This is a genomic window from Rhizobium sp. Root483D2 (genome assembly GCF_001426685.1).
GTDB classification, from domain to species: domain Bacteria; phylum Pseudomonadota; class Alphaproteobacteria; order Rhizobiales; family Rhizobiaceae; genus Pararhizobium; species Pararhizobium qamdonense.
In genome coordinates this window covers 114,931-172,297 of the sequence record NZ_LMFB01000020.1, presented here as the reverse complement: position 1 = coordinate 172,297, position 57,367 = coordinate 114,931, and the positions used below count along the sequence as shown (strand labels likewise).

54 protein-coding genes (2 of these 54 running past the window's edge) are annotated in these 57,367 nt (G+C 60.9%); 14 read left to right on the top strand and 40 right to left on the bottom strand.

Features of this window, described 5'->3' with window-relative positions; all coding sequences use genetic code 11:
- From ASD32_RS19640 to ASD32_RS19610, 7 genes are all read left to right on the top strand, one after another.
- On the top strand, positions 1-205 hold the 3' portion of the coding sequence (locus ASD32_RS19640) for an endonuclease domain-containing protein (protein WP_244490204.1). The gene continues 263 nt to the left of window position 1, outside the view; the window shows 205 of its 468 coding nt (coding positions 264-468); the start codon falls outside the window, past its left edge; its stop codon occupies positions 203-205.
- Complete coding sequence (locus tag ASD32_RS19635; protein ID WP_060639738.1) at positions 202-537, top strand: hypothetical protein; 336 nt, start codon at positions 202-204, stop codon at positions 535-537. The genes ASD32_RS19640 and ASD32_RS19635 overlap by 4 nt, the downstream gene beginning before the upstream one ends.
- Positions 538-539: 2 nt before the next feature.
- The gene (locus tag ASD32_RS19630; protein WP_060639737.1) at positions 540-1,424 is read left to right on the top strand and encodes an ABC transporter permease; all 885 of its coding nucleotides are present in this window, start codon (positions 540-542) and stop codon (positions 1,422-1,424) included.
- Positions 1,421-2,293, top strand: coding sequence for an ABC transporter permease (locus ASD32_RS19625; RefSeq protein WP_060639736.1), 873 nt, complete (start codon positions 1,421-1,423; stop codon positions 2,291-2,293). Before ASD32_RS19630 ends, ASD32_RS19625 begins: the two co-directional genes overlap by 4 nt.
- Before the next feature lie 82 nt (positions 2,294-2,375).
- Entirely contained in the window at positions 2,376-3,368 is a 993-nt protein-coding gene (locus tag ASD32_RS19620; protein WP_060639735.1) for an ABC transporter substrate-binding protein, read from the top strand.
- 354 nt (positions 3,369-3,722) lie between these two features.
- On the top strand, positions 3,723-4,916 hold the full coding sequence (locus ASD32_RS19615; RefSeq protein WP_060639734.1) for an efflux RND transporter periplasmic adaptor subunit: 1,194 nt from the start codon (positions 3,723-3,725) through the stop codon (positions 4,914-4,916).
- A gap of 15 nt (positions 4,917-4,931) precedes the next feature.
- Entirely contained in the window at positions 4,932-8,225 is a 3,294-nt protein-coding gene (locus ASD32_RS19610) for an efflux RND transporter permease subunit (protein WP_060639733.1), read from the top strand.
- Positions 8,226-8,298: 73 nt separating this feature from the next.
- Here the strand turns inward: ASD32_RS19610 and ureG are convergent, their stop codons facing one another.
- From ureG to urtA, 19 genes are all read right to left on the bottom strand, one after another.
- Positions 8,299-8,910, bottom strand: a complete 612-nt coding sequence (ureG, locus tag ASD32_RS19605; protein WP_060639732.1) for an urease accessory protein UreG — start codon at positions 8,908-8,910, stop codon at positions 8,299-8,301.
- A 39-nt stretch (positions 8,911-8,949) separates the two neighbouring features.
- A complete protein-coding gene (locus ASD32_RS19600) occupies positions 8,950-9,621 on the bottom strand; it encodes an urease accessory protein UreF (protein WP_060639731.1) in 672 nt (223 codons plus the stop codon).
- On the bottom strand, positions 9,614-10,090 hold the full coding sequence (gene ureE, locus ASD32_RS19595) for an urease accessory protein UreE (protein ID WP_060639730.1): 477 nt from the start codon (positions 10,088-10,090) through the stop codon (positions 9,614-9,616). The genes ASD32_RS19600 and ureE overlap by 8 nt, the downstream gene beginning before the upstream one ends.
- Before the next feature lie 106 nt (positions 10,091-10,196).
- Positions 10,197-10,736, bottom strand: coding sequence for a peroxiredoxin (locus tag ASD32_RS19590; RefSeq protein ID WP_060639765.1), 540 nt, complete (start codon positions 10,734-10,736; stop codon positions 10,197-10,199).
- A gap of 187 nt (positions 10,737-10,923) precedes the next feature.
- On the bottom strand, positions 10,924-11,604 hold the full coding sequence (locus ASD32_RS19585; RefSeq protein ID WP_060639764.1) for a TIGR02117 family protein: 681 nt from the start codon (positions 11,602-11,604) through the stop codon (positions 10,924-10,926).
- Positions 11,605-11,632: 28 nt separating this feature from the next.
- Complete coding sequence (ureC, locus tag ASD32_RS19580) at positions 11,633-13,342, bottom strand: urease subunit alpha (protein ID WP_060639729.1); 1,710 nt, start codon at positions 13,340-13,342, stop codon at positions 11,633-11,635.
- Between the two features lie 3 nt (positions 13,343-13,345).
- Positions 13,346-13,753, bottom strand: coding sequence for a type II toxin-antitoxin system VapC family toxin (locus ASD32_RS19575; protein WP_060639728.1), 408 nt, complete (start codon positions 13,751-13,753; stop codon positions 13,346-13,348).
- Positions 13,740-14,003: an AbrB/MazE/SpoVT family DNA-binding domain-containing protein gene (locus ASD32_RS30050; RefSeq protein ID WP_060639727.1), complete on the bottom strand. Its 264-nt coding sequence runs from the start codon at positions 14,001-14,003 to the stop codon at positions 13,740-13,742. The genes ASD32_RS19575 and ASD32_RS30050 overlap by 14 nt, the downstream gene beginning before the upstream one ends.
- 10 nt (positions 14,004-14,013) lie before the next feature.
- Entirely contained in the window at positions 14,014-14,679 is a 666-nt protein-coding gene (locus ASD32_RS19565) for a hypothetical protein (RefSeq protein ID WP_060639726.1), read from the bottom strand.
- 38 nt (positions 14,680-14,717) lie between these two features.
- Positions 14,718-15,152, bottom strand: coding sequence for a lysozyme inhibitor LprI family protein (locus ASD32_RS19560; RefSeq protein WP_082546832.1), 435 nt, complete (start codon positions 15,150-15,152; stop codon positions 14,718-14,720).
- Positions 15,149-15,454, bottom strand: coding sequence for an urease subunit beta (locus ASD32_RS19555; protein ID WP_060639725.1), 306 nt, complete (start codon positions 15,452-15,454; stop codon positions 15,149-15,151). Before ASD32_RS19555 ends, ASD32_RS19560 begins: the two co-directional genes overlap by 4 nt.
- A 17-nt stretch (positions 15,455-15,471) precedes the next feature.
- Positions 15,472-15,726, bottom strand: coding sequence for a DUF1272 domain-containing protein (locus ASD32_RS19550; RefSeq protein ID WP_060639724.1), 255 nt, complete (start codon positions 15,724-15,726; stop codon positions 15,472-15,474).
- Between the two features lie 10 nt (positions 15,727-15,736).
- On the bottom strand, positions 15,737-16,039 hold the full coding sequence (locus ASD32_RS19545; RefSeq protein WP_037099076.1) for an urease subunit gamma: 303 nt from the start codon (positions 16,037-16,039) through the stop codon (positions 15,737-15,739).
- A gap of 25 nt (positions 16,040-16,064) precedes the next feature.
- The gene (locus tag ASD32_RS19540) at positions 16,065-16,895 is read right to left on the bottom strand and encodes an urease accessory protein UreD (protein ID WP_060639762.1); all 831 of its coding nucleotides are present in this window, start codon (positions 16,893-16,895) and stop codon (positions 16,065-16,067) included.
- Positions 16,896-16,907: 12 nt separating this feature from the next.
- Entirely contained in the window at positions 16,908-17,603 is a 696-nt protein-coding gene (urtE, locus tag ASD32_RS19535) for an urea ABC transporter ATP-binding subunit UrtE (protein ID WP_060639723.1), read from the bottom strand.
- A gap of 185 nt (positions 17,604-17,788) precedes the next feature.
- On the bottom strand, positions 17,789-18,541 hold the full coding sequence (urtD, locus tag ASD32_RS19530) for an urea ABC transporter ATP-binding protein UrtD (protein ID WP_060639722.1): 753 nt from the start codon (positions 18,539-18,541) through the stop codon (positions 17,789-17,791).
- 5 nt (positions 18,542-18,546) lie between these two features.
- Complete coding sequence (gene urtC / locus ASD32_RS19525) at positions 18,547-19,740, bottom strand: urea ABC transporter permease subunit UrtC (RefSeq protein ID WP_060639721.1); 1,194 nt, start codon at positions 19,738-19,740, stop codon at positions 18,547-18,549.
- Complete coding sequence (gene urtB / locus ASD32_RS19520; RefSeq protein WP_060639720.1) at positions 19,737-21,344, bottom strand: urea ABC transporter permease subunit UrtB; 1,608 nt, start codon at positions 21,342-21,344, stop codon at positions 19,737-19,739. Before urtB ends, urtC begins: the two co-directional genes overlap by 4 nt.
- A gap of 334 nt (positions 21,345-21,678) precedes the next feature.
- A complete protein-coding gene (gene urtA / locus ASD32_RS19515) occupies positions 21,679-22,968 on the bottom strand; it encodes an urea ABC transporter substrate-binding protein (protein ID WP_060639719.1) in 1,290 nt (429 codons plus the stop codon).
- Between the two features lie 314 nt (positions 22,969-23,282).
- Between urtA and ASD32_RS19510 the strand changes: the two genes are divergently transcribed.
- Both ASD32_RS19510 and ASD32_RS19505 read left to right on the top strand, forming a co-directional pair.
- Complete coding sequence (locus tag ASD32_RS19510; RefSeq protein ID WP_060639718.1) at positions 23,283-26,672, top strand: ATP-binding protein; 3,390 nt, start codon at positions 23,283-23,285, stop codon at positions 26,670-26,672.
- Positions 26,665-27,588, top strand: coding sequence for a response regulator transcription factor (locus tag ASD32_RS19505; protein ID WP_060639717.1), 924 nt, complete (start codon positions 26,665-26,667; stop codon positions 27,586-27,588). Before ASD32_RS19510 ends, ASD32_RS19505 begins: the two co-directional genes overlap by 8 nt.
- A gap of 237 nt (positions 27,589-27,825) precedes the next feature.
- Here the strand turns inward: ASD32_RS19505 and ASD32_RS19500 are convergent, their stop codons facing one another.
- From ASD32_RS19500 to ASD32_RS19450, 11 genes are all read right to left on the bottom strand, one after another.
- Positions 27,826-28,947 (bottom strand): branched-chain amino acid ABC transporter substrate-binding protein, encoded by a 1,122-nt coding sequence (locus ASD32_RS19500; RefSeq protein WP_060639716.1) that lies wholly within the window; start codon positions 28,945-28,947, stop codon positions 27,826-27,828.
- A gap of 122 nt (positions 28,948-29,069) precedes the next feature.
- A complete protein-coding gene (locus ASD32_RS19495; protein WP_060639715.1) occupies positions 29,070-29,414 on the bottom strand; it encodes a DUF6867 family protein in 345 nt (114 codons plus the stop codon).
- 119 nt (positions 29,415-29,533) lie between these two features.
- On the bottom strand, positions 29,534-30,259 hold the full coding sequence (locus ASD32_RS19490) for an ABC transporter ATP-binding protein (protein WP_060639714.1): 726 nt from the start codon (positions 30,257-30,259) through the stop codon (positions 29,534-29,536).
- Entirely contained in the window at positions 30,256-31,146 is an 891-nt protein-coding gene (locus ASD32_RS19485) for an ABC transporter ATP-binding protein (RefSeq protein WP_162252678.1), read from the bottom strand. Before ASD32_RS19485 ends, ASD32_RS19490 begins: the two co-directional genes overlap by 4 nt.
- The gene (gene livM, locus ASD32_RS19480) at positions 31,146-32,531 is read right to left on the bottom strand and encodes a high-affinity branched-chain amino acid ABC transporter permease LivM (RefSeq protein WP_060639712.1); all 1,386 of its coding nucleotides are present in this window, start codon (positions 32,529-32,531) and stop codon (positions 31,146-31,148) included. The genes ASD32_RS19485 and livM overlap by 1 nt, the downstream gene beginning before the upstream one ends.
- Positions 32,532-32,535: 4 nt before the next feature.
- Positions 32,536-33,438 carry a branched-chain amino acid ABC transporter permease gene (locus ASD32_RS19475; protein ID WP_060639711.1) on the bottom strand — a complete coding sequence of 301 codons (903 nt, stop codon included), beginning with the start codon at positions 33,436-33,438 and terminating at the stop codon, positions 32,536-32,538.
- A 309-nt stretch (positions 33,439-33,747) separates the two neighbouring features.
- A complete protein-coding gene (locus ASD32_RS19470) occupies positions 33,748-36,174 on the bottom strand; it encodes an FAD-dependent oxidoreductase (RefSeq protein ID WP_060639710.1) in 2,427 nt (808 codons plus the stop codon).
- Between the two features lie 180 nt (positions 36,175-36,354).
- Positions 36,355-36,915, bottom strand: a complete 561-nt coding sequence (locus ASD32_RS19465; protein ID WP_060639709.1) for a sarcosine oxidase subunit gamma family protein — start codon at positions 36,913-36,915, stop codon at positions 36,355-36,357.
- 7 nt (positions 36,916-36,922) lie between these two features.
- Positions 36,923-39,880 carry a sarcosine oxidase subunit alpha family protein gene (locus tag ASD32_RS19460; protein WP_060639708.1) on the bottom strand — a complete coding sequence of 986 codons (2,958 nt, stop codon included), beginning with the start codon at positions 39,878-39,880 and terminating at the stop codon, positions 36,923-36,925.
- Positions 39,877-40,155: a sarcosine oxidase subunit delta gene (locus ASD32_RS19455; RefSeq protein ID WP_060639707.1), complete on the bottom strand. Its 279-nt coding sequence runs from the start codon at positions 40,153-40,155 to the stop codon at positions 39,877-39,879. Before ASD32_RS19455 ends, ASD32_RS19460 begins: the two co-directional genes overlap by 4 nt.
- 8 nt (positions 40,156-40,163) lie before the next feature.
- Positions 40,164-41,414, bottom strand: a complete 1,251-nt coding sequence (locus ASD32_RS19450; protein ID WP_060639706.1) for a sarcosine oxidase subunit beta family protein — start codon at positions 41,412-41,414, stop codon at positions 40,164-40,166.
- Positions 41,415-41,713: 299 nt separating this feature from the next.
- Here ASD32_RS19450 and cysQ point away from each other — a divergent pair, with 299 nt between their 5' ends.
- Positions 41,714-42,490 carry a 3'(2'),5'-bisphosphate nucleotidase CysQ gene (gene cysQ, locus ASD32_RS19445; RefSeq protein ID WP_060639761.1) on the top strand — a complete coding sequence of 259 codons (777 nt, stop codon included), beginning with the start codon at positions 41,714-41,716 and terminating at the stop codon, positions 42,488-42,490.
- A gap of 154 nt (positions 42,491-42,644) precedes the next feature.
- Positions 42,645-43,676, top strand: a complete 1,032-nt coding sequence (locus ASD32_RS19440) for a DUF2793 domain-containing protein (RefSeq protein ID WP_060639705.1) — start codon at positions 42,645-42,647, stop codon at positions 43,674-43,676.
- Positions 43,677-43,789: 113 nt separating this feature from the next.
- Here ASD32_RS19440 and ASD32_RS19435 read toward each other — a convergent pair whose 3' ends face one another.
- The 3 genes from ASD32_RS19435 to ASD32_RS19425 are packed head-to-tail and all read right to left on the bottom strand — an operon-like array spanning position 43,790 to position 49,064.
- Positions 43,790-46,894, bottom strand: a complete 3,105-nt coding sequence (locus tag ASD32_RS19435; RefSeq protein WP_060639704.1) for an efflux RND transporter permease subunit — start codon at positions 46,892-46,894, stop codon at positions 43,790-43,792.
- On the bottom strand, positions 46,891-47,970 hold the full coding sequence (locus tag ASD32_RS19430) for an efflux RND transporter periplasmic adaptor subunit (RefSeq protein WP_060639703.1): 1,080 nt from the start codon (positions 47,968-47,970) through the stop codon (positions 46,891-46,893). The genes ASD32_RS19435 and ASD32_RS19430 overlap by 4 nt, the downstream gene beginning before the upstream one ends.
- The gene (locus tag ASD32_RS19425) at positions 47,967-49,064 is read right to left on the bottom strand and encodes an efflux RND transporter periplasmic adaptor subunit (protein ID WP_244490203.1); all 1,098 of its coding nucleotides are present in this window, start codon (positions 49,062-49,064) and stop codon (positions 47,967-47,969) included. Before ASD32_RS19425 ends, ASD32_RS19430 begins: the two co-directional genes overlap by 4 nt.
- Before the next feature lie 171 nt (positions 49,065-49,235).
- Between ASD32_RS19425 and ASD32_RS19420 the strand changes: the two genes are divergently transcribed.
- Positions 49,236-49,418: a hypothetical protein gene (locus tag ASD32_RS19420; RefSeq protein WP_060639701.1), complete on the top strand. Its 183-nt coding sequence runs from the start codon at positions 49,236-49,238 to the stop codon at positions 49,416-49,418.
- 153 nt (positions 49,419-49,571) lie between these two features.
- Here the strand turns inward: ASD32_RS19420 and ASD32_RS19415 are convergent, their stop codons facing one another.
- Together ASD32_RS19415 and ASD32_RS19410 are read right to left on the bottom strand one after the other, a co-directional pair.
- The gene (locus ASD32_RS19415; protein ID WP_060639700.1) at positions 49,572-49,955 is read right to left on the bottom strand and encodes a response regulator; all 384 of its coding nucleotides are present in this window, start codon (positions 49,953-49,955) and stop codon (positions 49,572-49,574) included.
- 156 nt (positions 49,956-50,111) lie between these two features.
- Entirely contained in the window at positions 50,112-50,867 is a 756-nt protein-coding gene (locus ASD32_RS19410; protein ID WP_060639699.1) for a Crp/Fnr family transcriptional regulator, read from the bottom strand.
- 191 nt (positions 50,868-51,058) lie between these two features.
- Here ASD32_RS19410 and ASD32_RS19405 point away from each other — a divergent pair, with 191 nt between their 5' ends.
- Both ASD32_RS19405 and ASD32_RS19400 read left to right on the top strand, forming a co-directional pair.
- Positions 51,059-51,925, top strand: a complete 867-nt coding sequence (locus tag ASD32_RS19405) for an SDR family NAD(P)-dependent oxidoreductase (protein ID WP_060639698.1) — start codon at positions 51,059-51,061, stop codon at positions 51,923-51,925.
- A 140-nt stretch (positions 51,926-52,065) separates the two neighbouring features.
- Entirely contained in the window at positions 52,066-53,622 is a 1,557-nt protein-coding gene (locus tag ASD32_RS19400) for a VOC family protein (RefSeq protein WP_060639697.1), read from the top strand.
- A 258-nt stretch (positions 53,623-53,880) separates the two neighbouring features.
- Here the strand turns inward: ASD32_RS19400 and ASD32_RS19390 are convergent, their stop codons facing one another.
- The 5 genes from ASD32_RS19390 to ASD32_RS19370 form a co-directional block, all read right to left on the bottom strand.
- Positions 53,881-54,438 carry an NADPH-dependent FMN reductase gene (locus ASD32_RS19390; protein WP_060639695.1) on the bottom strand — a complete coding sequence of 186 codons (558 nt, stop codon included), beginning with the start codon at positions 54,436-54,438 and terminating at the stop codon, positions 53,881-53,883.
- 99 nt (positions 54,439-54,537) lie between these two features.
- Complete coding sequence (locus tag ASD32_RS19385; protein ID WP_060639694.1) at positions 54,538-55,491, bottom strand: ring-cleaving dioxygenase; 954 nt, start codon at positions 55,489-55,491, stop codon at positions 54,538-54,540.
- A 113-nt stretch (positions 55,492-55,604) separates the two neighbouring features.
- Positions 55,605-56,105 (bottom strand): DUF3833 family protein, encoded by a 501-nt coding sequence (locus ASD32_RS19380; protein WP_060639693.1) that lies wholly within the window; start codon positions 56,103-56,105, stop codon positions 55,605-55,607.
- A gap of 117 nt (positions 56,106-56,222) precedes the next feature.
- The gene (locus tag ASD32_RS19375; RefSeq protein ID WP_060639692.1) at positions 56,223-56,561 is read right to left on the bottom strand and encodes a GFA family protein; all 339 of its coding nucleotides are present in this window, start codon (positions 56,559-56,561) and stop codon (positions 56,223-56,225) included.
- Positions 56,562-56,614: 53 nt separating this feature from the next.
- A protein-coding gene (locus ASD32_RS19370) for a carbon-nitrogen hydrolase family protein (protein WP_060639691.1) crosses the window boundary here: on the bottom strand, positions 56,615-57,367 show its 3' portion. Its footprint extends 24 nt past the window's final position; only the last 753 of its 777 coding nucleotides appear in the window; its start codon lies beyond the right edge, outside the window; the stop codon is at positions 56,615-56,617.

Here is a 57,367-nt window from a genome sequence, read left to right as displayed (position 1 = left end):
CCGGATTGTCATCGAAGTCGATGGTGATAGCCATGAGACACCGGAAGGGCGAAAACACGACAAGCAGAGAGACGGGTTCCTGAAGGCCCAGGGCTTCACCGTCCTGCGCTTCGACAATGCGGATGTCATCGACGCTCCAGACTATGTTTTCCTGACGATAGAGCGCGCCATTTCGCAATTTCTGCAGAGCGAGCCGAATCCATGAACCTCTCCTTCATCCTCTGGCTCTCCGCCTCCATGGCCATCTTCCTCAGCGCCGCCACCGCATCGCGCTATTATGTGTCCACCAACAACATCCTGATCCTTCTCCTGTCGCTCGGCCTTTACTGCCTCGGCAATCTGATGATGGTGCGGCTGATGCGCGAGGGCGGGCTGGGGCTGGCTATTTCGGCCTCGGCGATTGCGCAGCTGCTGCTGGTCAATTTCATCGCCTTTGCCGTCTTCGGCGAACGGATGACCCTGCCGCAGATGGCAGGTGTCGCCCTTGGGGTGGTGGCGATGGGGCTGATGCTGATGCCTGCCGGCGGGAAGGCTTAAGCATGGAAAAGCCGAATATCATCAAAGACAGGATCATGCCCGTAGGTGTCATCCTCCTTGCCGTGCTCGTCATCTGGTACGTGGCGGTGGTGTTTCTCAATGCGCCGTTCGAGCGCGATACGGCGGCGCGCGCCGGATCTGAGATCACCTTCTCGGAAATCCTGCCGAAAACCATGTTCCAGCAGCGGCCGGTGCTTCCTGCCCCGCATCAGGTGATCGCCGAGATCTGGAACACGACCTTCCTGATGCCGATCACCTCCAAGCGCAGCCTGGTCTATCATGCCTGGATCACACTTTCGGCGACCCTGCTCGGCTTCGGCATCGGCACCGTGCTCGGCATTTTGCTTGCCGTCGGCATCGTCCACAACCGGGCGATGGACCGCTCGCTGATGCCCTGGGTCATCGCCAGCCAGACCATCCCGATCCTTGCCATCGCGCCGATGATCATCGTCGTGCTCAATGCCATCGGCATATCCGGGCTTTTGCCCAAGGCGCTGATCTCCACCTATCTCAGCTTCTTTCCGATCGTCGTCGGCATGGTGAAGGGGCTGCGCAGTCCCGAGCAGATCCAGCTTGACCTGATGCACACCTATTATGCCAGCCCGGCGCAGACCTTCTGGAAGCTGCGCTGGCCGTCGTCCATGCCCTATCTGTTCGCCTCGCTGAAGGTCGCCATCGCCATTTCGCTCGTCGGTGCGATCGTCGGCGAACTGCCGACCGGGGCCGTCTCCGGTCTTGGCGCCCGGCTGCTTGCCGGCTCCTATTACGGCCAGACGGTGCAGATCTGGTCGGCCCTGTTCATGGCGGCAGCGCTCGCGGCAACCCTGGTGATCATCGTCGGCTTTGCCCATACCGCCGTTCTCAAACGCATGGGGATCAAGCCATGAATTCCGGTATTCTGTTCAGCGCCATCGCCTTCTGGATTGCAGCCTGGGCAACCAATGAATGGCTGGTGCGCCAGAATTTCAGAAACGTGCCCGCCAACCGGGCGGTTCGCCTTGCAGTGCCCTTGCTGTTCGGCGTCAGCATTCTGGTTCTGTGGGAAGGCGTCGTGCGGGGGTTTAACGTACCGTCCGTTCTCCTGCCGCCGCCCTCGATGATCTGGACGCGGCTGATCAATTCCGTGCCGACGCTCTGGGCCGATTTCCAGCAGACGTTCCTCAAGGCGGTGATCATCGGCTATACATTGGGCTGCAGCCTCGGTTTCCTTGTGGCCGTTGCCATCGACCGCTCGCCCTTCCTGCAGAAGGGGCTGCTGCCGCTTGGCAATTTCGTCTCCGCCCTGCCCGTCATCGGCGTCGCGCCGATCATGGTCATGTGGTTCGGCTTCGACTGGCAGTCGAAAGTCGCTGTTGTCGTCATCATGACCTTTTTCCCGATGCTGGTGAACACGGTTTCCGGCCTGTCTGCGGCCAGTTCGATGGAGCGCGACCTGATGCACACCTATGCCGCCAGCTGGTTTCAGACGCTGATCAAGCTGCGCCTGCCGGCGGCCTGGCCTTTCATTTTCAATGCGCTCAAGATCAACTCCACCTTGGCGCTGATCGGTGCCATCGTCGCCGAATTCTTCGGCACCCCGATCGTCGGCATGGGGTTCCGGATCTCCACCGAAGTGGGGCGCATGAATGTCGATATGGTTTGGGCCGAAATCGCCGTTGCGGCGGTGGCAGGCTCCGCTTTTTACGGGATAGTGGCGCTGATCGAGCGGGCTGTCACGTTCTGGCATCCGTCCGTGCGCAATTCGCGGACGGCCTGAGAAATGCCTGTCCGTGGTGGGCAGGCACCATAAAAAAGCCGCCGGCCCGCGTCGGGCCGGCACAACAAAAAAGGGAACTGACATGAAGACGAGACTTGCATCTTTGCTGCTGGCAAGCGCTTTTTCGCTGTCCGCATTCCATGCCATGGCCGCCGACAAGGTGGTGCTGCAGCTGAAATGGGTCACGCAGGCCCAGTTCGCTGGCTATTACGTCGCCAAGGACAAGGGCTTTTATGAAGCCGAAGGCCTGGATGTCGAGATCAAGCCGGGCGGCCCGGATATCGCACCGCCGCAGGTGATCGCCGGCGGCGGCGCCGATGTGGTCGTCGACTGGATGCCGTCGGCGCTTGCAACCCGCGAAAAGGGCGTTGCCCTCGTCAACATCGCCCAGCCGTTCAAGGCCTCGGGCATGATGCTGACCTGCCTGAAGGAATCCGGCGTCGCCTCGCCTGCCGATTTCAAGGGCAAGACGCTCGGCGTCTGGTTCTTCGGCAATGAATATCCGTTCCTCTCCTGGATGAGCCAGCTTGGTCTGAAGACCGATGGCGGCCCGGATGGCGTCACGGTCCTCAAGCAGGGCTTCAACGTCGATCCGCTGATCCAGAAGCAGGCAGCCTGCATCTCCACCATGACCTATAACGAATATTGGCAGGTGATCGACGCCGGCATCAAGCCGGAAGACCTGACCGTCTTCAAATATCAGGACCAGGGCGTGGCCACGCTGGAAGACGGGCTCTACGTGCTGGAAGACAAGCTTAAGGACCCGGCCTTCAAGGAAAAAATGGTCAAGTTCGTCCGCGCTTCGATGAAGGGCTGGAAATATGCCGAGGAGCATACCGACGAAGCCGCCGGGATCGTTCTGGAAAACGACGCCACCGGCGCCCAGACGGAAGAACACCAGAAGCGCATGATGAGCGAAGTCGCCAAGCTGACGGCGGGCTCGAACGGCGCGCTGGATGACGCCGATTACAAACGCACCGTTGCCTCGCTGCTGAAGGGCGGCTCCGATCCCGTCATCAGCAAGGAGCCAACCGGCGCCTTCACCCACGAGATCACTGACGCCGCCCTCAAGTAGGCGTTTTTACATCTGTTTTCGCTATGGAAACGCGCGGGCTGGTCCCGCGCGTTTCGCATTTAAGACACAGGAAAAACACGGATGCGCAACAAAAGGACATAAAACAGAAGTTGCGTTGATGGGTCTCAACAAATAAAATAATGAGGAACCATTCTTTATTTCTATCATCTTGCATCGCCTGATGGGCCTGACTAAATACGGCCCGAGGCATCTTGAGGAGGATGCGGGGGAACATTTGCTCAACACGGTTGAAGCGGCATTCCCTTCCTTCCTGTAGACGGCGGCAGCGAACCTTCCATGAAGGCGGGCAGCGTCAGGAAACAGACTTATCTGGAATTTTAGGAAAGTGAGCCGATGGCCCGTTACACGACGTTTGCGTTTGGAATGTCCGCTGCCCTGCTCCTGACGCTCTCGTCGGGTACCGCATTGGCGCAGGCCGCAGCTCCCCAAAAAACCGAACAGGCATTGCCGTCGATCGTCGTCAGCCAGGTCGAGACAAGGCTGATCGTTGACCGGGTTATGGCAACCGGCGCCGTCAAGGCCGTGGACGAAACCTATGTGTCCCCGCTTGTCGATGGCCTTTCCATTCGCACGCTGAATGCCGATGTCGGCGACCGGGTCGAGGCAGAAAGCACGCTGGCCACCCTCAACCCGGATATGCTGGTGCTGCAAAAGAGCCAGTATGCCGCAAGCCTTGCCAAGGCCGAGGCCGCCTTTGCCCAATATGAGGCGCAGCTCGCCGAAGCGCAGGCCAATGCCGACGAAGCGGTCCGGGTCAGCGACCGCTCGAAAAAGCTCGCCGAGGCGGGATCGATGTCGACGGCGCAGCGCGACCAGGAAAAGGCCGCCGCAACCGCAGCGCTTGCGCGCGTCCGCTCGGCCGATCAGCTGGTCTCTGTCGCCAAGGCCGATATCAAGGTGGTCGAAGCGCAGATTTCCGACGTCGACCTGCGCCTGGTGCGCACAGATGTGAAAACGCCGGTCGCCGGCGTCGTCTCGGCCCGCACCGCAAAGGTCGGCGCCATCGCAAACGGCACAGGCGAGCCGCTGTTCACCATCATCCGCGACGGCGCCGTAGAGATGAAGGCCGATATTATCGAAGCCGACCTGCCGAAGCTGGAGATCGGTCAGAAGGCAAAGGTGACGCTGGCCGACGGCAAGACGCAGGTCGACGGACAAATCCGGCTGATCTCGCCGGTGGTCGATAGCCAGACACGCCTCGGCAATGTCTATATCACCCTGCTGGAACCTGAAAAAGCCAGAGTGGGCATGTATGCCCGGGCACAGATCATCGTCACGGAAAAGCAGGCGCTGGTCCTGCCGCTTTCGGCGGTCACCAACACCAAGGACGGCATGGTCGCCCGCAAGGTCGAGGACGACGTCGCCCATGTGGCTCAGGTTGAAACCGGCATACAGGATAACGGCTTGATCGAAATCCGGACCGGCCTGAAGGAGGGCGACCGCGTGATCACCAAAGCCGGCGCCTTCGTGCGCGATGGCGATCGCATCAAGCCGGTGCCTGCAGGCGCCGAAACAGTATCGAACTGATCGAGGTCATTCGCGATGAACTTTTCCGCCTGGTCCATCCGCAATCCGATCGCACCGATCCTGGGTTTTGCGCTGCTGCTCTACCTCGGCATTCAATCCTTCTATGCCCTGCCGATCACCAAATTTCCCAACATCGACGTTCCGGTGGTGGCCATCACCGTGACCCAGAACGGCGCGTCGCCGTCGGAACTGGAAATGCAGGTGACCAAGGAGGTCGAGGACGCTGTCGCCTCGATCGCCGGCGTCGATGAAATCCAGTCCACGGTGACCGACGGACAATCGCTCACCAGCGTTGTTTTCCGCATCGAAAAGCCGACGGAAGAAGCCGTTCAGGACACCAAGGACGCCATCGACCGCATCCGCAGCGACCTGCCCGCCGATGTCGAAGAACCGGTCGTCACCAAGATCGATGTCGAAGGCCAGGCGATCCAGACCTTCTCCGTCACCTCGCCGGACATGACGCTCGAAGAGCTGTCCTGGTTCGTCGATGACACGATCAAGCGCGCGCTACAGGGCCAGGTCGGTGTCGGCCGGATCGACCGCTACGGCGGCTCCGACCGCGAAATCAAGGTAGAACTCGATCCAAGCAAGCTCGATTCCTTCGGCATCACCGCACCTGACGTCAACAACCAGCTGCGCAGCACCAACGTCGATCTCGGCTCTGGCCGCAGCCAGATCGGCGGCAACGAACAGACCATCCGCACGCTGGGCGACGCCCGCAACGTGGCCGAGCTGGCCAATACGACGATCGCGCTTCCCAATGGCCGGTTTGTCAAACTCTCCAATCTGGGCACCGTCACCGATACCTACGAGGAGCAGAAATCCTTCTCGCGCTTCAATGGCGATGCATCGGTCACCTTCGCGGTGTTCCGCTCGAAGGGCGCCAGCGAAGTCTCGGTCGCCGAAACGGTGGCAAAAAGCCTAGAAACCGTTCGCGCGGCCCATCCCGAGGTCAACATCGCGATGGTGGACGACGCCGTCTATTTCACCTACGGCAACTATGAGGCAGCCCTGCATACGCTGCTCGAAGGCTCGATCCTCGCCGTCATCGTCGTGCTTCTGTTCCTCAGAAACTGGCGTGCCACGCTGATCGCCGCCGTCGCTCTTCCCCTGTCTGCGATCCCGACATTCTGGATCATGGACCTGATGGGCTTCTCGCTCAACCTCGTCAGCTTCCTGGCATTGACGCTGGCAACGGGTATTCTCGTCGATGACGCGATCGTCGAAATCGAGAACATCGCCCGGCATATCAAGATGGGCAAGACGCCGTACCGGGCATCGCTCGATGCCGCCGATGAAATCGGTCTGGCGGTTATTGCCACCAGCTTCACCATCATCGCGGTTTTCGTGCCGGTTTCCTTCATGCCGGGTGTTGCCGGGCAATATTTCATCCAGTTCGGCCTGACTGTCGCCTTCTCCGTGTTCTTCTCGTTGATGGTGGCGCGCCTGATCACGCCGCTGATGGCAGCCTATCTGATGAAGCCCGAGGATGGCGTCGACGACCATCACGACAATGACGGCCGCCTGATGAAGGGCTATACCTGGCTGGTCAGCGCCACGACCCGGCGCTGGTACATGCGCTATGCCACGATGCTGGCCGCTTTCGCGTTCCTGGCCGGCTCGCTTTTCCTGATGGCGCAGGTTCCTGGCAGCTTCATGCCGCCGGACGACGCCTCCCGTGTCGTGCTTTCGGTCGAATTGCCCCCCAACGCGACGCTGGTTGAAACCGACAACACGACCGAGCAGATCTACAATGCGGTCCGTGGAATCGATGGCGTCGAGAGCGTCTTCATTCTCGGCGGTGCGTCTCCAAAGGGCGATCTCGAACTGCGCCGCGCCACCGTCCGCATCATTCTCGGCACGATCGATCACTCACTGGTGAAAACCTTGGTCAACAAGGGCCTCGGCAATCTTCCGCTGATCGGGCAATATATGCCGAAAATGCAGATGGATGGCCGCACGCGTCCGCAGTGGGATGTCGAGAAGGATATTTTCGCCAACCTGCGCGGCATCCCGGATGTGCGCATCACAAAGCTCAACGATCGCGGCGAGCGTGAATTGACCTTCAACTTCCTGTCATCCAACGAGGATGACCTGAATGAAGCCATCGGCCTCTTGGAAGGCAAGCTGCGCGCCTCGCCCATCCTGTCCAATGTCAGCTCCGAAGGGGCCCTGCCCCGGCCGGAATTGCAGATCCATCCGCGCAAGGATGAAATCGCCCGTCTCGGCATCACGCCACAGCAGATCTCGCAGACCATCCGCGTTGCCACGACAGGCGATGTCGATGCGGCCCTGACCAAGATCTCGCTCGATAACCGGCTGATCCCGATCCGCGTCCAGACGTCGCTCGACGTCCGCCGCGATCTGCAGTCGATCGGTGCCCTGAAGGTGAAGACCGCATCGGGGGCGACTGTTCCGATCGATAGTGTCGCTGACATCAGCTACTCGGAAGGACCAAGCTCGATCCTGCGCAATGCGCGTAATCGTGTCGCCTCGATCGGCTCCGACGTGCCGCAGGGCACGGCACTCGATACCTCGACAGCCGAGTTCAAGCGGATCGTCGATGAAACGCAGCTGCCCTCGACCGTGCGGCTTGCCGAAAGCGGCGATGCCAAGATCCAGAGCGAGATGATGCAGAGCTTCGGCAACGCCATGCTGCTCGGCTTGCTGATGGTTCTGGTGGTGCTCATCCTGCTGTTCAAGGACGTGATCCAGCCGTTCACCATCCTGTTGTCGCTGCCGCTGGCGATTGGCGGCGTCGCGGTGGCGCTGATCCTGACACGCAACGCGTTTTCGATGCCGGTCATGATCGGGGTGCTGATGCTGATGGGGATCGTCACCAAGAATGCCATTCTTCTCGTCGATTTCGCCGTCGAGATGAAGCGCCATGGCATGGAGCGGGTCCAGGCCATGATCGAGGCCGGCCGCAAGCGCGCCCAGCCGATCATCATGACGTCGATCGCCATGTCGGCCGGCATGATCCCCTCGGCGCTTGGCGTCGGCGAAGGCGGCTCGTTCCGCGCACCGATGGCAATTGCCGTGATCGGCGGCATCATCGTTTCCACCGTGCTGTCGCTTCTCGTGGTTCCGTCGTTCTTTCTCATCATGGACGATGTCTCGCGCCTGATCGGCTGGCTGTTCGGCCGCTTCGTGGGCAAGAAGGACGACGAGCTGGATGTTCTTGAAAACGAAGCTTTGACCGGCATCGTCACCGATCAGGCTAAGACGATCGACGCGTTGGAAAAACGGCTCGACAAGCTGGAAGGTCCCAAACGCAGCGGTAACGTCATCCATCTCGCAGCCGAATAAGGCTGCGGGCCACCGCATGGAAACCCGGCCCCATTCCAGATGCGGCCGGGCTTTTTTGTTTGGGCGGCAAAGCTTAAAGCCCGCCTTCGACCCGCAAAAATTCGACGATCGTCTCGATACCATCGCCGCGCTTCATATCGGAAAACACGAAGGGCCGCTCGGCGCGCATGCGGTTGGCATCGCGCTCCATCACATCGAGATCGGCGCCGACATAGGGCGCCAGATCCTTCTTGTTGATCACCAGCAGATCCGAGCGGGTGATGCCCGGTCCGCCCTTGCGCGGGATTTCCTCGCCCTGGCAGACCGAAATCACATAGATGGTGATATCGGCCAGATCGGGCGAAAACGTCGCGGCCAGATTGTCGCCGCCGGATTCGATGAAGATCACATCGAGATCGGGAATGCGGCGGTTGAGATCGGCGATCGCCTGCAGGTTGATCGTCGCATCTTCACGGATTGCCGTATGCGGACATCCACCGGTCTCGACGCCGACGATCCTGTCGGAGGGCAGCGCCTGCATGCGCACCAGCGCCTCAGCATCTTCCTTGGTGTAGATATCGTTGGTGACGACGGCGACCGAATATTGCGCGCGCATCGCCTTGCAGAGCTTGTCCGTCAGCGCCGTCTTGCCGGAGCCGACCGGGCCGCCGATACCGACGCGAAGGGGACCATTGGCAGATTTCATCGCAAATTTTCCTTTCAAGAAAGCGGGCGCTCGAAACCGTCAGGACCGGAAGAGCCGCGAATGCAATGTCTCATGGCGCAGGGCCGAAATATCGGCCGTGATGGTGGCAGAGCCGAGATCGTCCAGCGTCGTGGCTGCGGCCCGCGCCGCTGTTGCGGAGATCACCGGCTCGAGCTTGGCCAGCACGCCGAGACCATGCGTCTGCCCGGTCACGCCACACCGGATCGCCACCGAGACGAGGTTGGAGGCACTTGCATGCAGGTAGGCCGCAAGCGCTGCTTCCAGCCCCGTTCCATGGATGCCCGCAACCGCGCCGACGGCGACGGGATAGGCGATAGCACCGTGGAGCGTTTCAAGCCCCGGATGCGGCCAATGGGCTGCGGCCGTCAGGAACGCCTCGCCCTGCAACATCGTTTCCATGTGCCGCTCGCGCGATCCGGCCAAAGCTTCCGCCAATTCCCGCACCGCCGCCAGTCTTGGCGCATCGCCACAGGCGCGGTAGCTCTCGGCCAACAGCACGGCGTCATTCCAAGCAGAGCCATGCTCGATCAGCGCCTGCAGCCATGCCGCAAGCCCTGGCGCATCGGTCACCAGACCATCGTGCACCGCCTGCTCGAGCCCGCCGGAATAGGAGAACGCGCCGACCGGAAAAGCCGGCGACAACCATGTCACCAACCGCAAAAGCGCCTGCGTCCCGGCCAGATCAGTCATGGGCGTGATGATGGCCGCCGTGCGAATGCCCGCCGGACCCGTGATAGGCGCCGCGCATCGGCTGGAACGGTTCCGTGACCTCGCCGATCGTCGCGCCCAAACCTTCCAGCATCGCCTTGATGACGGGATCGCGCAGGATCAAAATCCGGTCCAGCCGGATTTCGGCGGCCAGATGCCGGTTGCCCAGATGCCAGGCGAGTTCGATCAGGTGGAGCGGATCGCGCGGACGAATATCGTAAAGCGGCTCGGGGACCGCTGCGATGCGCACATGATCGCCGCTATCGAGCACCAGAAGATCGCCATCGGCCAGCATCACGGCTTCCTTGAGATCGAGCATCACCACATCATCATTGTCGAGATGCAGCAATTTGCGGCGCAGATGGCGCTGATCGTGGGCAAGCGCGATGGTGTGCAGCGGTGTGATGCCGGCCGGGCCGGGCGACAGGATTTCGGTCGAGCGATAGGGCATTCAGCAAGCCTTCAAATTCATTCATGCCACTGTAACAACAAAAAAATCCGGCGCCAGACCAAAGAAGCCCGGCGCCGGACGTCATGGGAAGTGCACAGGCCTGAGATCAGGCCGCGATCTTTTCCGACTGCAGCGCGCCAAGAATGTTCTGCGGCGCGGAAACGCCATAGGGATCGCCGTCGGCATTGTCGCAATAGCCGTCTTCTTCGAACCACTGCTCGACGACACCATCATTGATGACGGCAGCATAACGCCAGGAGCGCATGCCAAAGCCGAGATTGTCCTTGGACACGAGCATGCCCATCTTGCGGGTGAACTCGCCGGACCCATCCGGGATCAGCTTGACGTTTTCAAGGTTCTGCGACTTGCCCCAGGCATTCATGACGAAGGCGTCGTTGACGGAAATGCAGTAGATCTCGTCAATGCCCTCGGCGCGGAAATCAGCGGCCAGCTTTTCGAAATCGGGAAGCTGGAAGGTCGAGCAGGTCGGCGTGAAGGCGCCCGGCAGCGAAAACAGGATGACGCGCTTGCCGCCGAAATAATCCGCCGACGAAACATCCTGCCAACGGAACGGATTGGCACCACCAACAGCTTCGTCGCGAACGCGCGTGCGGAAGGTAACGGACGGCACTTTTCTGCCAATGATCATGATAAACTCCTTGAAAGACAGACGCCCCCGCGCGGCAGGTCTTGGGAGGAACAAGGCACAGGAGGTCACCTGTTTTCTACAGCAAGTCCTGTTGCGATGCAGCACAAAGGGCATGAAAAACATGCCGCGCATGGCTGACCTGCACCGCGCGCATGTCTAGGCCTGCGGCGAAAATCCAATGAATTCAGTTATACAGCCTCAGCGATACCGACAGCAAAACCGGCAATGGGTTCCACCAGCCGGTCTGCAACCCAGCCTCGCGCAGCGCCTTCGCCGTCCAGGTATTGCAACCCCTCAAAGCGCTGAACCAGCCATTGGCTTCGAAGAAACGGTCGTTTTCTCCGTAACCTGCATCCGGTATCGCCGCGATCCGCCCATCCACCGTCGCGAAGTTGGCCTCGATGAAAGACAACAGGCGTTGATATCCCTCCGCGCCGATCTCGAAACTGGCAATATGATCGGCAGGCTCGATGATCTCGCCGGCAACATCTGCGTGGACGACGGAGCGGTCCAGCGTCAGCCCCTTGAACAACGGCACCGGCTTCAAATCCGACCAGGCAGGCGTCTCGATATAAAAGGCCCGCCCGCCCCAGCCAAAAATCAGCCAGCGCGCATCGGGATGCGCAACCGGCATGCCGCTTTCCGACAGAAACGGAAACCGGGCCAGCGTCTCGGCGGTGACCGGAATGGCGATATCCGTGTGGATGGGATTGGAGAGCACGAGGATCCGGTGCGTCTCGCCCACAGCCGTTCCGGCCTTCGCCACAGGCCACAGGGGACGCGGCACGAATGTCCCGGCGGCAACGCACAGGATTGCCGTGAGCAGGACGGCCGCCAGCCAGCGCAAGGGCCTTCTCCAGGACATCGGCATTCTTTCTTGATGAGCAACTAGTCTAGAACATGAAGTAGCGTTGCGCCATCGGCAAGACGGTTGCCGGTTCGCAGGTCAAAAGCTCGCCATCGGCGCGCACCTCGTAGGTTTCCGGATCGACCTCGATATGCGGCGTCAGGCTATTGTGGATCATCGAGGCCTTGCTGATGCCGCCACGGGTGTTTTTCACCGCGATCAACTGCTTGGCAACACCAAGGCGCGCCTGCAGGCCGCCGTCCAGCGAGGCCTGCGACACGAAGGTGACCGAGGAATTCGTCCGTGCCTTGCCAAAGGCGCCGAACATCTGCCGGTAATGCACCGGTTGCGGCGTCGGGATGGAGGCGTTGGGATCACCCATCGGAGCGGCCGCGATCATGCCGCCAAGAAGCACCATGTCGGGCTTCACGCCGAAGAAGGCAGGATTCCACAGCACCAGATCGGCGCGTTTGCCCGGTTCGATCGAGCCGATCTCATGGGAGAGACCTTGGGCGATGGCGGGATTGATGGTGTATTTGGCGATATAGCGGCGTACCCGGAAATTATCGTTGTCGCCGGTCTCCTGCGCCAGCCGCCCCCGCTGCCGCTTCATCTTGTCGGCGGTCTGCCAGGTGCGGATCGCCACCTCACCGACCCGGCCCATCGCCTGGCTATCGGAGGAAATGATCGAGAAGGCGCCGATATCGTGGAGAATGTCTTCGGCCGCGATGGTTTCCTTGCGGATCCGGCTTTCCGCAAATGCAATATCTTCAGGAATGGAGGGCGACAGGTGATGGCAGACCATCAGCATGTCAAGATGTTCGGCCAAGGTGTTGATCGTGTAGGGCCGGGTCGGGTTGGTCGAGGACGGGATGACGTTCGACTGGCCGCAGATCTTGATGATGTCAGGCGCATGGCCGCCGCCTGCCCCTTCGGTGTGGAAGGCGTGGATCGTGCGGCCCCTGATGGCGTCGATCGTATCCTCGACGAAACCGCTTTCGTTCAGCGTGTCGGTGTGGATCATCACCTGCACGTCAAAGCCATCGGCAACCGACAGGCAATTGTCGATGGCGGCAGGCGTCGTGCCCCAGTCCTCGTGCAGCTTCAGGCTGGACGCGCCGGCAAGGATCATTTCCTCCAGCGGCGCCGGCAGCGAGGCATTGCCCTTGCCGGCCAGCGCGAGATTCATCGGAAAGCCGTCAAAGCTCTCGATCATCCGCTCGATATGCCAGGCGCCCGTGCAGGTCGTCGCCAGCGTGCCATGCGCGGGGCCGGAACCGCCGCCAAGCATCGTGGTGATCCCCGACATCAGCGCTTCCTCGATCTGCTGCGGGCAGATGAAATGGATATGGGCGTCCATGCCGCCCGCCGTGACGATCTTGCCTTCGCCGGCAATCACCTCGGTAGAGGGACCGACGATGATGGTCACGCCGGGCTGCGTATCCGGATTGCCGGCCTTGCCGATCGCCGCGATCCGGCCGTTCTTCAAACCGATATCGGCCTTGACGATGCCGGTGTGATCAATGATCAACGCATTGGTGATGACGGTATCGACAGCGCCTTGAGCCCGCGTTGCCTGGCTCTGGCCCATGCCGTCGCGAATGACCTTGCCGCCGCCGAATTTCACCTCGTCACCATAGGTGGTGAAATCCTTCTCCACCTCGATAAACAATTCTGTATCCGCCAGCCGAACCTTGTCGCCGGTGGTGGGACCAAACATGCTGGCATAGGCCGCGCGCGACATTTTGTAGGACATGGTCTACCTCTGAAGTTCGGAAAAATTGGGGGATTTCGATGCTGCCTTGTCGAACGTCATCGTCGTCCGGCAACCGTTTTTCCTGTTGACCTCTCCGATGAGATGGTCAGAGTAATCACCGGGATAGTTCAAAAAGCTGTTCAGAGCGCTGCTGACACTGTCGGGATCGAGAACGGTCACATTGGCCGCGTGCAAGATGCGCTCGATGATGTCGCGAATGATCGTCTTCTTTTGGCCCATCCTGTTTCGCAGCACCCATATCGTTTCCGCAATGACGATATGATTGACGAAAAACTGCTCCTCACTGTGAAGGATCAGGTCTTCAACGACGTGTGTCTGATCCGGCGCGTCATCTATCGTCCCGGCATCGACAAGCCAGCGCAGCAGGACGTTGGTATCAATTCCAATCATCGCTGACTTTCCCGCCCGCCGAGCGCGCGTCCTGTATCCAGCTGTCGATGTCCCCATCCGATATCGTCTGGCCGGGTTTGATCGCGCCACGCAGACCGGCCAGCGTCTCCTTGCGGGACCTCAGTTCGAACGTGCCATTGGCTGTGGCAACAAAATCCACCTTGTCACCCACGCCGATCCCCAGCGTTTTGCGGACCCGCGCAGGCAGTGTGATCTGGTTCTTCGACGTGATTTTTGCAGATTCAGCCATGATGATTTCCTTACCTTTCTGCCAAAATGTAAGGATTAGCAGACGGCTTAGCAATGGAAGGTTCAAGCCGCTCCAGCTTTCCTTCGCGAATAAAGTCTTCGACCATTTCCCTTTCCGCCGCAAACGGATGCCCCTCCCAGCCCGCATGGCCGAAACCGGCAAGCACCACGCGGTCGCCCGGCTGGCGCCAATGTGCGAGGATTTCGGCGATGACGATCAGGCCGCTGCTCGGCACGACATAGGCACCCGGATCGAACCGCTCCAGCGCCGCATCGACGCTCTCATGCGTCAAGGCCGGAACCGTATGGAAGCCCCGCCCGGTCGCCTGCGCAAAGGCGAAAAAACCATCGGTATAGTCGTCGCAGAGATCGCCGAGATCCGGATGCGTGACATTAAGTTTCCCGCGCAGAGCCTGGAACTTCGCGCCATCACGGACACACCAGATCGAAGCCGCCTGCCGAACGGCCGCATGGCTCTTCCAGACACCGCCACCCAGCATGGAAAGCGCCGGGCGCCCCGTGTTGCAGACGGCGACGATATCCGTCTTCTCTCCCCCAGCGCCACAGGAGCGGCAATCATTGAAGCGGATCACCAGATCGGCGGCGTCGATAACAGCGGCCGCGCCTTTTGGCATCGGCCCGTTTCCAACAATCATGATGGTCCGGCGCGCGGTCATGGGCACCTCAGTTTCCCTACCGCTCGGTTTCCCATCGCTCAGTTTCCAAATCCTTCGGTAAAGCCCTTCAGTTCCTCGCTACGCTTCTTCGTCAGGCCGGCAAGACAGACGGACACCAGCATCGGCTCAAGCGATGCTCCCCGCGCTTCAAACCCGGCCAGCTCACACTGCCCGTCACGATAATCGATCCAGGCCCGCTGGGCTTTCTTCAGGGCATCGACGGCGCCGGGATAATTTGCATCGATCTCGGCAAGGTCCTTATCGGCATTCTTCATCGCCGCCATGGCCTTCTTATAGACCGCGTTCAGCTCGGTATCGGCCGCCTCGTAATCCTTGTTGGCGCAGATCGTCATGTCAGTCTGGGTCTCGGCATTGGCGCAATCGACATTCGGTTGTTCTTGCGCCTGCGCAGAAACAATACCTTGAAAAAGCGTGGCGGTAAGCAGCCCTGATATGAAGAAAAAACGCCTCATAACTTACCCATCACCTTCTGGCGAAAACCATAGACCTCGCGCTTTCCGGCAAAGGGAATGAGCGTGACGCTGCGGGTCTGCCCGGGCTCGAAACGCACGGCCGTTCCGGCCGGGATATCGAGCCGCCTGCCATGCGCCACCGGCCTGTTGAACAAAAGGGCCGCATTCGTCTCGGCGAAATGATAATGGCTGCCCACCTGCACCGGCCGGTCGCCGCTGTTGGAGACCTCCAGCGACACGGTTTCCAGCCCTGCATTCAGCTCGATATCACCGCTTGCCGCAATAATTTCACCAGGGATCATCGTATCATCTCTCCTGTTCAGGCAGCCTTGATCGGCGCACAGCCTTCGGCCTTCAAGACCCGCTCTGTGGAGGCCGGGAACTTGCCGAGCTTGGCGGCAGGGCGAACCGGGCGGCGCACAAGTTCGCCGCTGCAATTGGGGCATTGTCCGTCGAGAACGTCGGAAACACACTGGGTGCAGAAGGTGCATTCGAAACTGCAGATCATCGCCTCGCGGCTGCCGGGCGGCAGGTCCTTGTTGCAGCATTCACAATTGGGTCTCAGTTGCAGCATGGCCGTTCCCTCAGCGAATGGGTTCGTGAACGGTGACCAGCTTGGTCCCGTCCGGAAACGTCGCCTCGATCTGGATGTCGTGGATCATCTCGGGGATGCCCTCCATCACTTGGGCGCGGGTGATGACATGCGCCCCCGCCTCCATCAGATCCGGCACCGAGCGGCCGTCGCGGGCGCCCTCGACGACAAAATCGGTGATCAGCGCGATCGCTTCAGGATGATTGAGCTTGACGCCGCGCTCCAGCCGCCGGCGGGCGACCATCGCTGCCATCGAAATCAGCAGTTTATCTTTTTCACGGGGTGTCAGGTTCATGCGCGGTCACCAGATTGCAGGTCGATTACAGGTTCCAGACTTTCGGCACAGAGGCGCCCTTGCGCAAGTGCGAAATGACCGGGATGAGGATTTTTCTCAAGGCAAAACCATCCGGCGCAACGAGGCGGGCAATCAGCTTGTCCTTGCCCACAACCTGATACTGGCTCACCCCGCCGGCAATACCACCGATCAGGCCGCGCAGAGTATCGACGTGGCGCTCGCAATCGGCGCCGGTGTAAAACAGTGTCGCAAAAGCCACCTGCCCGCCGAGCACCGAGATCTCCTGCGTCAGGCCGGTGATATCACCGTTCAGCCTGAGGTTTTCCGCATGCAGCAGCGCCCCGTTGCTGCGGATGCGCCAGCGGTCCTGAAACAGGCCTTCGCGCATTGCCTCGCCCATCGCCTTGCGGCCGAGAAGCACGGCCTCGACCGCCAGAAATTCCGCCCCTTCGGCCAGATCGACCTCCAGCTTGCGTGACAGCGAAGCGCGGTCGAACAGGATGGTTTCCTGCGGCAGCCAATGGACAGTCGCCCCCGCGCCAACCGAAATCTGCGCGGTCACATCAGCGGTGCCGGCACTTGCCCTGTAGATCTTCTCGCAGGCCTGCGTAGTCAGGGTGAGATGCGTGCCCTCGCCGGCCACGAACGACCACTCCATATGGTCGCCACCGGTCAGGCCGCCGGAACTGTTGATCAGCACCGCTTCCATCGTCGTGTCGAACGTATCGGGCAGCCTGATCTTGGCGCAGCCCTCCTGGTAGAATTCGCAAAGCCGGGTACGCCCCGCAAACGGCTTTGCCACCAGCCGCCCTTTGCCCCATGCCCTTTGCGGAGCGATCTCTGCTGCCTCAGCCATTGCCATCCGATGTCACACTGTGAGGTGGCGGCGCGCTTCCGGCGTATCCAGCGTTTCGGCCGGGCCTTCATGCACGATCTCGCCGCGGTCCATGATATAGACATGGTCTGCAAGCTCACGGCAGAAGTCAAGATATTGTTCCACAAGCAGAATTGCCATCCCGGTGGAATCGCGCAGATACTGGATCGCCCGCCCGATATCCTTGATGATCGACGGCTGGATGCCCTCGGTCGGCTCGTCCAGAACCAGGATTTTCGGCCGCGTCACCAGCGCCCGGCCAATCGCCAGCTGCTGCTGCTGCCCGCCCGACAGATCTCCGCCGCGGCGGCCAAGCATCGAGCGCAGGATCGGAAACAGGTTGAAAATATCCTCGGGAATGTACCGGTCCTTGCGTGCTACCGGCGCATAGCCCGATTCCAGGTTTTCCTTGACCGTCAAAAGCGGAAAGACTTCGCGGCCCTGCGGCACGAACCCGATACCGTGCTTGGCCCGGTTATAGGGCGCCATGCCGTTCAGCACCGTGCCGTTGAAGGCGATGGTGCCGGCGCTCGGCCCATGCTGACCGGTAATGGCACGCAACAGGCTGGTCTTGCCGACACCGTTGCGGCCGAGCACACAGGTGATCTTACCCATCGGCGCCGTGATGGAGACGCCACGAAGGGCCTGGGCCGCGCCGTAGTGCAGATTGATGTTGTCGACGGTCAGCATGCTCTTCTTCCTTCTGTCCATCCCGGCGATCTGGGTGGCGGCGTTGTCTCGGTAACACCTCCCCCTTGAGGGGGGAGGTCGCAGCAACGCTGCGGGTGGGGGTGACCCATTGTTTGACGCTGAAAATCACCCCACCCCGCCGCTTCGCGCCGACCCTCCCCCTCAAGGGGAGGGTAAACGCATCCTCACCGCCCCAAATAATTCTCGATCACTTTCGGATCGTTGCTGACGAAATCGATCGAACCTTCGGCAAGCACCGAGCCCTCGGCAAGGCAGGTTACCTTGACGCCGAGATCCCGGATGAAGCCCATGTCATGTTCGACGACGACGACCGAGCGGGTCTTGGCGATTTCTTTCAGCAGGATGGCGGTCTCGGCCGTTTCCGCGTCGGTCATGCCGGCCACCGGTTCATCGACCAGAAGCAGCTTCGGTTCCTGCGCCAGAAGCATGCCGATTTCCAGCCACTGTTTCTGCCCATGCGAGAGATTGGCGGCGAGATCGTCCTTGCGGGACGTCATGCGCACCGTTTCGAGGATCTCCTCGATGCGCGCCTTGTCGGCCGGTGTCAGGCGGTAGAACAGCGTCGAAAACACCCCGCGTTTCCGGTTGAGCGCCAGTTCGATATTGTCCCAGACCGTATGGCTTTCGAACACCGTCGGCTTCTGGAACTTGCGGCCGATGCCGAGCTGGGCGATATTAGCCTCGTCCTTCTTGGTCAGATCGATATCGCCGTTGAAGAACACCTGGCCGCTGTCGGGCCGGGTCTTGCCGGTGATGATGTCCATCATCGTCGTCTTGCCGGCCCCGTTCGGTCCGATTATGGCCCGGAGCTCGCCGGGCTCGACCACGAAGGACAGCGAATTCAGCGCCTTGAATCCGTCGAACGAGACCGAAACGCCATCGAGATACAGCAGGCTGCGGGAGGTCTTTTCATCCATCGGTTCTACTCCGCAGCCTGGGGTTTCAGTGTCGCAAGCTGGCTGTCCGCCTTGGCAGCCGCCTTGTCCTGGTAGGCCTTCTCCACGGCATCCGCTTTTTTCTGCTCCTTGCGCCGGGCAAGGAACTGCTGGACGGTCCCGACCACGCCCTTGGGCAGGAACAGCGTGGTCGCCACAAACAGCGCGCCGAGCGCAAACAGCCAGAATTCCGGGAAGGCGGCCGTGAAGATGCTCTTGCCGAAATTGACGAGGATGGCGCCGATGATCGGGCCGATCAGGGTGCCGCGCCCGCCGACCGCCGTCCAGATCACCACTTCGATCGAGTTTGCCGGAGCGAATTCGCCGGGGTTGATAATGCCGACCTGCGGCACGTAGAGCGCACCGGCCACACCGGCCATCATCGCCGAGACGGTGAAGATGAACAGCTTCATGTTCTCGACACGGTAACCCAGAAACCGGGTCCGGCTTTCGGCATCGCGCACGCCGACCAGCACCTTGCCGTATTTCGAGCGGACGATGGCGGAACTGAGCAGCAGAGCCAGCGCCAAGGCGATAGCGGTTGCGGCAAACAATGCGGCCCGCGTACCCCCCGCCTGGACGTTGAAGCCGAGGATTTCCTTGAAGTCGGTGAGGCCGTTATTGCCGCCAAAGCCCATTTCGTTGCGGAAGAAGGCAAGCAGCAGCGCGTAGGTCATGGCCTGGGTGATGATCGACAGATAGACGCCGGTGACGCGCGAGCGGAAGGCAAACCAGCCGAAGACGAAGGCAAGCAGTCCCGGCACCAGGAGCACCATCAGCGCCGCAAAGGCGAAATGGTTGAAGCCGTACCAGTACCAGGGCAATTCCTGCCAATTCAGAAAGACCATGAAATCCGGCAGCAGCGGATTGGCATAGACGCCGCGATCGCCGATCTGGCGCATCAGATACATGCCCATGGCATATCCGCCGAGCGCGAAAAATGCGCCATGGCCGAGCGAAAGAATGCCGCAATAGCCCCAGACGAGATCCAGTGCGAGCGCAAGAAGCGCGTAGCAGAGATATTTTCCAAGCAACGGCACGAGATAGCCGGGCACATGGAAGGCGCTGTCTTGCGGGATAAGCAGATTGGCAAGCGGCACTAAGGCTGCGGCCAGCAGGATCAGGAACACGGCCCAGAGCGTCTTTTTCTCGTGCCGCATGAACAGCATTTGCGCAATCATTGTTCGACCGCCCTTCCCTTGAGCGCGAACAGGCCGCGAGGCCGCCGCTGGATGAATAGGATGATGAAGACGAGGATGAGGATCTTGCCGAGCACCGCGCCGGCATAGGGCTCAAGGAACTTGTTGGCGATCCCGAGCGTCAAGGCGCCGACCAGCGTGCCCCAGAGATTGCCGACGCCGCCGAACACCACGACCATGAAACTGTCGATAATGTAGTTCTGGCCGAGATTGGGCGAGACATTGTCGATCTGGCTGAGCGCCACGCCCGCCATGCCGGCAATGCCGGAACCGAGGCCAAAGGTCAGCGCATCGACCCAAGGGGTGCGAATGCCCATCGAGGACGCCATGCGCCGGTTCTGCGTGACCGCGCGCATCTGCAGGCCGAACTTGGAGCGCTTGAGCAGCAGGAGCAGCGCCACGAAGACACCGAGCGAGAAGACGATGATCCACATACGGTTATAGGTGATGGCGAGACCACCGGCCTCAAAGACGCCGGACATCCAGCTGGGATTGTCCACCTGCCGGTTTGTCGGGCCGAAAATGGTGCGGATCGCCTGCTGCAGGATCAGCGAAATACCCCAGGTGGCGAGCAGCGTTTCGAGCGGCCGGCCGTAGAGCCAGCGGATGACGCTGCGCTCGATGCCGACCCCGACCAGGCCGGTAAACAGGAATGCGGCGGGAACGGCAAAAGCCAGCGAATAATCGGTCATGCCGGGGGCAACGGCCGCCACCGTCTGCTGCACCACATAGGTCGTATAGGCGCCGAGCATGACCATTTCGCCATGTGCCATGTTGATGATGCCCATGACGCCGAAGGTAATGGCAAGGCCGATTGCCGCCAGCAAAAGCACCGAGCCGAGCGACAGGCCGTACCAGACGTTCTGCGCCACATCCCAGGCGGCAAGGCTGCGGTTGATCGTGTCAATATGCGCCTCGATTGCGGGCTTCAGATCATCCGGCGCAGTCGCCATTGCAGCCGTCAGGATTGTCAGCGCATCGCGATTGCCGCGTGCCGCGATCGTGTCGATGGCGGACTTCTTGTCCGCAGCGCTGCCATCGGTCTTGAGCAGGATAACGGCGCGCGCGGCCTCCATCGTCGCCTTGACCTCGGCATCCTGCTCCTGCGAAAGCGCGGAATTCAACAGCGCGAGATTATCCGGATCGGCACTCTTGAGCAGGTCCTGCGCGGCCGCAAGGCGTGCCGGGCGCTCGGGGCTTAAAAGGGTCAACTGGCTGAGCGCCGCGCCGATGGCACCGCGCAAACCATTGTTCAGCCGGATCTTGGCCAGGTTCCCCGGCACCCCGGCGGCGGCAACGCCGGTCAGCACATCGAGATAGGTGCCGTCAGACGGGCCTTCGAGAAAGACCGGGCCGCCGGTCCTTGGCGCATAGAGTTTGCCGTCGCTGAGATTTTGCAGGATTTCGCCCGTTTTCGGATTGCCCGATGCGGCCAGCGCCTTGACCGCCTCGATCTTCTGCGGGAACGCGGTTGCCCCCAGTGCATCGACCAGCGGCCGGATATCTTCCTGCGCACGCAGGCCCGTTGCAAGGCAACCGACCAGCAGGCAGAGGGCAACAAGAAAGGTCTGGAGGGCGCGATACATGAGCTCTTCTTGTCCGTTCGCTTGGGTTGTTCGTCGGCTTGGGCACCGCGCATTGACGGGAGAGGCTTGATGCCGGCGCTGTTGCTTAAGATTTCCGCAATCCGCTTGCCCGGCGATCACATCGAACAGGACCCGCCCCGCAACCGCATCCTTAAGCTTAGCCATGCAGAAACCATGCCAGATAGGGCGGGATCAGGTCCCTCCGCCCAGACGGGTCTGAGCGGAGGGTAGTCACATTTTAATCAGGACGTTCTGAAAATGGACTTCGGGAAACGGCGGTCAGGCCATTGCCGGATTATGCTGATCTTGATGAAACAGCCGGTATTCGTCGAAATCAGGAACCCTTGCCGCCGCACTTGCCCGTTGCAACGTTGAAGTTGCCGCAGGACATCGGCTTGCGCCAATCGGAAATCAGATCCTTGGAGTCCGGCAGGAAGTCCGACCATTCGTCGCCAACGACCTGCGGGGTCTGCTGGACGATTTCAAACTGGCCGTCCGCCTGGATTTCGCCGATCAGAACGGGCTTGGTGATGTGGTGGTTTGGCATCACGGTGGAGTAGCCGCCCGAAAGGTTGGGAACGCTGGTGCCGATGATCGTGTCGAGAACGGCATCCGTTTCGGTGGTTCCGGCCGCTTCGACAGCCTTTACCCAGGCATTGAAGCCGATATAGGCGGCTTCCATCGGGTCATTGGTGACGCGCTTGTCGTTCTTAGTGAAGGCATGCCACTGCTTGATGAATTCGGCATTGGCCGGGGCATCGACGGACTGGAAATAGTTCCAGGCAGCGAGATGGCCGACCAGCGGCTTGGTGTCGAGACCGGCAAGCTCTTCTTCGCCGACCGAGAAAGCGACAACCGGAATATCGGTGGCCTTGATGCCCTTGTTGCCGAGTTCCTTGTAGAACGGAACGTTGGCATCGCCATTGATGGTCGAGACGACGGCGGTCTTCTTGCCGGCCGAACCGAATTCCTTGATCTTGGCCACTTCCGTCTGCCAGTCGGAAAAACCGAACGGCGTATAGTTGATCAGGATGTCTTCCTTCGGAATGCCCTTGGCAATCAGATAGGCTTCCAGAATCTTGTTGGTCGTGCGCGGATAGACATAGTCGGTGCCTTCAAGCACGAAACGCTCGACGCCTTCGGTGTTCATCAGATAATCGACGGCCGGGATGGCCTGCTGGTTCGGGGCAGCGCCGGTATAGAAGATGTTGCGCGAGGATTCCTCACCCTCGTACTGGACCGGGTAGAACAGGATCGAATTCAGCTCTTCGAACACCGGCAGGACCGACTTGCGCGACGACGACGTCCAGCAACCGAACACGGCTGCGACCTTGTTGACGGAGATCAGTTCGCGGGCCTTTTCGGCAAAGAGCGGCCAGTCGGAGGCGGGATCGACAACCACGGCCTCAAGCTTCTTGCCGAGAAGGCCGCCCTTCTTGTTCTGCTCTTCGATGAGCATCAGCATGGCATCCTTGAGCGTCGTCTCGGAGATGGCCATGGTGCCGGACAGCGAATGCAGCACGCCGACCTTGATCGTGTCTTCGGCAGCTTGGACGCTGGAAAATGCTGTCGTGGCCAGCGCGCCAGCCAGGAACGCGCCCAGGATCTGGGATTTGTATGTCATGTGTGAACCCCTCTCGTTCTTTTGACGACGGCTTTTGCGGATGCCGTTCGTGCTGGAACTATCCGTTGAGGGTGCCGGATTCTGTATACGTCAATTGACGTAGTGACCGGGGCGAACTGTGCACTGCAGCACACATCATCGCCCCTTTGACCGGACGCAAGGCCCTAGCCTGCAAGCATGGGAGTGCAACGCGGCAATTGTGGAAACAAATTCGCCCTCCCGAGGCAACCCGATTCTCGCACTTGCAAAAAATCCTTGACCGGAGGACATTGCCTAATCATTGATCACATTGAATATGGGAATATAAATTAGGCATGACGGCACGCCAGCGCATCATTCCGGTCCGGCGCGAATATAACCGCTGGGTCGCCAACCAGACGCTGGAAGACTATGCCTTGCGCTTCACGGCCAAGAGCGCCCGGCAATTCTCCTCGCAGCGCATCTCGCAGACCGCGATCGGGGCAATCTCCTTCCTGGCGCTGGAAGCGATCGGCGGCGCCATCACGCTGTCCTATGGCACTACCAACGCCATCATCGCCATTCTCGCAGCCAGCCTCGTCATGCTCGGCGTCGGCCTGCCGATCAGCCGCTATGCCATCCGCCACGGCGTCGATATCGACCTTTTGACGCGCGGCGCGAGCTTCGGCTATATCGGCTCCACCGTTACCTCGCTGATCTATGCGAGCTTCACCTTCATGCTGTTTGCCATCGAGGCATCCATCATGTCGGCAGCGCTGGAGCTGGCGCTCGGCATCCCCGTCTGGATCGGCTATATCATCAGCGCCGTCATGGTCATTCCGCTGGTCACCCATGGCGTGCGGCTGATCAGCAAATTCCAGCTTCTGACCCAGCCGTTCTGGATCGTCCTCAACATAGCCCCGTTCATTTTCATCGCGCTCGCGGACTGGAGCAAGTTCGACCTCTGGCTTGCCTTTCCCGGCACCGGCAAGCCGATGGGCGAGCCCGGCGCACTAGCGCCATTCTCGCTGCTGGAGTTCGGCGCCGCCTCCGCCGTCATTCTCGCCCTGATGGCGCAGATCGGCGAGCAGGTGGATTTCCTGCGCTTCCTGCCGCCGGAGGGCCAGCGCAAGCTGCATCACCGGATTGCCGTATTTCTCGCCGGAGCGGGCTGGGTGATCGTCGGCGCGCCAAAACTGCTGGCGGGCTCGTTCCTCGTGGTTCTGTGCTTGAGCGCCGGGGTGCCCGTCGAACATGCCGCCGATCCCGCGCATATGTACCTGACCGCGTTTGGCTACATGATCCCCTGGCACAATGCCGCGCTTCTGCTGATGGCTGCCTTCGTCGTCGTGTCGCAGTTGAAGATCAACGTGATGAATGCCTATGCCGGCTCGCTCGCCTGGTCGAACTTCTTCTCCCGCCTCACCCACAGCCATCCCGGCCGCGTCGTCTGGCTGATGTTCAACGTGGCGATCGCGCTTCTCCTGATGGAGCTGGGCATCTACAAACTGCTTGAGGAAACACTCGGCATTTTCTCCATCATCGCCATGGCCTGGCTCTGCACCATCTCGGCCGATCTGTTCATCAACAAGCCGCTGGGGCTGGCGCCGCCCAATATCGAGTTCAAGCGCGCCCATCTCTACGATATCAACCCGGTCGGCACCGGCGCCATGACGGCATCGGCGCTGATTGCGCTGACCGCCCATTTCGGCGTGTTCGGCGCCATGGCCGCCTCACTTGCGCCCTATATCGCGCTGATCACCGCCTTTATCGTCTCCCCCGCCATCGCCTGGGCGACGAAGGGCAAATATTACCTCGCCCGCAAGCCCCGCCAGAGCTGGAAGAAACTCTCGACCGTCACCTGCTCGATCTGCGAACATCCGTTCGAGCCCGAGGACATGGCCTGGTGCCCGGCCTATTCCGCGCCGATCTGTTCGCTCTGCTGCTCGCTGGACAGCCGCTGCCACGACATGTGCAAACCGCACGCGAGCTTCAACGCCCAGACAGCCGTGGTGGCCAAAGCTTTGCTGCCGCAAAAGGTGATGGAGACGCTGTCCACGCGGCTCGGCCGCTATGGCATCGCCGTCGTGCTGTCGGTTGCCTGTATCGGCATCATCCTGGCGATGATCGCCCACCAGACCGGCACCGCCTCGCCCGAAACCGCATCGGTGATCAACCGGACAGTCGGCGTGGTCTTCTTCGTCTTTGCCGTCGTGACCGGCGTCGTCTGCTGGTTCTATGTGCTCGCCCATGACAGCCGGCTGGTGGCGGAAGAGGAATCCTCGCGCCAGAATACCCTGCTCCTGAAGGAAATCGCCGCGCACAAGAAAACCGACGCCGCCCTGCAATATGCCAAGGAGACCGCCGAGGCCGCCAACCGGGCCAAAAGCCGCTATGTCGTCGGCCTCAGCCACGAATTGCGCACCCCGCTCAACGCCGTACTCGGCTATGCCCAGATCCTTGAGCGCGACGAGACCATCCCGGCACCCCGGCAATCCGCCATCAAGGTCATCAAGCGCAGCGCCGACCACCTCTCCGGCCTGATCGACGGCCTTCTCGACATTTCCAAGATCGAGGCCGGCCGCCTGCAGGTCTATTCCAACGAGATCAACATCCAGGATTTCCTCGACCAGATCACCGACATGTTCCGCCCGCAGGCGCAGGCCAAGGGCCTCATTTTCGAGCATGACCGGGCAAGCGCCCTGCCGCAATATGTCCGCACCGACGAGAAGCGCCTGCGCCAGATCCTCGTCAATCTCTTGTCCAATGCCATCAAGTTCACAGATACCGGCAAAATCCGCTTCGACGTCACCTATCGCAGCCAGGTGGCGACCTTCACCGTCTCCGACACCGGCCGCGGCATTTCGCAGGCCGACCTGCCGCGCATCTTCGAGCCTTTCCAGCGCGGCGAGGCCGAGCATATCCGGCCGATGCCAGGGCTTGGCCTGGGGCTCACCATCACCCAGCTTCTCACCCAGACGCTCGGTGGCGAGATCGTCGTCGAAAGCGAGCGGGATCGGGGCTCCACCTTTCGCGTCCGGCTGATGCTGTCGGCGATCAGCCGGCCAACCGCGTCTCTCCCCTCCATCCGCAAGATTGCCGGTTATGCCGGCCCGCGCCGCACCATCGTCGTCGTCGATGACAACGAGGACCATCGCGACCTGATGCGCGAAGTGCTGATGCCGCTCGATTTCGTGGTTTTGACGGCTGCAGGCGGCATGGAATGCGTCACCCTGATCGAGGGCATCAAGCCCGATCTCTTCCTCATCGATATCTCGATGCCGGGCATGAATGGCTGGCAGCTGGTCACGCGCCTGCGCGACCACGGCCAGACGGCGCCGGTCATCATGCTGTCGGCCAATATCGGAGATGGTACGGCGGCAGATACCCATACCGGCCATAACGACACGCTTGCAAAGCCCTTCGATATCCGCCAGCTGCAGGACAAGCTGGCCGTGCATCTGGCGCTGGAATGGATCTATAGCGACACGGTACAGCCGGCGCAGACGGCCAAACCCCGGCGCACCATGACCAACCCCGGCGCCGCCCATATTGAGGAACTGATCCGGCTCGGCGAAATCGGCTATGTCCGCGGCATCGAGGCCAAGCTCGCCGATCTCGCCCGGCTTGAGGAGAACCAGCCCTTTACCGACGCGGTCAAGACCTATGTCCAGGCTTTCGACCTTGCCGGCTATGCCGACTTCCTGCAGAACATCAACAAACAGGGGAGACCGGCTGGTGAATGAAGCAGTGCATCCGCGCGACATCGTGCTCATCGTGGACGATTCCCCAGAAACACTGGGCTTTCTCACCGACGCGCTGGAGCAATCCGGCTTCTCCGTGCTGATCGCCACCTCCGGCAATGCCGCCATCAATGTCGTCGATCGCATCACGCCGGACGTAATTCTGATGGATGCCGTCATGCCCGGCATGGACGGTTTTGAAACCTGCCGGACGCTGAAGACCAATCCGGCCGTAGCGCAGGTGCCGGTGATCTTCATGACCGGACTGACCGAGACCGAACATATCGTCCACGCGCTCGAATCCGGCGGCGTCGATTATCTCTCCAAGCCGATCAACATCGACGAACTGCGCGCCCGCATCCGGGTGCATCTGGCCAACGCGCGATCGGCGCAAAGTGCACGCGTGGCGCTCGACGCGGCAGGACGGCATCTGCTCGCCGTGCGCAGCAATGGCACCATCCAATGGTCGACACCGCAGGCAACCCGGCTCGTCAACGCGGCGACCGGCCGCGACGACGGCCTGGACACGCTCGCGGTCCATATTCGCGGCTGGCTGCAGGAGCGCGAAAAACACGGCGTCTCCAAGGACGGCCCGCTGATGATCCACCAGAGCGGCCAGCCGGTGCTGCAACTCGCCTATCTCGGCGCGATCGGCGGCGACGAATACCTGTTCCGTCTGACCGGCGTCAGCCAGACCAGCGACGACGAGGTTTTGCGCCAAAACTTTGCTCTGACGGTGCGCGAAGGCCAGGTTCTGCTCTGGATCGCCAAGGGCAAATCCAATCGCGACATCGGCGAGATCCTCGGCCTCAGCGCCCGAACGGTCAACAAGCACCTGGAACAGATCTACGTCAAACTCGGCGTCGAAAACCGCGCCTCCGCCGCCGTCAAGGCGGCGAATGCATTGCGGCAGGAATAGTCACCTCACCCTGAAAAGTGCTCGCATATCTCGAAAAACGCGGTGATCTTGTCCACCACCGTCATGCCCATGGCGTTGCGCGCTCATCCATCGTATTGCCCAAATGCGGCAGGAGGAGAACATTTTTCGAGCCCGCATCCCTGTTTGGAAGATCGAACTCCGCCACGCAAAAAGGCCCGGACATACCGGGCCTTTCGCGGTCCAGATGGACCAATTCACACTGACATCGAAAAACGATTACTTGTCGTTTTCGAAGTAGCTGAACTTGCCGTCGTCACCCTTCTTCCAGGTGTACATGACGTAGTCCGGGCGGGTGATGTCGCCCTTTTCGTCATAGCCGAACTCGCCGATAACGGTCTTGAACGGACCCTTGCCCTTGATGTTTTCGGCAACAGCCTGCGGGTCGTTGCCGCCGGTTGTCTTGGCAGCTTCTGCGATGACCTGGAGGGCTGCGTAGGAGTAGAGCGTGTAGGCTTCCGGTTCAAAGCCGTTTGCGCGGAACTTTTCGACCAGTTCCTTTGCAGCCGGGTTCTTGCGCGGATCCGGAGCGAACGTCATCAGCGTGCCGTCAACAGCGTCGCCAGCGATCGAAGCCAGTTCGTTCGAAACGATACCGTCGCCCGACATCAGGGTTGCCTTCAGGCCCTGGTCAGCCATCTGGCGCATGATGAGGCCGGCTTCCGTGTGCAGGCCGCCGTAGTAAACCAGCGTGACGCCGGCTTCCTTCATCTTGGCGATCAGCGCCGAGAAGTCCTTGTCGCCAGCCGTAATACCTTCGTAGACGGCTTCCTTGACGCCGGCTTCGTTCATGGCAGCCTTGGTCAGGTCAGCCAGGCCCTGGCCGTAAGGTGTCTTGTCGTGAACGACGGCAACCTTGGCGTCCTTGAAGTTTGCAGCAATATAGGCACCGGCAACAGCGCCCTGCTGGTCGTCACGGCCGCAGGTACGGAAGGTGTTCCAAAGGCCACGCTCGGTGAACACTGGGTTGGTGGATGCAGGGGTGATCTGCAAGATGCCGTTTTCAGCATAGACTTCCGAAGCCGGGATCGAAACGCCGGAGTTGAAGTGGCCGATCACGAACTTGACGCCGTCGGCAACGAACTTGTTGGCAACGGAAACGCCCTGCTTCGGATCGGAAACGTCGTCGCCGAGCACGATCTTGATCTGCTCGCCGTTGATGCCGCCGGCAGCATTGATGTCAGCTGCGGCCTGCTCGGCACCCTTCTGGAGCTGCGCGCCGAAAGCGGCGTTCGGGCCTGTCAACGGGCCACCAACACCAACCAGCAGATCAGCCCATGCAGTGCCGCTGAAAGCGACCATTGCAGTCAGCGCAACAGCTGACAAAAGTGACTTTTTCATCTTGTTACTCCCAAAAAAATTGAGCGGGTGCATTTTAAACCAGTCACGATACCCACCATAATCGCGCCGGTATTCTTATCTCCGCATCGAGCCTCAAAGGCTTGAATACGGGGTTCCCTCTGTCATTTGGACTTCCACGAAAAGGGTGTGACCTTCTCATAGAGCCAGTAGTAATTGTTGGTCATCTGCTGCGTGCGGTAGTAACGGTAACCTGCCGTAGCAAACAGCAAAAGAATGATCGTGTCCACGACATAGTACTGCAAAACCAGCATGCTGCCGTTGAAAAGCGCGTGGTGAATGAAGCGGATCGCCACGCCCAGAAGCAGCGTGTAGACGACCAGGACGCCGTAGCTGCTCCAGCCTTCGGCAGCGCTCTTTCCGGTGCGCCAGGCCGTCCATCCGCCCATCACGATGGTGATGAGCGCAAAGTATAGAACCGAGGGTTCTTCGTAGAGAATGCCTTGCATTCCGTTTCTCCCCTTCAAAGCGCCGGGCGGTTTTCAAACCGCGTGCGAACGCCCCAACTTATCGGATGTGCAAACCGGCCCCGGCGCAGAAATACCTTTGCCATTGAGCCGGACTGCCATCAATGATGACCGCCTTCGAGATAGGCCGCGCGCACTTCTGGATTGGCGAGCAATTCCTTGCCCGTTCCGCTCATCGTCACCTTGCCATTGACCATGACATAGCCGCGATGGGACAGTTTCAGGGCTGCGAACGCATTCTGCTCGACGAGGAAGACGGTAAGCCCTTCCTCTTCATTGAGCTTCTTGATCGCCGCAAAGATGCCCTTGACGATCAAGGGCGCCAGACCGAGAGACGGCTCGTCAAGAAGCAGCAGCTTCGGGCGCGCCATCAGCGCACGGCCGATCGACAGCATCTGCTGCTCGCCGCCCGAAAGCGTTCCGCCGCGCTGCGCCTGGCGTTCCTTCAGGCGCGGAAAGAGCGTGAAGATCTTTTCCACGTCCTCGTTGAAATATTTCAGATTGTCGAGGCTGGCGCCCATCTGAAGATTTTCATAGACGGTCATGCGCGGAAAGATCCGGCGGCCTTCCGGCGACTGGGCGATGCGCAGACGCGCGATCTCGTGCGTCGGCATCCGGGTAATGTCCTGCCCGTCGAACGTGACGGAGCCGGTCTTTGCCTGCGGGCTGCCGCAGATCGTCATCATCAGCGTCGATTTGCCGGCGCCATTGGCACCGATCATGCAGACGATTTCGCCGCGCTTGACTTCGACTTCGACGCCGCCGAGCGCCCGGATATTGCCGTAATATGTCTCGACGTCTTTGACATGCAGAAGGTTATCGCTCATTTGGGCGTATCTCCCGGCGCAGCGACAGCGATTTCCTCGATCTCTTCGAACACCTCTTCGACCTCATCATCTTCCACACCGAGATAGGCCGCAATAACCTTCGGATCGTTCTTCACATGGTCCGGATTGCCATCCGAAATCTTCTGGCCGTATTCCAGAACCACGACATGGTCGGAAATCTCCATGACCACCGACATGTCATGCTCGATCAGAAGGATCGAAGTGCCGGTATCCTGACGGATGCTGCGCAACAATTCGTTGAGCGCCAACGATTCGCGCGGGTTGAGACCGGCCGCCGGCTCGTCGAGGCAGAGAAATTCCGGGCCGGTGCACATGGCGCGAGCAATTTCCAGACGGCGCTGGGCGCCGTAAGGCAGATCGCCTGCCGGATCGTCGGCGCGGTCGGTCAGGTTTGCCTTGTCGAGCCAGTATTTCGCCTGCTCGATCGACTGCGCCGCAGCCTTCTTGTAGGCTGGAAAGCCCAGGAGACCGAGGATCGTATAGCCCGATGCCAGCATCAGCTTGTTGTGCTGTGCCACCAGAAGGTTTTCCAGCACCGTCAACCCTGAGAAAAGCCGGATATTCTGGAACGTCCGGGCGACCTTGGCGTCGCGGTTGACCTCGAAATCCGACATGCGTTCGAGCAGATATTCCTTGCCCGCCTTCTGCCGCATCGTGATCATGCCCATCGTCGGCTTGTAGAAGCCGGTGATGCAGTTGAACACCGTGGTCTTGCCGGCCCCGTTCGGGCCGATCAGTGCCGTGATGTCGCCGCGATAGGCTTCGAACGACAGGTCGTTGATGGCCATCAGGCCGCCGAAGCGCATCGACAGATGGTCGACCTTGAGGATTGGATCTTTCGTCATCGTATTCGTTCCGGCCATGATCAACCGTGACCTTCCTTGGTGAAGCTGCCGGAGACACTCTTGCGTTCGCGCAGGAATGCCGTGGGTTCGCGCGAGCCGACAAAGCCGCGTGGTTTCCACACCATGACAATGATCATGGCCAGACCGAAGATCAGCATGCGGTACAGTTCCGGGGTGAAATCGGGGCCGAAGATGTGCTTCAGGAATTCCATTTCACGCAACAGCTCGGTGCCGCCGATCATCAGCGTCGCCGCAACGGCGATACCGATCAGCGACCCCATGCCGCCGAGAACCACGATGGCAAGGATGATGGCCGATTCCAGGAAGACGAAGGATTCCGGCGAGACGAAGCCCTGGCGCACGGCAAAGAAGGAGCCTGCAAACCCGCCGAACATCGCCCCTGTCGCAAATGCGGTGAGCTTGGTCGTCACCGTATTGATGCCGAGCGAGCGGCAGGCAATTTCGTCTTCGCGCAGCGCTTCCCAGGCACGGCCGATCGGCATGCGGCGCAGGCGGATGGTGACGAACGCCGTCAGCAGGCAGAGCGCCAGGATAAGATAGAACAGGAAGATCTTGTAATAGGACGACGACATCGGCAGCGCGAAGGCCTTGGCAAAGTTGTTCGGCGCACTGACATCGAAAGACCAGATGCCGAAGACCGATGCCTTTGCAATGCCCGAGATACCGAATGTGCCCTTGGTGACGGCCGTCCAGTTGATCAGCACCAGCCGGATAATTTCCCCGAAGGCCAGCGTCACGATTGCCAGGTAGTCACCCTTGAGCCGCAGAACCGGGAAGCCGAGGATCATGCCCCAAAGGGCGGCAAAGATGCCGGCCAAAGGCAGGAGGATCCAGAAGGACAGGCCGAAATGCGACGATAGCAGTGCGTAGGAATAGGCACCCACCGCATAGAAGGCGACATAGCCCAGGTCGAGCAGGCCGGCGAGACCGACGACGATGTTCAACCCCCAGGCCAGCATCACATAAATCAGGATCTGGATGCCGAAATTATCCACCCATTTCAACGAGCCCTGGAAGCCGAACAGTCCGACCATGATGGGCGGATAGACTATCAGGACCGCAATGGCGATCAGGCTGAAATTGCGCACGAAGAAGTTGGCGTCCTTGACCGGCGCGGCGGCTTTTTCAGCCTTTCGCGCGGCCAGGTAAGGCCGGATGAAGGCGACCGACAGGAAACGGCCGACTGCGGCAATGACAACGAAGATTGCGAGCAACCCCCAGCGCTGAACGAGGATCAATTCGTTGAGAATGTTCTGGTCGGTCTTCAGACCGACGAACAGCACGAAGAGACCGAGAGCGATGAGGCCGGCATAAAAACCCTCGCGCAGAGCCCGCGCCATCAGGTTGCTGCCGGCGCTCTCAGGTGTGTTGGTGATGTTTGCCATGGATTTATACCTTCTCGACTTCCGGCCGACCCAAAATACCCGACGGCTTGAAAATCAGCACGATGGCGAGGATCGAGAATGTCGCGACATCCTTGTAGTCGATGGTGAAATAGGCGGACCAGAGGGACTCGATCAGACCGATCATCAGACCGCCCAGAACAGCGCCCGGCAGCGAGCCGATACCGCCCAGAACAGCGGCCGTGAAGGCCTTGACGCCCGGCGTGAAGCCGTCGGTGAAGACGATGACACCGTAATACATCAGGTACATGGTACCGGCGACGGCAGCCAGTGCCGCACCCATGATGAAGGTGATCGAGATTGTCTTGTCGACATCGATGCCGAGCAACGCGGCCATCTTGCGGTCCTGCTCGGTGGCGCGCTGCGCCCGTCCCAGCGGCGTGTAATTGACGATATACCAGAAGATCGTCAACAGAACCGCCGTCACGACAACGATGATGATCTGTTTCAGCGAGATCGAGATGCCGAACACATCGTAGACCGACGATACCATGGACGGGATCGGCTTGTTGCGCGGACCTTGCGTCACCTGGATGAAGTTTGACAGCGCGATCGACATGCCGATCGCGGTGATCAGCGGCGCAAGGCGGAAGGAGCCGCGAAGCGGCCGGTAGGCCATCTTTTCAATGACCCAGTTCCACAAACCCGTCATCACCATCGCCACGATGAGCATGATGAACAGGGCAAGTGCAATCGGCACACCGCCGAACAACCCGACCAGAATAAGATAGACAATCAGTGCCGCAAAACCGCCCAGCATGAAGATATCGCCGTGGGCGAAGTTCACCATGCCGATAATGCCGTAAACCATTGTATAACCAATGGCAATCAAACCGTAAATCGAGCCAAGAGTCAGCCCATTGACGAGCTGCTGGACAAAATACTCCATCAATATCCCCCGGGTCTGATCCTAGTAAGGTCAGACCTCTTCTTTTCGCGGCTCTTTTTGAGCCTTTTCGATAGAGGATTCCATAATGCTTTCGGATCAAAAGTGAAGCGCAAAATGATGCTTTGCCGAATTTCTTTCCCATTTTAGTGATATTGACGCTTAAACAGCCGAAAAATCAAAATTGGTGCAGTTTGGGCCCTGTTTTTGGGCATCAGACCGTGATTTCTACGGTGGACAATGCGTAAGCCCCGGAGGGCCTGTTCGGCACCATCCGGGGCTTGCAAAAACGCGTGATCAGGAGCGCCGCGGTCAGGATCGCATGCGCGAACCGTTGGCATCGAAAAGCGGCTGTGACTGCAAGCGGGCAGACAACAATTCACCCAAAAGTTCGACCTGCCATCCCTCGGTCTCGTCCGCAACCTCCTTTGGCACATAGCCGATCGCCACCGAAACGCCGGATGTGTGCGCATATCCACCGGAAGTGACCCAGCCGCAAACCTTGCCGTTCAGCGAGATCGGTTCGTCGCCGATAACGTCCGCATCCCTCGCCTCGATGATGAACGTTCTCAGCCGCAAAGTGCCGCCTTCGGCCTTTTCCTTCGCGGCCGCCTGCTTGCCGATGAAGTCCGTTTCCTTCTTCAAGGCCACGAATCGCCCGAGCCCGGCTTCGAACGGCCCGTAGAGCGGCCGGTATTCCCGCGACCAGCTGCCAAAGGATTTCTCGACGCGCAGCGCGTTGAGCGCCCGCAGGCCGAACGGCGTGATGGAAAACTCGGCGCCGGCCTCCATGATCAGGTCGTACAGATAGCGCTGGTATTCCGGCTTCATCCAGATTTCATAGCCGAGATCACCGGTATAGCTGACACGGCCGACGATCGCCGGTGCCATGCCAAGATCCATGCGGCGGATGTCCATGAAGGCAAATGCCGCGTCGGACATATCGAGATGCGTCAGCTTGGAGATCAATGCGCGGGAATTCGGTCCTGCGATCGACAGGCCGACCAGCTGCAGGTTCAGCGCGTTCAGCGTCACCGAGCCGTCCTTGGGCAGGTGGCTTTCGAACCAGCGCATGTGATAGTCCTCGGCAATGCCCGAGCCGATCAAAAGGAAATCCCCCTCGCCGAGCTTTGCCAGCGTAAAATCGCCGATCAGCTTGCCGTCATCCTTGAGCATCGGCGCCAGCGCCATGCGTCCTTCAGCCGGGATGCGGCAGGTCAGCATCCGGTCGAGCCAGGCTTCGGCCCCTTTGCCTGTGATCGTGTATTTGGCAAAGCCCGATGTTTCCATCAGACCGACGCTGTCGCGCACGGCCTTGGCTTCCGCCCCGACGACGTCGAAATCGTTGGAACGGCGCCAGGAAAACGTGTCTTCCTCGCCCTTTGGCGCAAACCACAGCGGCGCTTCCAGCCCATAGGACGCGCCGAACACCGCGCCCGCGTCCTTCAGCTTGTCGTAGATCGGCGTGGTCAGGAACGGGCGCGCCCCCGGCAGCTCTTCGTTCGGATAGCGGATGGAGAAGCGGCGGGAATAGTTTTCGCGCACCTTCGCATTGGTAAAGCCGAGCGTGGCAAAATCGCCGTAGCGCGATACGTCCATGGCAAAGACGTCGAAGCCCGGATCGCCATAAATGATCCAGTTGGCAAGGGCCAGGCCAACACCGCCCCCCTGGCTGAAACCGGCCATGACAGCGCAGGCCGACCAGTAATTGGTGAGGCCACGCACCGGCCCGACCAGCGGATTGCCATCCGGCGAGAAGGTGAAGGGGCCGTTGATGATCTTCTTGATGCCGGCCTTGTTGAAGGCCGGGAAGTGGCGGAAGCCGACTTCGAGTTCCGGGGTGATCCGCTCGATGTCCTCGGCCAGCAGTTCATGGCCGAAATCCCAGGGCGTCGTGATCGGCGACCACGGACGGCAGGCCTTTTCATAGGTGCCCATCAGCATGCCGTTGCGCTCCTGGCGCAAATAGATCTCGCCGTCGAAATCGACGCAGTGCATCAGCTCCTTGCCGCGCGTCTGGTTGAACTCGATGACTTCGGGCATGTCCTCGGTGATGAGATACATGTGCTCCATGGCGAGCACCGGCAGCTCGAGCCCGGTCATGCGGCCGACTTCGCGCGCCCAGAGACCGGCTGCATTGACCACATGCTCGGCAATGATCTCGCCCTTGTTGGTGATCACCCGCCATGAGCCGTCCTCCAGCTGGACGAGGTCTTCCACCTTGGTGTGCAGGTAGATATCGGCGCCGTTCTTCTTGGCCGATTTCGCATAGGCGTGGGTGGTGCCATAGGGATCGAGATGCCCTTCGACCGGATCGAACACGGCGCCGACGAACTGCGTGGGATCAAGCAGCGGCATCAGCTCATGCGCTTCCTTCGGCGTCAAAAGCTCGGCTTCAAGCCCCATATAGCGGCCCTTGGCAAGGATCGACTTCATCCAGTCGAACCGTTCCTTGGTGGCCGCCAGCATCATGCCGGAGGTCATGTGCAGGCCGATGTCCTGGCCGGAATAGTCCTGAATTTCCTTGTAGAGCTCGACCGTATATTTCTGCAGCTTGGCAACGTTCGGATCGCCATTGATCGTGTGCATGCCGCCGGCCGCATGCCAGGTGGAGCCGGAGGTCAGCTCCGAACGCTCCAGAAGAACCACATCGGTCCAGCCGAATTTCGTCAGGTGATAGAGGATCGAACAACCGACGACGCCGCCGCCGATAACGACGACCCTGGCATGGCTTTTCATGGATATTCTCCGGTTCCGGGATCGCTCGTCAAAGAGCATCCCGCGTTTAAGCGAAATCTTGGGCATGGAAACCGTAGCCGCAAAGCCGGTGCGGATAAAGACATCTGCGCGAACAGGTCTTGCCCAATCCCGCCATTGCCAGCTTCAGCCGCGCCATAAAAGCGGCACGCGATGGCGCATTTACCCTTGCGCGGAGAAATCGGCGGAGAGATCGAATTCCCGGCCCATTCGTCTCAAATCGTCAAAAAGCGCCACCGCGAAACTGCGCATGACGATCAATTCGAACTCGTTTTCACCGGTGCGCGCCAGATTGACGCTGATATGGCCGCACAGAACGTTGGACGAGCTGCCGATGTCAAACATGGCCGGGTGCAGGTCGGTGGCAATGCCCTTGGCAAGGATACGCCGGATATTGGGGCCGGACAGCCTGAAAACGACACGGCCATCGCTCTGGTCGACGATATAGGCCGTCTCGGCCAGAAGCAGCGAAAGAGAGCGGTGCAGGCCATCGGGCGTTTCCGTTTGCGACAGAACCAGCCATTCGCCGGGCCCTGCAAACCGGATGGAGACATCGCCCGATGCCGCCAGCCCCGCCGTCACGTCGGCCTCTTCACCGGGAACGGCCAGTACCGAGACGATCGCCTGAAAGCGCGGAATATCCAGGTGATCGACCGCGCGGATGCCGGGCTCCAGCGGCAGGAGATCGTTGAGCGGATGGCGGGAAACATAGGTTCTGGTCATATCCGCCTCACGAGTTCAGCTTCACATTGCCGGGATCAACGAAGACCGGGTTGCAGACCTCGGCGACGACCTCCGCGCCTGCCAGCTTGTCCCAGACGACGACGCGCTCGCCATAGCGCTCGCGCCCGGATTTCAGGAAGGCGAGTGCGATATCGTGGCCCAGCGTTGGCGAAAAGCAGGCGGAGCTGACATAGCCCTGATCGTTCAGCGTCGAGGGCTTCGCCCCTTCGCGCAAAAGATGGGCGCCGGCGCGGATATGCTGGTCCGTTTCCACCGGTTTCAGCCCGACCATCTGCATGCGGTCGGCAGCGGTCAGCCCGTAGCGGGTGGAAAGCCGCTTGCCGATGAAATCCGGCTTTTGCGCCGACACCATACGCCCGAAACCCGCATCGTCCGGTGTCACCCGGCCATCGAATTCGGCATGGGTGACATGACCCTTCTCGATACGCAGCACATTCAGCGCCTCAAGCCCATAGGCGCAGATCCCGTGCGCCCGGCCCTCGTCCATGACGGCGTCCGCAACCGCCTCGCCAAGGCTTGCAGGCACCGCCAGCTCATAGGCCAGCTCGCCGGAAAACGAAATCCGGAACAGCCGCGCCGTGAAGCCACCCTTCAGTGTGACGATCCCGGCGGCAAGGAACGGGAATGCGGCATCGGACAGATCGTCCTCGACAAGCGCCTGCATCACAAGCCGGGCTTTCGGTCCGGCAATCGCCATCTGCGCCCATTGATCGCTCGACGAACAGAAACGCACCTTCAGATCCGGCCACAGCACCTGCGCGCAATATTCCATATGGGACATCACCCCGCCGGCAAGCGCCGTGGTGGTGGTCATGACGAAATGGCCGGGCGACAGACGGCTGGTGGTGCCGTCGTCATAGACCATACCGTCTTCGCGCAGCATCAGACCGTAGCGCGCCTTGCCGGCGGGCAGTTTCAGGAAAGGATTGCAATAGAGGCGGTTCAGGAACTCCGCAGCATCCGGCCCGAAAATCTCGATCTTGCCGAGCATCGAGACGTCGCAGATGCCGGCGTTTTCCCTGACGTTGCGGACTTCGCGGTCCGTGCTGTCACGCCAGGTCTTTTCACCGCCGCGCACGAAATAGGCAGGGCGGAACCAGAGACCGGAATCGACGAAGACAGCGCCGTTTCGCTGTGCCCAGCCATGCAGCGGCGATTTGCGCACCGGGGCTGCATGCTCGTCGCGCGATGACCCTGCCAAAGCACCGAAGGCAACCGGCGTGTAGAACGGCCGGAATGTGGTGGTGCCGACATCGGCCGGGCTGATGCCCTGCATGGCGGCCAGAAGTCCGGTCGCATTGATGCCGGAAAGCTTGCCCTGATCGGTCGCCATGCCGTTCGTCGTATAGCGCTTGGCATGTTCGACATGGCCAAAGCCTTCGCGCAGGGCAAGCCCGATATCCTTCACATGCACATCGTTCTGGAAATCGACAAAGGCCTTGCCCCGCGCACCCGGCGCATACCAGAGCGCGGTAAAGGAGGGATCGATCTCGCCTTCGACGGTGGGCAATGGTGCGGCAGCAACAGAAAACCCGAGATCAGTGGCGATCGCAGCCGCCTTATGCGCGCCATCCTTGAGGCAATCGGCCAGACTGTAGCGCCCCGCCGCCGAGCCTGCGGCCACGAGCCCGCCACCCACGTCCGGCGCGAGGAATGTCTGCAACTGCGCCGACCAAACGGCCTTGCCGCCGCGCTGACAGGCAAGATGGATGACGGGGTTCCAGCCGCCGGACATGCCGATCGCATCGCAGGCGATCGTCTCCTCGAAACCCGAACGCTCGACCACCAGCCCGGACACCCGCTGGCGGCCCTTCGTGTCGATGACAGATGCCGACCGAATGACGCGGACGCCGTCTGGAGCACGATCGGCGGCATCGGCGCGGCTGTCAACGATAGCAGCGATCTCGACGCCATGAACAGCCAGATCCGAGGCGGTGCGGTAACCGGCGCTGCCATTGGTAAAGATCGCTACCGACTTTCCGCCGGCGACACCGAACCGGTTGGCATAGGTGCGCACGGCACCTGCCATCATCACGCCCGGACGGTCATTGCCGCCAAACACCAGCGGCCGTTCCTCGGCACCGGTCGCCATCAGCGCCCGCCTGGCCACGATGCGCCACAGCCGCTCGACGGGCAGTTTCGCCTGCGGCACCGCCACATGCTTTTGCACCCGCTCGACCGCGCCAAATACATTGTCGTCGTACCAGCCGAACACGGTGGTGCGCGCCATGATCGTCACATTCGGCAGGGACCGCAGTTCCGAAAGCGCCGTCTCGGCAAAATCCGGTGCGGAAACACCATCGATGCGCGTGGTGTCGCTCAGCAGCGACCCGCCCAGCTTGAAATCCTCGTCCGCAAGGATGACCCGCAGACCCGCCCGGCCCGCCGTCAGCGCCGCCATCAGCCCCGTCGGGCCGGAGCCGGCAACCAGAAGGTCGCAATGCGCCCAGCATTTCTCGTAGGTGTCCGGATCCCGCTCCAGCACGGCGCGCCCAAGCCCAGCCGCTTTGCGGATGATCGGCTCATAGACCTTTTCCCAGAAGGCGGCCGGCCACATGAAGGTCTTGTAGTAGAACCCGGCCCCGAGGAAAGGGGACAAAAGACCATTCATCGCGCCAAAATCATATTTCAGCGATGGAAAGCGGTTCTGGCTGCGGGCATCGAGGCCGGAATAGAGCTCAGTCACAGTTGCCTTGGTGTTCGGATCGCTGCCCGCACCCTTGCCGATCGTGACCAGCGCGTTCGGCTCGGACGCCCCGGCGGTGACGATGCCGCGCGGCCGGTGATATTTGAAGCTGCGGCCGACAAGCAGCTGATCATTGGCAAGCAGCGCGGAGGCCAGCGTATCGCCGGAAAATCCCGTCAGGTTGCGGTGGTCGAAGCGGAAATCAAGCGGCGCGCTGCGATCGACCAGACCGCCGGTGGTGAGACGATAGGCCGTCATCGCAAAACCTCCCGCGCAGCGGCGGCGGCATCGGTGACCGAAAACACCTCATGGGTAAGCGTATCGCGTTCGACCACCAGGAAGCGGCGGCAACCGGCAACATGCTGCCAATGTTCGCGGTAAGCCCCGCGCGGATTGGCACGGATATGAACGTAGTCGTTCCAGGCCTCGTCCGAAGCGTCGGGATCGGGGCGAATGAGCGATGCATCGCCGCGGATCGAAAATTCTTCCTTGGGCCGGATACCGCAATGCGGACAGGGGATGAGGCTTGCCATTCAAGATCTCAATGCAGGTTGGGCTGGGGACCAGCGCCGTGTTCGTCGATCGGATAACCGCGCTCGAAGCGATCGAGGCGCAGAAAACGCGCAACAGGGTGGGTCTCGTTCTTGGCGATCAGATGCGCAAAACAGTAGCCGGAGGCCGGTGTCGCCTTGAAGCCGCCGTAACACCAGCCGCAGTTCAAATAGAGATTGTCGATCGGCGTGTGGCTGATGATCGGCGAGCCGTCCATGCTCATGTCCATGACGCCGCCCCAGGAGCGCAGCACCCGCACGCGCGACAGGCCGGGGATCATCGTCACCCCCTCTTCCATCACATGCTCGACGGTCGCCAGGTTGCCGCGCTGGGCATAGGAATTATAGCCGTCGATCTCGGCGCCAAAGACCAGGCCGCCCTTGTCCGACTGGGAAATGTAGAAATGCCCGGCGCCATAAGTGATGACGTGATCGATGGCGGGCTTCAGCCCCTCGGTGACGAAGGCCTGCAGCACATGGCTTTCGATCGGCAGTTTCAGATCGGCCATCTGCCCGACGCGCGACGTATTACCGGCGGCCGCCAGCCCGAGCTTGCCGCAGCCGATGAACCCTCTCGAAGTCTCGACGCCGGTCACGACGCCGTTTTCGCGGCGAATGCCGGTGACCTCGCAATTCTGGATGAGATCGACGCCGAGCCGGTCGGCGGCGCGGGCATAGCCCCAGGCAACCGCATCGTGACGCGCCGTGCCGCCGCGCTTTTGCAACAGGCCACCCATGATCGGAAACCGGGCATGGTCGAAATTCAAAAATGGCAGCATCTTCTTCAAGGCCGCGCGGTCCAGAAGCTCGGCCGCGACGCCTTCCATCCACATGGCGTTGCCACGGCGGATATAGGCGTCGCGCTGGCCGTCATTATGGTAGAGATTGATAATGCCGCGCTGCGACAGCATGGCATTGTAGTTGAGATCCTGCTCCATGCGCTCCCAGAGCTTCATCGAGAACTCGTAGAACGGCTCATTGCCCGGCAGCATGTAATTGGAGCGCACGATCGTGGTGTTGCGGCCGACATTGCCGGACCCGAGATAGCCCTTTTCCAGGACGGCGATGTTTTTGAGGCCGAACTCCTTGGCAAGATAATAGGCCGTCGCCAGCCCATGGCCGCCGCCACCGACGATGATCACATCGTAAAACGGCTTCGGTTCCGGCTGGCGCCAGGCCGGCTTCCAGTTGACGTTGCCCGTCAGCGCGTTTTTGACGATGGAAAATGCCGAATACCGCATGCCAGTCCCGTTTAACGATCCATGTTGCAACGCACATTTGCATATGCCGGCACCAGCGCAAAGACTGCGCGGGCACAGAGGGGCCGGAATATGCTGCGCCGTGCTGTCGCAGCTCTATCCGAACGGCGCGCAAGACACAGTGCCAAATGCAGCACAGTCGAGAAAATTTCACACGCAAATCTTGCAAAGAGCGGTAAGGAATGCGGATGTATGATGCTCGCGCAGGATGTTGGCATTCAACACCGGCGCGACATCTGAAAACCATGGCCGTGGACGGCGGAAAGGCACAGGAAGCAACCATGCTCGACATTCTGGAACAGGCGGCGGTGGCTGCGGGGAAAGCGATCCTCGGCGTCTATCATGCCGGACCGGAAGTCAGCTACAAGGCCGACTGTTCCCCCGTCACCGATGCCGACGAGTGCGCCGAAAAGATCATCCTCGATGTCCTGGCATCAGCGTTCCCCGATATTCCGGTGGTCGCCGAGGAAGCCGTGGCTGCCGGCCATATTCCCGATATCCAGGGCAAATCGTTCTTTCTGGTCGATCCGCTCGACGGCACCAAGGAATTTGTCGCCCGCAACGACGACTTCACCGTCAACATCGCGCTGATCGAAAAAGGCGAGCCGGTCGTCGGCGTCGTCTATGCGCCGGCCATCGGCATCCTCTATGCCGCGACCCGCAACAAGGCCAAGAAATCCGTGGTGTCCGGCCAGCATGTGATCGGCCCGCCGACGATCATCGGCTGCCGCAGCCGTGGCGACCGGCTGGTGGCGCTGGCCAGCCGCTCGCATAACAGCCAGGAAACCATGACCTATCTGGCCGAACACGGGATCACCGACTACGAATCGATCGGCTCCTCCCTGAAATTCTGCCTTCTGGCCGAGGGTCTCGCCGATATCTATCCGCGCCTCAGCCGGACGATGGAATGGGATACGGCGGCGGGCGACGCCGTGCTGCGGGCCGCGGGCGGCGAAACCCTGACGATGGATGGCAATGCGCTGATCTACGGAAAGCGCAACCAGACATCCGACGTCGATTTCGCCAATCCGTTTTTCGTCTCGCGCGGCAAGGATTGATGTTTTCGCGCAGGCGCTGAGTGTTGCCCCCGTGAATTGACGGGCAAATGTCACCGGCATTTCCCTTTACAAACAATCGAGCTGTCCAGCGCCCGTCCCCGCTTATCGATCAACGGATACCCTTCTCCTGACCCGCAAAGGAGAACGCAACCCGATGAGCGAAGCAACCGTCAACCTGGAACTGCCCTATATCCTGCCCTCGCAGGCGCAAAAGCACGTCACCCACAATGAAGCCCTGCAGCGCCTCGACGCGCTCACCCAATTGACGATCACCGCTTCGCTGGCGACCCCGCCATCCGATCCGCAGGAGGGAACCTGTTTCCACGTCACGGCACCGGCAGCGGCGGCCTTTGCCGGAAAGGACGGCAAGCTTGCCTTGCGCCAGGATGGCGACTGGATCTTCATCACGCCGAGGGAAGGCTGGCACGGCTGGTTCATGGCTGAAGACCGGATGAAAATTCACGACGGCAGCGGCTGGATAATCTTCGACCCCATTGGAACGCCGCCCTTTTTCGGCGTTAACACCACCGCCGACAGCACCAACCGGCTGGCCGTCGCAGCCGGCGCCACATTGCTGACCCATGAGGGCAGCGGGCATCAGATCAAGGTCAACAAGGCGGCGGCGGGCGATACGGCGAGCCTGCTGTTCCAGACCAACTGGTCCGGCCGGGCGGAAATGGGGCTGACCGGCTCCGACGAATTCGCCGTGAAGGTGAGCGCCAATGGCAGCACCTGGCTATCGGCGTTGAGCATCACCGGACAGGGCCAGGTCCGCATGCCGCAGCGGCCATTGGTGCGCGCGACGCGCGGCGGCGGCGTGCTGACGCCGGCATCGGGATCGCAAACCGGCTTTTCCACCCTCAGCGTCAACCAGGGCGGCTTCACGCTCGGTGCCGCCGTTGCTGGTGGTGGCAGCCGCCTGATCGTGCCGGTCACGGGCCCCTATCTCATCTGCCTCGGCGTCGAAGCCAATCCGGCCGGCGCTTTTTCCGTGACCGTCAAGGTCAATGGCACCACCGTCATTGCCAGCATCAACGATAATGACGCAGCCTCGGCATCCTACGGCAATTGCGCCATCGGCATGGCGATCCTGACTGCCGGCAATTGGCTGGTGCTCGAGCATACCGGCACCACGCCGCTCGACTTCAACTATGACAAGACCGAGCTGACGGTGGTGATGCTGTGACGGCAACGATCATGCCGATTCATCCACGGCAAGCCAGTTTTCTACGTCCTCCCCGCCCTTGTGGCTGGGAGGACGCTGGCTAAGCCCGAACGCCATCACCCGAAACACCAATCCTAAACGGGAACGGCATCGTCCGTCGTCACGACTGGCGCCCCCTCCAGCGTCACCTCTTTGGTTTTTTCCGGCGGCTTGATGCGGAACCAGGCGAGGTAGAGCGCGGGCAGGAACAGCAGCGTCAGGACTGTGCCGACGATGATGCCGCCCATCATGGCATAGGCCATCGGCCCCCAGAAGATTTCCCGGGCGATCGGGATCAGCGCCAGACTGGCGGCAGCTGCCGTCAGCATGATCGGCCGCATCCGGTGCTCGGTCGCCTCCTGCACCGCTTCGTAGGGCGCGACACCTTCGCTGCGCAGATGCTCGATCTGCACCACCAGGATCACCGAGTTTCGGATGAGAATGCCGATCAGCGCCAGGATGCCGAGAATGGCGACGAACCCCATGGGCGAATTGCTGGACAGCAAAGCCACCACCACCCCGATCAGCGCCAGCGGCGCAACGGCAAAGACGAGGAACAACCGCGAGAAACTCTGCAGCTGGATCATCAGGATCGTTGCCATCACGAACAGCATCAGCGGCACGACAGCGGCGATCGGCGCCTGGCTCTTGCCGCTTTCCTCGACGCTGCCGCCAACCTCGATCTTGTATCCGGGCGGCAGTTTTTCCGCAAAAGCGTTCACGTCCTTGGACAGCTGCGCGACGATCGTTGCCGGCTGTGTCGCATCGACAATACCCGCCTTGACGGTCAGCGTCGGCAAGCGCGAGCGGCGCCAGACGACCGGCTGCTCCATCTCGTATCGGAAGCTGGCGACGGCGGCGAGCGGCACGGAATTGCCGTTGGTTCCCGGCAGCTGCAGATCGCGCAACAGCTCGATCGACTGCCGCTCGGACGCCTTGGCCCGGGCAACGACGTTGATGAGATAAATATCGTCACGCACCTGCGTCACGGTCGTTCCGCCGACAATGCCGTTGAGCGCAGAGGCGATATCCTGCGAGGTGACGCCCAGCTGGCGGGCCTTGTCCTGCAGGACATCGACCTTGATCACGCGCGCCGGCTCGTTCCAATCGTAGACCACATCGCCCAGCAGCGGATTGCGGCCAAGAACGCTGCCGAATTCCAGCGCTTGCTCGCGCACCTTGCCGATATCCGGACCGCTCACCCGGTATTGCACGGGACGGCCAACCGGCGGACCGATGTCGAGCAGCTTCACATAGGCATCCGTGCCGACGAAGGTTTCCTTCAGATATTTCTGCAGGTCGGCACGCAGCTTGTCGCGGACCTCCAGGCTCTTGGTGACGATGATGGTTTGGCCGAACGACGTATCCGGCGGCTGCACATCGAAGGAAAGAACGAAGCGGACTGCCCCCTGCCCCACATAGGTGGACCAGCGCTCGACATCGGGATTGCCGGCCAGCTTGTCCTGCTCGAACTTCGCCATCTGCGCATTGGTATCGGTAATCGAGGCGTTCTGCGGCAGCGACCAATCGACGATCAGCTCAAGCCGGTCCGAGGATGGGAAGAACTGCTGCTGGACATGGGTCATGCCGAACAGCGAGAGGGCAAAGACCACGACCGTCAAGCCAATGGTCGTCCATTTCCAGCGCATGCACCAGGCAAGCACGCGGGAAAAGACGCGTGCAACACGGCCTTTTTCGTCATGGTGCTGCTTCATGGTTTTGGGCAGGATGGTCACCCCGAGCAGCGGCGCAAACACCACCGCGACGATCCAGGACACAACTAGCGAAACCGCGATGACGACGAAGAGCGTGAAGGTGAATTCGCCGGCAGCGCTGTTGTTGAGGCCGACGGGAATGAAGCTGGCGACGGTGACCAGCGTGCCTGTCAGCATCGGAAACGCCGTGGACGTATAGACATAGGTCGCCGCCTTGCGCAGCGAATCGCCCGCCTCCAGCCGCGCCACCATCATTTCCACGGCAATCATCGCGTCATCGACCAGAAGTCCCAGCGCGATGATTAACGCCCCCAGCGAAATCCGCTGCAGCGATATGCCGAAATAGGACATGACGACGAAGGTGATCGCCAACGTCAGCGGGATCGACAGGGCAACGACAAGCCCTGCCCGCACGCCCAGGCTGACGAAGCTGACGAGAAGGACGATCACCACGGCCTCTGCCAGGCCCCGCGTAAAGCCCGACACCGCCTCCTCGACGATCAGCGGCTGGTCGGAGACCAGATGCACGCCGACGCCGACTGGAAGCTCCGCTTCCACCTGGCTGATCTTTTCCTCGACGTGATCGCCGAATTCCAGAAGATTGGCGCCCTGCTTCATGCCGATGGCAAGGCCGATCGCGGACTGGCCGTTATAGCGGAACAAAGCCGACGGCGGATCGGTATAGCCCCGGCTGATGGTAGCAATGTCCGTGAGGCGGAAGAACCGGTTGTTGACCTGCAGATTGACGGCCCGCAAACTGTCTTCGGACGAAAACTGGCCGTTGACGCGCACACTGACGCGCTCGCCCTCAGCCTGCACGACGCCGGAGGGTGCAATGGCATTCTGGGCCTGCAAGGTGGCGATGACTTCGTTCTGGTTGATCCCGAGCGCCGCCAGCTGCCGCGTCGAAAACTCCAGATAGATCACCTCATCCTGCGCGCCGACAATATCGACCTTGCCGACATTCGGGACGGTCAGGATCTCGCGCCGCGCCGTCTCGACATAGTCGCGCAACTGCCGCTGCGTTAGACCATCGGCGGTAAATGCGTAGATATTGCCGAACACGTCACCGAAGCGGTCGTTGAAGGACGGCCCGACCACGCCGGAGGGAAACTGCCCCTGAATATCGCCGATCATGTTGCGCACGGTCAGCCAGATCGAGGGCACATCGCGTGCTTTGGTCGTATCCTTCAGATTGACGAAAACAAGCGTCTGTCCGGGCGTGGTGATGCTGCGGGTATAATCGAGCGATTCCAGCTCCTCGAGCTTGCGCTCGATCCGCTCGGTCACCTGCAGCGTGGTCTCCTCGACCGAGGCCCCCGGCCATTGCGCCGAGATCGTCATGGTCTTGATGGTAAAGGAAGGATCCTCCTCGCGGCCAAGGCTCAGATACGAGAAGAAACCGAGCAGGCCGAAGACGATCATGAAATACCAGACCATCGATGCGTGATCGAGCGCCCAGTCCGACAGGTTGAACTTCTTCATGACTGCGCCTCGTCTTCAACTTTGATCTTCTGGCCGTCCTCAAGGCTGTGCACACCGGCCGTCACCACCCGCAGGCCGGGCTCGATGCCCGAGGTGATGACGATCCCGTTGGCAGCCTGCGCGCCGGTCACCACTTCCCGGGTCTTGACCGTCGCGCCGCCCTCATCGACAACCCAGACATAGGATTTGCCGTCACGCTCCAGGATCGCGGTTGCCGGCAGCACCAGCTGTTCGACAATGGCTTCCTTCAGCGTGGCGGTGATCGTGGTTCCCAGACGGAAGGCGGCCGGTGGATTGTCCAGCGCGATCTTGACGCGGCGCGTGCGCGTTGCCGGATCGGCTGCCGGCGCCACCTCACGCACCGTTCCGCCGACCATGATCGCCGGGTCGATCTGCAGGGACACCAGGAATGGCGTGCCCACCGGCAAGAGCGCGTTGCCATCGGGAACATCGACCACGGCATCGCGCGCATCCGGGCGGGCGACGGTGACGACAGCGGCACCGGCGGCAACCACCTGGCCGACCTCCGCGCCGGTCTGCGTCACCACACCGTCGAATGCCGCCTTGATCTGCGCATAGGAAAGCTGCTCTTCGGCCTTGGAGAGGGACGCGCGCGCCTGGACGACCGAGGCATCCGCCGCAGCACTTGCCTGTTCTGTGCTCTCAACCGAAGCCTGCGTTTCGGTGCCGATCTTGAACAGCGCCTTCGTGCGCCGCTCGACGGAAACCGCATTGGCAAGCGTCGCTTCTGCATTTGCAAGATCGGCCCGTGCCGATCCGACGGCCAGTTCAAGCGAAGTCGGATCGAGCGCCGCCAGAAGCTGGCCCTGCGTCACCGTATCGCCGGTATCGACATCGCGGGCGACGAGCAGGCCGGTCACACGCGGCCCGAAATCGGTCTGGATCTTCGGCTGCACGGTGCCCGCAAAACTGGGAGCCGGCAGCTGTTGCGCAACCACGATCTGCGACAGCACCGGACGGGCGGCCTTTTCCGCCGGTTCTTCCTTTTTCTGGCAACCGGTGAGAACGAGGAGCGTGATGGGTGCAAACAGCAGTCCGAGCAATATCCGGTTCATGGCGCCTGCTCCTTGATGACATCGACCGACTGGCCGGGACGCAGCATCTTCGCCCCTTCGACCACCACGTTCTCGCCTTTCTCAATCCCTTCGGAAATCAGCACCCGTCCCGTCTCGTAGGACGCGACCTTCACCGGCTTGCGGCTGACCGTGCCATCCTTGCCATCGACCACCCAGACGGCCGGCTGGCCATCCAGGGCAGACAGCGAAGTCCAGGGCAGGTTGATCAGTTTGGCCGGTTTCGAGCTGGCAAATCCGATCACCGGAGCGCCGAGCGTCATGCGGTCGGGCGTCGTATCCATGGCGATCTTGACGCGCACGGTTCCCGTCGCCGTATCCATGGTCGGCGAGACCTCGCTGATCACGCCTTCCGTCTTGACCGAGGGATCGCTGACCAGCGAGAGCTGAATTTTCGGCTCGGAGGGTTTTTCAAACAACAGCGATTCGTAAACGTCGAAGATCGCATCGCGCGGGCCGTCGCGCGCCACGGAAAACATCGTTTGCGCGGCCTGAACCACTTGACCCGTCTCGGCATTGCGCACGGTGATGATGCCATCGGCATCCGCCTTCAGTTCCGTGTAGGACAGCGCATCACGCGACGTGCCCAGCAGCGCCTTGGACGAATCGAGCGATCCTTGAGCCGTCTGCAAGGCCGTCTGTGCCTGATCGAAGGTTTCCTGCGTAGTGGAATTCTTCGCCAAGAGGGACTTCTGCCGCTCAAAAGCTGAGGATGCCTGACGGACCTGCGCTTCGGCTGCGCGCACCGCCGCCTCGGCCGCCTCGACATCCGCCTTCTGTTCGCTGGGATCGATCCGGGCCAGAACCTCGCCCGCCGTTACATGCGAACCGACATCCGCCAGCCATTCGGTGATCTGCCCGCTGACGCGAAAGGAGAGATTGGTCTGCACATGGGCGACGACCTCGCCGGTCAGCGTCACGGTCTGCCGGTGATCGGCGAATTCGGCGCTCTGCGTCCGCACCGCCATCTTTGCCGTTTCCCGCGGCTTGGTTTCGCCCTCGCAGGACGTCAGAACCAAGGCTGCAAGCGGCACCAGCCACCAGCCGCGCCCGGGGAATTTCCGTTGTTCACTCATCTGCGCCCGCTCATTCCGATATTCAAGCCGAACCATTTATTGTGGCCCCTCAATATACGCGGCCCGCATCCATGACAAGCGGATGGGATCGACGGAAATCATTCGTTACACGATAAGCTGATATGCCCCTCATACCGGCGACGGCCACGCAGTGACGGTCAAAGAGAAGGTATGCGGATTTTTAAGACAAGCATAGAAAAAACCGCCGGTTGCGCGCGCCAAAAAGGCGGTCCGGATGAACGCAAGGCGGGAATAGCGCTGTACCAGGATGCTGACAAACCCTGGAATGAAATTATTCGCAAGAGCCAAACCTCATCCACCCTCATCCCCGCCCTTGTGGCGGGGATCCAGTGACCCGACGTCCGTCGGGTCAAAAGACTCTTTCAACTCAAGGACTTGAGTTGGCTGGATCCCCGCCACAAGGGCGGGGATGAGGGGAATTTGCAGTTCGCGCAATGTCCCGAGTGACCTGCAGAATTGCTGAATGATGCTTTTTTCAGCAGCCTGCTACGAACCGCTGGCAACGGCAGTGGCGAGAAGCCCTGCAACCGAGCTTTCGTTGAACGGTTTGGTGATGCGGGAAATGTCGCGCAATGCCGGCGGAAAGACGAAATCATCGCCGTAACCGCTGACAAAACCGAAGGCGACGCCGCGTTCGATCAGGATGGCGGCAAAGTCGAAACTGGTTTGCGAACCCAGATTGACGTCAAGGAGGGCGAAATCGAAGGACTTCTCCGCGATCAGAGCCTCTGCCTCGGCCACATTTCCGGCAATCTCGACATAATCGACGCCGATCGACTTCAAAATGTCTTCGGCTTCCATGGCGATGATGAAATTGTCTTCCAGCACCAGCACACGTTTGATCGACACTGGAATTTCCGTGGGCGTCACCGATAGGGGTCCTGTCTGCAAATCACCCTGCGCTGGTCGAGCGCGGGCTTGAAACCGACAAGTAGGACAAGAATGCCGCGACGGCATTTAAATAAGACACGTAGCGGCGCAATTCCGCACCGGCAGCTTTGAGACCGGGATCGTTGAAATCAGCCTTCAGATGAACGGGCGATGCTGCTCGCGATAGCCTTCCCAACCCGAAATCTTCATCAATCCCTCGTCGTCGAGAATATCGCAGCCGCGATCCGCCCAGCGGATGAGCTTGCGCTCGCCGAGCTTTTTCAGCGTCTTGTTGGTATGGACGATGGACAATCCCAGCGTATCGGCAACGTGCTGCTGCGTGATCGGAATGGACACGCGTTCGCCCTTGAATAGATTGCTGGCCTTGGCGCGCTGATAGAGAAAGGCGAGCAGATAGGCTGCCCGCTCCAGCGCCGAACGCCGCCCGATGCTCAGGAGGTTTTCATCGAGAATGCGTTCCTCCTGTGCGGCAATCCAGGTGAGATCATAGGCAAGATCGGGATAGTTGCGGTAGAGCGTGCCGAGCTTGTCGCGCTCGAAGACACAGAGGGTCACCGGCGAAAGCGCCTCGACCGAATGCTGCATCTCTCCCATCAGGCTGCCCTGCAGGCCGATCAGGTCGCCCGGCATCATATAGTTCAGGATCTGCCGGCGCCCGTCATCGAGCATCTTGTAGCGGAACCCCCAGCCCGACAGCACGGTGAAGAGATGGGCGCTGTGCGATCCCTCCACCAGGATCGTGGTGCCGGCATCGACAGCCAGTTCGCCGGTCTTGAAGTTGGACACGAACTCAAGCTCCTCCGGCTGGAATTCGCGGAAATGCGGGAGTGACCGCAAGGGACATTGTTCGCATGGCGTCTGTCGGTTGTTCCGGGTTTTCGGCGCAGCCATTCGGGTCCTCTAAGCGTTGTCCGGCGGGAGACCAGGTCATTGATTCCCGCTGAAAATTAGAGCCTTTCCAGGTTCGGGCAAGAGGCGTTTCAAGCGCAAGTGTGGACTTCTCCACATCGCGCGCCTAGTTTTCCGCTCAAGCTCGGGCCGGTAAGCCCGATCATCAGCGCATGAACGAGACGGAAGAGCAAATGAATCATCCAGCCTTCGCCAATCATCACGTTGCCGTCGTCACCGGCGCCGCCTCCGGGATCGGCCTTGCCGCAGCCAAACGCTTCGCTGGCCTCGGCATGAAGGTCGTCCTGGCCGACCTGCCCGGCGAGCGGCTGGACACGGCAGCGCGCGAGACGTCGGCGCTCTCCCCGCACGGGCCCGCCAATGCCGTCGCGATCGCCACGGATGTGGCAGATATCGAATCGCTGAAGGCGCTCGAACAGGCAGCCGTCCAACATTTTGGCCGGGTGCATGTGCTGATGAACAATGCGGGTATCCAGCCCGGCAGCGCGATTTTCGGCGGCCAGGAAGCCTGGGAAAAAGTGTTCGCGGTCAATCTCTGGAGCGTGATCAACGGCGCGCGCATCTTTGCGCCCGCCATGATCGCCCATGGCCAGAGCGGGCTGATCATCAATACCGGCTCCAAGCAGGGCATCACCACCCCACCCGGCGACCCCGCCTACAATGTCGCAAAATCCGGCGTCAAAACCTTTACGGAAGCGCTTCAACATGAACTGCGCAACACCGCCGATTGCAACATCACGGCGCATCTGCTGATCCCCGGCTTCGTCTATACCGGGCTCACCGCAAACGGCCGTACGGAAAAGCCGGATGCCGCCTGGACGTCGCAGGAGACGGTCGATTTCATGATGCAAAGCTTGGAAGGCGGCGATTTCTACATTCTGTGCCCCGACAATGACGTGGCCCGTCCGACCGATGAAAAACGCATCCTTTGGGCAGCCGGCGATATCGTTGAAAACCGTCCGCCATTGTCGCGCTGGCATCCGGACTATGCCGATGCCTTCAAGGCGTTCCTGGCGAAGGACCGGCCGGATATCGCTTAGGACGGCGGCGAACGTTGGCAGTCCGCGTGTTCATGCGGTGGACAATCTGTTTCCTCAGAAGTGCTGGCTGTTTCCGCAGAAGTGCTGGCGCCGCACTCTGTTTGCTGCTTTTGTGCGGTCAAAGCAACGGATCGGAAGACATGACAAGCGGCATTCACCATATTACCCTGATCACGCGCAAAGTTCAGCCCAACGTCGATTTCTATACGGGCTTTCTCGGGCTGCGCCTCGTCAAGCGGACGGCGGGTTTCGAGGACGCAGCACAGTTGCATCTGATCTACGGCGACGAGACCGGATCACCGGGATCGCTGGTGACATTTCTCGTCTGGGAGGACGGCGCGCCCGGCCGTGTCGGACATGGCCAGCCCAGCGAGATCGCCTTTGCCATCGCCCCGGACAGCCTCGGTTTCTGGCTCACCCGGGCGCTTCGCTACAATGTGACGGCAACCGGACCGACGCATGAATTCGGCGAGCCGGTCATCCGGCTGAAGGATCCGGATGGCGTTATCGTCAAGCTTGTGGGCAGCGAGGCCGTGACCGGCCCTGCCCTGCATGTCACATCCGATATTCCGCAGCAGGACGCAATCCGGCGGCTGCGCGGCGCAACGATCCTGACGGCGACGCCCGATGGCACCGCCGCGTTTGTCGCCCGCCATTTCGGCTATGCCGAGGCTGACAGGACCGACGCGATCCGGCGCCTTGTCTCAGATTCCGGTGATATCATCGATGTGCGCGATGCCGGCGGCTTCTGGACGGCGGCGCCCGGCACCGGCACGATCGACCATATCGCCTTTCGCGCCGGAAGCGAGGATGCGGTGAAGGCCTTGCGCGTGCAGCTCGAGGCCGAGGATGCCGGTGAAATCAACGCCCATGACCGCAAATATTTCTATTCGCTCTATGTTCGCGAGCCCGGCGGAACGCTGTTCGAATTCGCCACCGATGCGCCGGGCATGACGGTGGACGAAAGCCTGCAGACGCTCGGAACCAAACTGTTCGTGCCCGAACATTTCGGCGGAAATCAACAGGACAGCCTTGTAATGCTGCCGCAGTTCGGACTGCCCGGCGAGGAGCGCTTCACCGAGCGCGACCTGCCGTTCATCCACCGCCTGCACCAGGCGGATCATCCCGATGGCACGACCTTGGTGCTGTTGCACGGCAGCGGCGCCAACGAAACCAGCCTGTTGCCGCTTGGCCGCCGGATTGCCCCGAACGCGCTGCTTCTCAGCCTCAGAGGCCGCAGCACCGAGGAAGGCCACCCGCGCTTCTTCCGCAGGCTGACGCCCTTCACCTTCGACCAGAAGGACATCGCCTCGGAAGTCGAAGCGTTCGTCGCGATGATCGATGGAGCCGTCTCAGCCTATGGCCTCGATCGCAAAAAGATGGTGTTCGTCGGCTATTCCAACGGCGCCAACATGCTGATCGCCACCATGCTGCTGCACCCCGGACTGATCCATAAGGCAGCCCTTCTGCGCATGATGAACCCGCTCGACACGGTGCCGCACGCGGATCTTTCCGGCACCGAAATCCTGACGGTGACCGGCAAGACCGATGGCTATTCCCGCTACGCCGCGCCGCTGGAGGACGTCCTGCGCAAGGCGGGCGCGACGCTCACGACCGTCACGCTGAAGGCCGGCCACGAGATCGGCCCGATGGATGCTGAGGCCGTTCGCGATTGGCTGGAATTGCCCGGGAACTGATGCCCCTTGTAAAGGCCAGCGCCGATCCCTGAAATAATGATCTGCGAGAGCGATACCCCACTCTCCGTCATCCTCGCCCCTGTGGCGGGGATCCAGCGACCCGACGTCCGTCGGGTCAAAAGACCCTTTCAGCTCAAGGACTTGAGCTGGCTGGATGCCCGCCACACGGGCGGGCATGACGGAAGAAATGAAGGCTTTAAACGATCAAAAAAAGCAAATATGTTAGCCTTCAGCGAGGATTGATGTTCCCGCGAAACCTTATGCCGGTTTCGCAGCCACATAGGCCGCAAAAGCCTCGACAAACCCTTTCAGCCTTGCCGTGGCCTCTTCGTCGGTCAGTTGGCCGTCCTTGTCGAACAGCGACCCCGCCTTCGGCAGCATCAGCCGCTTGCCCGACCAGAGGTCGGCGCCGAGCGTGCGCAGCACCGGCAACCAGGCATTCTGGCTGAGCAGCGTTCCGAACGGCCCGGGCGATGTCCCGGCAAGGGCAAAGGCGCGTCCGGCAAAGATGTTGGGCGCACCCGTCATCGACGAACTCGCCCAGTCGATGGCGTTCTTGAAGACACCGGGAATGGAATTGTTATATTCCGGCGTGAACAGGATGACGCCATCGGCAGCGGCAATCTGGTCCTTCAACGCTTGCACTGCCTGCGGTACGCCTTCGCGCTCGATATCGGCATTATAGAGCGGAATGCCCTCGATCGTGCCGGATGCAAACGTCACACCCTCGGGCGCAAGCGGGATGGCCGCTTTCAAGAGAGCGGTGTTGAACGAGCCCTTTCGCAGGCTTCCGGAAATGCCGATCAGTTTTGTCATGCGCACGATTCCTTTTTACTCTTGCCGGAAGCATGCTGCGAAACCGGCAAAAGTACAGACACAAAAGCCGGGAATATGGCTCCCGGCTTATTGACGATATCAAATCAACGGCTTGAGCCGGGCCTCGATCTGGGAGCGCTTGTGCTCCAGGAAGGGCGGCAGCGACAGTCCCTCGCCCATGGTCTCCATCGGCTCGTCCACGGCAAAACCGGGTCCGTCGGTGGCGATTTCGAACAGGATGCCGTTCGGCTCGCGGAAATAGAGCGACCGGAAATAAAACCGTTCGACCTCACCGCTCGACGGCAGGCGGAACTCCTGCAGCCGTTCGGTCCATGCGTGCAGCGCAGCCTCATCCGGCGCGCGGAACGCGACATGATGAACGGCACCGGCACCCTGGCGGGCGGTCGGCAGGCCGGGCTGAACGGCTACATGCAGTTCGGCGGCCGGTCCACCCTCACCCATGGAGAACACATGCACCTCGCCCTTGCCATCCGGTGACGGATATTGGCGCTGTCTGGTCATGTTCATCACCTGCTCGAGAACCAGCTGCGTATTGGTAATATCCGGAACGCTCATGGTGATGGGGCCAAGCCCCTTGATCTGGTGCTCGGCGGGAACCGGGCTGCGGTCCCAGGGATGCGACGGCGCAAGGCCGCCATCGTCGATCAGCCGGAACCGTTGGCCCTCGCCATCTTCGAAATCAAGCGACAGGCGGCCGTCGATCTCGCCGATATCTTCGGACGCGATGCTCAGTTCGCCGAACCTAGCCTTCCACCATTCGATGCTCTCCGGGCTGCCGACACGAAGCCCGGTGCGCGAAACACTATGGGTGCCACGGGTCTCGCGGTTGACCGGCCAGTCGAAAAAAGTCAGGTCCGTTCCCGGCGTCGCCTCGCCGTCGGCATAAAAAAGGTGATAGGCGGTTGTATCGTCCTGGTTCACGGTCTTCTTGACCAGCCGCATGCCGAGGACTTGCGTGTAGAAACGCAGGTTTTCCTTGGCGTTCGCGGTGATCGCGGTCAGATGATGAATTCCGGTCAGTTGCAAGCTCATGGCTCTCGCCTCCATTCGTGACTGTGTGAAGGCAATATCGGCCTGCGCGCCCGTTTAATAAAGAGGCCCGGCACGGACAGATTGTTCACCATTCATGAACGAACCCAGAGCGTTTAGCGCTTGAAATCGACCTTCACACGCGCCACCGGGAAGATATATTTCCAGACGGTCGCGGTATTGGCGATCGTGGCGCCATCCCCGGCCAGAACCATCTTGTCGTAGAAACGCACGACATTCTTCTTAGGGCCTGGATCGAGATCAACGAGATAGGTAAAGCGCGCCGTGTTGCCATCGACACGCACTGTCGTCTTGCCGATCACGTCCTCTCGCGTTCCGGAATAGCTCGAAGGCCCCGTGCGAACGAAACGCCAGGTCTTGCGGTCTTTTTCACCGTCGGAATAGACGAAATCCTCCCGCACGGTCAGCACGTCGCCACGCAGCCTGCCGGTCAGTACGACGTCGAACTGGCGGTTGACGCCGTTGATGGCGGAAAAGGAACCCGTCGCGGTGGTTTTTCCGCGAAAGAACGTTTCCATCATCGTATCCTTGGCAAAGGCCGGCAATGGAGCGGATAGAAGGGCAAGAGCGGTCAGCGAAAACAGGATGCGTTTCATGTCTTTCTCCTCTGTTGAGAAGAATACGGACGGAAAGCACCGATGGTTTCCGCAACCGATGCCGATTCCATGTTTTCATCGCTTTGGCAGGCTGGTGACGTCTGAAGATGAAGCGCTTTAGACCGAGGAATCCTCTTCCACAATCAGCGTGATTGCGCGGAGATCAAAGCCATCGAGCATGCGCGCGTTGATGCCGCATTCGGGGTAATCACCGCGCGGCATCCAGGCCATCACGCAACCACACTGGTGGCAGCGGTGAAAGTCGATATGCTGTCTGCCCCAGCGGTAAATATCCGTCGGGCCGCTCAACTGGACGTCGCCCGTCTGGTAATACGCCCAGAGCGGTGCGTAGCGGCGGCAGATCGAGCAATGGCACTCGGTTACCTCAGCGGGCGCTGAGATCACCGACACCTGAACCTCACCGCAATGACAGCGGCCCGTTACCCTTCCGGTCATGGCGGCTCCTCAACACGCGCAATGAAGCACCCTACCATCCGCACCGTTGCTGGTCACGCCCGCCTGTCGGCCAGATAGGTATTCTCGCTTCTGGACACCTTGAAGGCGGCCGGATCGAGCACTGCCACCATCAGCACTTCGCCCTGAGGTGCTGCGCTGGCAAGCAAAGTGCCATCGGGTGCTGCCACCCGCGACGATCCGGCAAAGCTGAAGCGCTCGTCAGCGCCGCAATGGTTGATATAGGCGACGAAAACCTGGTTTTCGAAAGCGCGGGTCTGGATCATGTGATCGGCAATGAACGTGCCGGAATAGCCGGCAGGCAGCGCCGTCGGCACCAGAACCGCATCGGCGCCCGCAAGCGCCAGGCGCCGGACATTTTCCGGGAATTCGACATCGTAGCAGATCAGCATGCCGCATCTGACGCCGCGGTGATCAAACAACACCGTGCCCGGCGCGGCAGCGGTAAACAGCCCCCGCTCGTAATCGCCGTAAAGATTGGATTTCCGGTAGATGACGGGTGCGGCCGCACCATCGGCATAGACGCAACTGTTGAAGACGGTGTCTTCGGCCTTTTCGGCAAAACCGGCGATGATGGCAATGCCAAGCTTAACCGAAATCGCCTGCAGTTGCCGCACCAGCGGCCCGTCGGCAGGCTCCGCCAGTTCGCTGATGACATCGCCGGCGCCATAGCCGCTCAGCCCGAGTTCCGGCGTGATCAAGAGGCTCGCACCCTTGGCCGCAGCCTCCCGTGCCGCCTCTTCGATGCGGGCGAGATTGGCGGTGGTATCGCCGCTTTTCGATTTCAT

Excerpts from the sequence above, each read along its gene's own strand:
- ASD32_RS19635 (WP_060639738.1), top strand. The coding sequence starts at position 202 with ATGAACCTCTCCTTCATCCTCTGGCTCTCCGCCTCCATGGCCATCTTC.
- ASD32_RS19630 (WP_060639737.1), top strand. The coding sequence starts at position 540 with ATGGAAAAGCCGAATATCATCAAAGACAGGATCATGCCCGTAGGTGTC.
- ASD32_RS19625 (WP_060639736.1), top strand. The coding sequence starts at position 1,421 with ATGAATTCCGGTATTCTGTTCAGCGCCATCGCCTTCTGGATTGCAGCC.
- ASD32_RS19620 (WP_060639735.1), top strand. The coding sequence starts at position 2,376 with ATGAAGACGAGACTTGCATCTTTGCTGCTGGCAAGCGCTTTTTCGCTG.
- ASD32_RS19615 (WP_060639734.1), top strand. The coding sequence starts at position 3,723 with ATGGCCCGTTACACGACGTTTGCGTTTGGAATGTCCGCTGCCCTGCTC.
- ASD32_RS19610 (WP_060639733.1), top strand. The coding sequence starts at position 4,932 with ATGAACTTTTCCGCCTGGTCCATCCGCAATCCGATCGCACCGATCCTG.
- ureG (WP_060639732.1), bottom strand. The coding sequence starts at position 8,910 with ATGAAATCTGCCAATGGTCCCCTTCGCGTCGGTATCGGCGGCCCGGTC.
- ASD32_RS19600 (WP_060639731.1), bottom strand. The coding sequence starts at position 9,621 with ATGACTGATCTGGCCGGGACGCAGGCGCTTTTGCGGTTGGTGACATGG.
- ureE (WP_060639730.1), bottom strand. The coding sequence starts at position 10,090 with ATGCCCTATCGCTCGACCGAAATCCTGTCGCCCGGCCCGGCCGGCATC.
- ASD32_RS19585 (WP_060639764.1), bottom strand. The coding sequence starts at position 11,604 with ATGTCCTGGAGAAGGCCCTTGCGCTGGCTGGCGGCCGTCCTGCTCACG.
- ureC (WP_060639729.1), bottom strand. The coding sequence starts at position 13,342 with ATGTCCTACAAAATGTCGCGCGCGGCCTATGCCAGCATGTTTGGTCCC.
- ASD32_RS19575 (WP_060639728.1), bottom strand. The coding sequence starts at position 13,753 with ATGATTGGAATTGATACCAACGTCCTGCTGCGCTGGCTTGTCGATGCC.
- ASD32_RS30050 (WP_060639727.1), bottom strand. The coding sequence starts at position 14,003 with ATGGCTGAATCTGCAAAAATCACGTCGAAGAACCAGATCACACTGCCT.
- ASD32_RS19565 (WP_060639726.1), bottom strand. The coding sequence starts at position 14,679 with ATGACCGCGCGCCGGACCATCATGATTGTTGGAAACGGGCCGATGCCA.
- ASD32_RS19560 (WP_082546832.1), bottom strand. The coding sequence starts at position 15,152 with ATGAGGCGTTTTTTCTTCATATCAGGGCTGCTTACCGCCACGCTTTTT.
- ASD32_RS19555 (WP_060639725.1), bottom strand. The coding sequence starts at position 15,454 with ATGATCCCTGGTGAAATTATTGCGGCAAGCGGTGATATCGAGCTGAAT.
- ASD32_RS19550 (WP_060639724.1), bottom strand. The coding sequence starts at position 15,726 with ATGCTGCAACTGAGACCCAATTGTGAATGCTGCAACAAGGACCTGCCG.
- ASD32_RS19545 (WP_037099076.1), bottom strand. The coding sequence starts at position 16,039 with ATGAACCTGACACCCCGTGAAAAAGATAAACTGCTGATTTCGATGGCA.
- ASD32_RS19540 (WP_060639762.1), bottom strand. The coding sequence starts at position 16,895 with ATGGCTGAGGCAGCAGAGATCGCTCCGCAAAGGGCATGGGGCAAAGGG.
- urtE (WP_060639723.1), bottom strand. The coding sequence starts at position 17,603 with ATGCTGACCGTCGACAACATCAATCTGCACTACGGCGCGGCCCAGGCC.
- urtD (WP_060639722.1), bottom strand. The coding sequence starts at position 18,541 with ATGGATGAAAAGACCTCCCGCAGCCTGCTGTATCTCGATGGCGTTTCG.
- urtC (WP_060639721.1), bottom strand. The coding sequence starts at position 19,740 with ATGATTGCGCAAATGCTGTTCATGCGGCACGAGAAAAAGACGCTCTGG.
- urtB (WP_060639720.1), bottom strand. The coding sequence starts at position 21,344 with ATGTATCGCGCCCTCCAGACCTTTCTTGTTGCCCTCTGCCTGCTGGTC.
- urtA (WP_060639719.1), bottom strand. The coding sequence starts at position 22,968 with ATGACATACAAATCCCAGATCCTGGGCGCGTTCCTGGCTGGCGCGCTG.
- ASD32_RS19510 (WP_060639718.1), top strand. The coding sequence starts at position 23,283 with ATGACGGCACGCCAGCGCATCATTCCGGTCCGGCGCGAATATAACCGC.
- ASD32_RS19500 (WP_060639716.1), bottom strand. The coding sequence starts at position 28,947 with ATGAAAAAGTCACTTTTGTCAGCTGTTGCGCTGACTGCAATGGTCGCT.
- ASD32_RS19495 (WP_060639715.1), bottom strand. The coding sequence starts at position 29,414 with ATGCAAGGCATTCTCTACGAAGAACCCTCGGTTCTATACTTTGCGCTC.
- ASD32_RS19490 (WP_060639714.1), bottom strand. The coding sequence starts at position 30,259 with ATGAGCGATAACCTTCTGCATGTCAAAGACGTCGAGACATATTACGGC.
- livM (WP_060639712.1), bottom strand. The coding sequence starts at position 32,531 with ATGGCAAACATCACCAACACACCTGAGAGCGCCGGCAGCAACCTGATG.
- ASD32_RS19475 (WP_060639711.1), bottom strand. The coding sequence starts at position 33,438 with ATGGAGTATTTTGTCCAGCAGCTCGTCAATGGGCTGACTCTTGGCTCG.
- ASD32_RS19470 (WP_060639710.1), bottom strand. The coding sequence starts at position 36,174 with ATGAAAAGCCATGCCAGGGTCGTCGTTATCGGCGGCGGCGTCGTCGGT.
- ASD32_RS19465 (WP_060639709.1), bottom strand. The coding sequence starts at position 36,915 with ATGACCAGAACCTATGTTTCCCGCCATCCGCTCAACGATCTCCTGCCG.
- ASD32_RS19460 (WP_060639708.1), bottom strand. The coding sequence starts at position 39,880 with ATGACGGCCTATCGTCTCACCACCGGCGGTCTGGTCGATCGCAGCGCG.
- ASD32_RS19455 (WP_060639707.1), bottom strand. The coding sequence starts at position 40,155 with ATGGCAAGCCTCATCCCCTGTCCGCATTGCGGTATCCGGCCCAAGGAA.
- ASD32_RS19450 (WP_060639706.1), bottom strand. The coding sequence starts at position 41,414 with ATGCGGTATTCGGCATTTTCCATCGTCAAAAACGCGCTGACGGGCAAC.
- cysQ (WP_060639761.1), top strand. The coding sequence starts at position 41,714 with ATGCTCGACATTCTGGAACAGGCGGCGGTGGCTGCGGGGAAAGCGATC.
- ASD32_RS19440 (WP_060639705.1), top strand. The coding sequence starts at position 42,645 with ATGAGCGAAGCAACCGTCAACCTGGAACTGCCCTATATCCTGCCCTCG.
- ASD32_RS19435 (WP_060639704.1), bottom strand. The coding sequence starts at position 46,894 with ATGAAGAAGTTCAACCTGTCGGACTGGGCGCTCGATCACGCATCGATG.
- ASD32_RS19430 (WP_060639703.1), bottom strand. The coding sequence starts at position 47,970 with ATGAACCGGATATTGCTCGGACTGCTGTTTGCACCCATCACGCTCCTC.
- ASD32_RS19425 (WP_244490203.1), bottom strand. The coding sequence starts at position 49,064 with ATGAGTGAACAACGGAAATTCCCCGGGCGCGGCTGGTGGCTGGTGCCG.
- ASD32_RS19420 (WP_060639701.1), top strand. The coding sequence starts at position 49,236 with ATGCGGATTTTTAAGACAAGCATAGAAAAAACCGCCGGTTGCGCGCGC.
- ASD32_RS19410 (WP_060639699.1), bottom strand. The coding sequence starts at position 50,867 with ATGGCTGCGCCGAAAACCCGGAACAACCGACAGACGCCATGCGAACAA.
- ASD32_RS19405 (WP_060639698.1), top strand. The coding sequence starts at position 51,059 with ATGAATCATCCAGCCTTCGCCAATCATCACGTTGCCGTCGTCACCGGC.
- ASD32_RS19400 (WP_060639697.1), top strand. The coding sequence starts at position 52,066 with ATGACAAGCGGCATTCACCATATTACCCTGATCACGCGCAAAGTTCAG.
- ASD32_RS19390 (WP_060639695.1), bottom strand. The coding sequence starts at position 54,438 with ATGACAAAACTGATCGGCATTTCCGGAAGCCTGCGAAAGGGCTCGTTC.
- ASD32_RS19385 (WP_060639694.1), bottom strand. The coding sequence starts at position 55,491 with ATGAGCTTGCAACTGACCGGAATTCATCATCTGACCGCGATCACCGCG.
- ASD32_RS19380 (WP_060639693.1), bottom strand. The coding sequence starts at position 56,105 with ATGAAACGCATCCTGTTTTCGCTGACCGCTCTTGCCCTTCTATCCGCT.
- ASD32_RS19375 (WP_060639692.1), bottom strand. The coding sequence starts at position 56,561 with ATGACCGGAAGGGTAACGGGCCGCTGTCATTGCGGTGAGGTTCAGGTG.